We start from the raw sequence: 57,671 nt of genomic DNA, 5'->3' as shown, positions 1-57,671 counted from the left end.
ACGACTCCCGAAAAAGTTATAACCGAATTAAAGAAAAAAATCGCTGAAGCGCCGGCTTCCATTTGGATTTCGCATACTTCCGACGAATCCCTTTCCCGCTATCTGAAAAACCTGCATTTGAAATCTCCCCGCGATCTTCCGCTCTACGGAATTCCCTTCGCCATCAAGGACAACATCGACCTCGAAAACTGCGAAACGACAGCCGGCTGCCCAGCATTCGCCTACACCCCAAACCGTTCCGCAACCGTCGTGGGCAAGCTCATTCGCGCAGGAGCCATTCCCCTCGGCAAGACAAATATGGATCAATTCGCCACAGGTCTTGTCGGAGTGCGTACTCCCTACGGCGCAATCCCCAACCGATTCGCTCCCGAATACATTTCTGGAGGATCTAGCAGCGGGTCCGCAGCAGCACTCGCCTATGGACTTTGCTCTTTTTCCCTCGGAACGGACACGGCAGGTTCCGGGCGCGTCCCTGCGGCATTCAACAATCTTTATGGCGTGAAACCGACTTGTGGACTTTTAAGCACAAAAGGAGTCGTCCCCGCATGCCGAAGTCTTGACTGCGTTTCTCTCTTTGCGCTCAATTTAAGCGATGCAAAGCGGCTTCTCGAAATTGCAAAAGGCTATGACGAAGACGACGATTATTCGCGAAAAGCTCCTGAAAACTTGGCGCATCTTCCGGAAAATTGGGCGTTCGGCGTTCCCGAAGAATCGGAACTTAATTTTTTTGGAAACGAAAATTATCGGAAGCTCTTCGAAGACTCCATCACAGCTGCGGAAAAAGCCGGCGGAAAAATGCGACGAATCCATTTTAAACCTTTTCTCGAAGCGGCTCGACTCTTGTACGAAGGACCTTGGGTTTTTGAACGGCATTCCGCTGTCGGAAAATTCATCGAAGAGCATTCCGCACAAATTCATCCCGTGACACGCAAAATTATTATTCCTCCATCAACGCCGCATCCGTCGCAAATCTTCGACGCATTTCACAAACTGCGCCACGCAAAAGCTCTTGCCGACCGGGAGATGGATCAAGTCGATTTTCTTATAACGCCAACCGTCGGCACCTGCTACAAGACAGCCGAAGTCGAAGCCGATCCGATCCGCCTCAACTCGAATCTCGGATACTATACAAACTACATGAATCTCCTCGACTTTTCGGCGCTAGCCATTCCTGTGGGATTTGCGGGGAAGTTGCCATTCGGTGTCACTCTCGTCGGTAAAGCCTTCGCGGAAAATGTCCTTTTCTCCGCCGCAGAAAAGCTCCGTTCGTTCCTAGCGCCCAAAATGGCGATTGCCGTTTGCGGAGCGCATCTACAGGGAATGCCTCTTCATGGGGAACTCGAAGACGCCGAATTTCTAGGGACCCAAAAAACTGCTGCGGAATACACCATGTTCGCCCTTCCTGGGAACATTCCCAAACCAGCACTCGTCCGTGCGGAAAAAGGCGGAAGTTCCTTCCATGTAGAGCTCTACGCGCTCCCAGCGGAAGAATTCGGAAAATTTATTTCCCAGATCCCCGCGCCACTCAGCATCGGGAAAATCCGCTTGGAAAACGGAACGGAAGTTTCCGGATTTTTAGGAGAACCAATAGTGCAAAAAATCGGCAAGAATATTTCCGAATTTGGCGACTGGCGAAAGTATTTCCTCAGCCTTTGAATTGCCTGTCAAACGAAACCGAATTTTCCTTGCGACCGTTCAAATTAACCAAGCGCGAAGGATTAAAGCGTATTCCGTTGCTTTGCGCAAATTCTGCAAACCTGTCCGCATTTTCAAAAAGCTCTTCTAAGCTCTGGCTTGTCAATACCCGCTGCCGAAATTCCGACGAGTCCGGTTCAAAGCCCTTGCATAGTCTGGCCGCCAGCTGTTTCAATCGCCCAAGCATTCCAAAAGGCGAAGATTCGCATCCTTCCGCCATCAATTCGTAATAAATTTTGAAAATACCACAAGCTTCTTGTGCGGACACATCCCGCGCAGGTTTGCCTTCTAATGCGTCCGCAATTTCACCAAAAAGCCACGGATTGTGCAAAGCTCCTCGTCCAATGGAAACTCCGCTAATCGCATATTTTTCCAATTTTTCAAGAGCGGATTGAACGCTGGAAACATCGCCGTTGCCGACCACAGGAATCCTTGCCGCAGCAGCAACTTCGCCAATCAAGTTCCAGTCCGCAAAACCGTTATACCCCTGCACTCGTGTTCTGCCATGGACCGTCAGCATATCAGCCCCTTCCGCTTCTGCAATTTTCAAAGTTTCCATGACATTGATGGAATTTTCATCCCAGCCGACACGACATTTGAGCGTCATCGGAATCGCTATCGCCTTTTTGACTTCCGAAAGAATTTTGGCCAGTCGCGGCAAGTCCTTTAAAAGCCCCGCGCCTCCGCCTTTTCCAGCGACTTTTGGAACAGGACAGCCCGCATTGACTTCAATGTAATCGGGCCGCAAAGATTCAAGAACTTGAGCCGCATAAGCCATCCGCTCCGGATCCCGGCCAAAAATTTGAATTCCAAAGGGGCGTTCTTCCGGGTAAAAATGGAGCTGTTTGCGATTTTTCAAAACAAACGGCGAAGTTCCATCTGTCGATACAAATTCCGAAACCAGAAGTCCCATTCGATTTCCGGACAAAATCCGACATAATCGGCGAAAAGGAGCGTCGGTCACGCCGGCCATAGGAGAAAGCACCGTACAGGGAGAAACGCCGACTCCGGCAAACTGAAATTTATTTTTCAACATTTCTTCACATTTATCCACGAAATAGCCAACAATTACAAGACAAAAAAAGAATTTATCTCGCAGCAAATGTAATTTTTTCGGCCATAGGTTCTTATATTTTGAACGTGACGAATAGAACAAAACAAGATTTAATTCAATCGGTAAGCCGATCCACAGGCATTGTCAAAAACAAAGTGCGTGTTGTTGTGGAACAATTCCTGGATTTCGTGGGAGAATCCCTCGTCGAGGGAAATTCCATTGAAATCCGTGGATTTGGCACGTTTGCCAATAAAGTTCGGAAAGCACGTCCTGTGCGCAACCCTCGAACGGGCGAACCGGTATTTTTAAAATCCAGAACCATACCGACATTTAAATTTTCCGCGGAACTCAAAGCGGCTATCGCACGTTCAGTGGAACTTCAAACAGAAAAAGTTTCCACAGCAAAAACAGTCTGACACCAAGACAATCGGCGAGCTATCGTTTTAAATAAACAGGGCGACTTCTTCCGGAGTCAAGTTTCGCCATGCGCCTTTTTCAAGCGAAGAGTCCAAGAGCAAGGCCCCAATCGAAATCCGCTGAAGCTCTTCCACGTGATTTGACACGGCGGCAAACATCCGGCGCACTTCGTGATACACGCCCTCTGCAATCGAAATGCGCACGAGTGTATCAGAAATTTTTTCCAATTTCCGAGCAATGAAAGGCTTCTTTTCTCCTTTCAACAATACGCCTTCTTTCAAAATCCGAACTTGCGCCTCGGTAATCGGACGGGCCAGCCGCGCTTCATAAGTTTTGAGCATTCCTTTTTTCGGACTTTCCACCCGATGGATAAACTGCCCCTGATTTGAAAGCAAAAGAAGACCGTGAGTGTCCGCATCCAAACGCCCAACACAATTCAAACCCATTTCAATCCATCGGGGAGGAAGCAAGTCAAATACGGATTCATGGTCTCTTGGTTGATGGCTGCATTCATATCCGCAAGGTTTATTCATCATCAAATACAGTTCTTCCGCGGTCGAAACCTCTTCACCATTGACCTCGAGGATTTCCGGTTTCTTTTCCAACTCTTCAAATGGATCTTCGATAGTTCTTCCGGCGATGGCAACCAATCCAGAGCGCACCAGTGCCCTACAATTTTTCCGGGTTCCAAATCCCAAGCGGGACAGCAATCTTTCTACGGTTAATTTTTGCATACAAATTCTCTATTTAAGGGGAAGATAAAAAACGAACAATCCAACGCCGCCAGAACACGAGCCGAACGCTATCCGGATTTTTTCGATATCGCCGTCGATTCCAAAAATAATACACCGTCAATTCCGCAATCGTTTTAGCACTGATAAAAATAAATCCCAAAATTCTAGCAATTGAAAAAGAGGCTACAAATCCGCCTTCAATCCTCAAAGGCTTTTCGCCCGTCCAATCCGCAAGAAAAATCCAATTTTCAAAAAACGGGACAATTCCACTCATCGCATTCAATCCACCGACCACATAGCCCATTCGTTCATAGTCCTCATTCCAACGGATTCCCTCCACAACAGTCGGCTCAAAGCGGCAATGAAATAAACGAAAAAACGACCGGCCCAAACGAAAAACGCCTTTTAGAATTTTCTTTTCAAAAACCGGTTCGACAATCAAGGTCAAAAATTCTCGATCCGAATTTTCTTTTTTGGCTTTTCTTCTTTTCGTTTTTTTCTCTTTATCTACCTTTTTTTTTGTCGCTGAAGTATTTTTTTCAGCAGCCGAATCGCTCTTCTTTTCAAAAGAAGGCGGGCTGCAATTTTCACCGGCATCAAGCGGACGCGTTGTCTTTTCTTCCGACAGGGATTCCTTCCATGGATTTTCGGAATCGAAATCGTCCTTTTTGCTGGCCAGCTCTTCGAAATCCTCCGGCAATTTCAAATCCGAGTCGGCATCTTCCTCGGAAATCTTTTCCGAACCGAAAGCATAAATTTTTTTGCGAAAAAGGCGAACTTCAAATTTTCCTTCGTTCCTTTTGCCCGCAAACAAAAAGCGGACTTTTACCGGAAACAGCAACAGTCCGCCCAAAAGAATCGTCGTCAGTATGACAAACGCATCAAAAATCATTCTTCGTTTTCGTCGGCTTTCTTTTTGACTATTTCAAGAAGTTCGGCAAATGTCTTAGTTTTCAAAATCGTGGAAAACTGTTCCTTGTAATTTCTCGCCGTCGAAAGGTCGTCGATGACCAAATCCCAAGCCATCCACACGTCGCCCACCAGGTTCATTTTATAAACAAGAACCGATTCCTTGCCCCGATACCAAAGATGAGCCGTCACATTCGCTTCGGTGTTGTTCTTTTTCATTTTCGGAGCTTCGTAAACCGTGCTATCCGTGCGGTACATTTCCAAACGTTTTGCGCTGGAATTGCGAACCATCCTCTGAAATTCCGAGGCAAACTGTTTTTTCGCCGCCTCATCAAGACCGTTCCAAGTTTCTTTCGGCAACGATTTTTCGGCCAGAAGATTGAAATTGAACACATCGCTCAACAATCCCTTGACCTTTTCCTTGTCCTTTTTGGAAAGGCTCTGTTTTTTCAGCAAGACTTGCAATTCCTTGTCATTTTTAGAAATCGCCGTCACAGGATCTGCCGCAAAGGCAACAGCAAACGGAAGAAAAACGGCGACAAGAAGAGTTTGAATTTTCATACATCAATTCCCCGGATAGAGTTTATGGTATTCGGACAGGGATAGTCCCATCCGACGGATAAGTTCCGCAAAAGCAATGTTGTATTTGCAGACCGCATAGTAATAAGACTTTTTCAACTGGAGATTGTCTTTGTAGGCAGAAACCAGTTCTCCCGCATTTGAAGGATCCAAATCGTATTTCATGGCGGCACTTTTCAAAATCGATTCGCTCGCACGCAAACTAGAACGCAGACTTTCCAACTTTTTCTTGGCTCCTTGGGTTTGCACATACTGTTCTTCCATTTGCAGCAAAACACCATCCTTCGCATAATTTTGTTTTAGTTTCAGTCCGCGAAGTTCGGTTCGAGCAGAAACATAAGAACTCCAACTGTTCCACAAATTCAAATTGTAACGGACCCCAAAACCGACTGCCCCCGAAATACTGTTCACCGCATCCTGAGCAAAGGCATTTTTCTGTACCGCAGTCCGATTTCCCGCCCAAGATTTGACATACGAAAATTCGCCCATGATAAAAAACTGCGGGCCGAGCTTTGCCGAAGCGAGATCCAGCTGGTGAGTCCGAGCTTCCAAACCGGCGACCAGGCGCTTCAATTCGGGATTGTGCTGAATCGTCATGTCTTTCGCCTCTTCAAGAGTCGGAAAATATTCCGCCCTCTCTACAAGCGAAGAATCCATCGCCACAAAGACCTCCGTCGAATCCAGTCCAAGCGAGAACCGAATCGCCAGCTGCACGCGAGTCATTCCATTTTGCGCATCGATCACCGCTTCGTCCAACGTATGGCGTCCCGCCTTGATTTTCAGCAAATCCGTTTGAGAGACATTCGGTTCGTCGTTGTCCAAAGCTTCTTCCAATTTTTCTTCGGCGCGATCCATTTGTTTTTGAGCGTCTTCCACCAATCGATTCATCTCCAACGCCAACAAATAATTGTAATAGTACGTTTGCAACTCGACACTCTTTTCATGCTCCTTGGAAACGACGTTCATCTCCTGCTGCCGCAAATCCGCTTCCGCAGCCTTTTTTCCCGCTTTATACTGGCCGTAATTTAATGGCTGAATCGCTTTTATTTCCGTGCCGAAAAACGGTCCCATTTTGGTGAAGTCCCAAGTGTCCACGGTATCTCCCCAGTCGTCCACATCGTCTTTTAAACCGGGAGCCGGCCCCACCATCATGGAAACTTCAAATTTGCTGAGAATTGCCGAAGCTTTGATTTCCTGAATTTTATTTTTCTTCGCTTCCGTCGAAAAACGGGATTCCGCCAACAGCGGGTCTTTTAAAAGTCCCCTTTCCACAAAGCCTTCGCAGTCATACCGCACTTCTGTCGAGAAAGCGACCGCAATAAGCAACAATGGAAGAACTTTAAAAATCATTTTGCAAAATTTAGAAATCCTAGAGTCATTCTCCGATTTGTTCGTAGATAAGCCGCTTCAATTTCCGATATTTAGCCAAAACCTCTTCGTAATAATTCGTGGGAATCGGGGAACGGGAACGAATTTTCGTATCCACACCGCCCTGTCCAATATTATAAGCAATAATGGCTTTTTTCAAATCCCCATATCTACCGACCAGCCGCATCAGATAAGCACTCCCAATAACAACGCTTATTTCGGGGTGCATCAAATCTTCTGCATTTTCAATTTCGATTCCAAAACGTTTTCCAATTGCTTGAGCAGTCGGAAGCTTGAGCTGCATCAAGCCATAAGCTCCCGATTCCGCTCCGCTACGAAACCGGCCTTTCGCATTCGGATTTCCCCGGCTTTCCTGATACACAATCGCCGGAATCAACAGCGGGTCAAATCCATAATTTCTTGAAATCATCCAAATTTCATCGCTCAACTGGATTTTCTGTTCCGGAGGCATCTTGTTTTTTGAAAGAATCCCCAAAGCCAAATAAATCCTGACATAATCCAACGTCCAATTCTGGTATTTGGCAAGTTCTGAAATTTCCTTGCCGATTTGCGATTCTTGTACCGCAACCTTTTTCAGCTGCGTAGAATTATACGCCCAAAAACCGACAAAAGCCAAAAGGAAGGCGCAAAGCAAAGCCAAAGCGGAAAAGGCGAATAGGGAAGACAGGCGGAAACTACTTTTCACGCCGCCGATCCTCCAGGCGATCCAGATATTTGGTCCAGTTCCGCACCCGGATTTCTGTTTTTTTAGAAGTCGTGGAATCCACAATCAAGCCCAAATTTTTTAACGGGCCTATGACCGATTGCAGATAATCCAATTCGTTCTGCATACTTTGCGCTTCTTTGTCCATTTCTAACAAACGTTCTTCCCGAAGCCGAAGTTCCCTGTTTTGATTTCGAATAATCCCATACAGCGCAAAAAAATGCCCCACCAAAATTCCTATCAAAAGCAAGGCGATCAGCGGACTTAAACGGATTCCCGTCTGCCGACTATAAGACACTCCCATTTTTTTTAGCGTGGCAAAAATTCCCGACTGCCTAAAATTTTTCCAATTCTGCGTTATCGTAAATATATGGGCGTAACTGCTGAAAAAAGCTTTGTTCTCTTCGCCAGAAAAAACAAGAACCAATTCCGTCCCATTTTGCTTCGCCTTTTCCAAAAAAAACAGAAACAGGGACTGGTATTCTTCATCGCAAAAACGAGCTTTATCAATATCCAGGAAAAAAATTTTGCCCGGTTTATTTAACAAGCCGGTCACTTTTTCGCGCAACGATGCCAACTGGGTAAAGCCAAACGTCCCACAAATGCGAAGATACAGGCCGTCTTTTATTTCTTCGATGAATAAATCTATCTGTTCCGCATTCATCTAAAAAAGCCCCGTTTCGAAAAATTCATGGTAATCTTGAAACGTTCCTCCGTCACCGAAGATAATTTCAGATTCCAAAAAAAGAATATGCGAACCCCCTGCACAATCGTCGGAGCCGCAGTATCGTGCGAACCCATAATCCAGCTTAATAGGACCTTGGCCGGCTGTGAAAAAGAAATGCGGCACGCCTGAGACAAAAGGCCGTCTTTAATCAAAATTTCTGAAACTTCCGGGAAAATACACGGCAGCGGAATATCGGGGTCAATACTTCTCCCGTCTATTTTTAATTTATACGCTCGACCCTGTTCAAATTTCCGCACCCCAAGATTTAATTCCGTACCAAAATAGCCGTCCAAATCGGCAAAGGTCCCGTTCGCTATCGAATAAGAAAAATCCAACTGCGAATCCGACTTGCCCAAAGAAATATCCTTGTCAATATGCGTCACATGATTTTGCCCGTTCAAATCGACAATCTGTTCCGAGCGCAACCAAATGCCCAAAGCATTGTCCTTTCGCTCAATCCGATATTCATAAGGAGCGTTCAGAGCTCCCAGTCCATCGTTTAAAGCGGCCTCTATTTGCATAGCATCCGATAAAGACGGCGAAAGCAAATGATCGACAAAGGCGCGAGGCACATCTCCATTTTGCTGAAATGCACTGACCCAATTCACCCGTGCCGGTTTATAAATTAAGGAACGAAGGGATGCTCCGCTGCCCTGCTCCAAAAGAAATTGCAGGTTTGCATTGTTCACTAAAATTTGACGGCTGCCGGTTTTCAAAAAATCGGAGACTTCGACTCGACGCCCTTCCATCTTTGAAAATTTTTCAATCTCTTCCTCCACTTCTACAATCATCCGATGCCCCTTCCAACGGACCAATGGACTCCGTACACCCTTATTGTCATAAAGATCCGCATAATAGACCGGCGACATCAGCGGAAGCAATTTCGTCTGCACGCCATGTAAATCCTTGCCCTGCAAGAGCGATTCCGCATGAGAATTGGCAATCAGCAACGATTTGTGCATCAAATCCGCTTCTGGACGGCGCAGGAGCAATTCCCGGCAGCTTTGCGCACCGACAGGAAGGCCAAGATGGTTTCCCACTGCGCTCATTAAATTGACTTTTCCTTCGGAAGGTTCGTCCAGCCAATGGAATATCGGCCATAACTGGAAGGGAAAATTCAGCAAATTAGATTGCAATCTCTCAAAAAAAAGACGAATCGATTCGGTATCGCTGACCGGCACTGATTCTATTGCAATCCAAGGATCCTTATTTTTTATCAGAGATTCCAATTTTGCCTGCAAAAGAGCAGAGTCCAGCAACAACGCCTGGCTTAAATCTTCTGCAACAGGAAAAAGCTGCATGACGGAATCCCCGAATTCCGATGTAAACCAGCCCGTAACGCGGGTCGCAAGTCCTATACATTCCTGCAAACTTTTTTCCGAAACAAGAGTATAGCGTAAATTCTGCTTTGCTAAAACTTCTGTCAGACCAATTTCCCAAGCCATCGAAGAATTGAAATAACCGATAGGTTCAACCTGGAAAATTCTTTCCATCAGAGCCGAGTGCATTTGCAACTGCAAGTTCTGCAAGCCAGCAGGGAAAAGAGGCAGCATGGAATCAAAAAAGCTGCCGCCTAAAATTTCCAGCTTTCCATCCCGAATCGCTTGGCGCATATACACGACATCGGCAATGTTCCGCCTGTTCCAGACCTCCGCAACTCTCCCCGATAGATAAAGGGAGAATTTTATTTTATTCGTTTCTAAAAGGGCTCTAATCTCTCGTGCTATTTGTGAAAACTGTTCGTCGAAAGCCGATTCTTCCAGAGAGAAAGGCTCCGTCACAGAAAGCAGGATGGAAAGTTTCGCAGGAGTCATGTTTAAAAAATAGCACAAGGGAGCGGGGACAGGGAGGGCGTATCCCGCGCAGGAGGTCCCGGACGGCGTCCGTCCCGGGCGTTTAAAACAAGGAGGGCCCCCGCGCGGATGCGCAGGGGCCCGTGGATCCGGCGGCGACCTACTCTCCCGGGCCCGAAGGCCAGGTACCATCGGCGACAGGTGGCTTGACTTCCGTGTTCGGAATGGGAACGGGTATGACCCACCGTCGATGACCGCCGAAATTGAAAACTCTCAGTACGGGATCCCAGAAAAGGAAAGTGCGGGGCGCGAAGCTCCGAACGGGCGCCTGCAGGGACCAAGCCGCCCACGCGCGGCAAAGCCACATCGCCGAAAAAAAAGGAAAAGCCTCACGGGCTATTAGTATCGCTCGGCTCAACGCGTCGCCGCGCTTACACCTGCGACCTATCGACGTCATCGTCTATGACGGCCCTTCAGGGGGTTGCCCCCGCGAGACCCTATCTTGGGAACGGCTTCACGCTTAGATGCTTTCAGCGTTTCTCCGATCCGCACATGGCTACCCGGCGGTGCCGCTGGCGCGACAGCCGGTACACCAGAGGTGCGTCCGTCCCGGTCCTCTCGTACTAAGGACAGGCTCCCTCAAGTCTCGTACGCCCACACCGGATAGGGACCAAACTGTCTCACGACGTTTTGAACCCAGCTCGCGTGCCGCTTTAATTGGCGAACAGCCAAACCCTTGGGACCTTCTCCAGCCCCAGGATGCGACGAGCCGACATCGAGGTGCCAAACCTCCCCGTCGCTATGAACGCTTGGGGGAGATCAGCCTGTTATCCCCAGAGTACCTTTTATCCATTGAGCAACGGCCGTTCCACGCTGTACCGCGGGATCACTAAGCCCTACTTTCGTACCTGCCCGGCGTGTCCGCCTCGCAGTCAGGCTCCCTTTTGCCTTTATGCTCTGCGCGCGATTACCGACCGCGCTGAGGGAACCATTGGATGCCTCCGTTACCTTTTGGGAGGCGACCGCCCCAGTCAAACTGACCATCAGACACGGTCCCCCGCCCCGGTCAGGGGCGCGGGTTAGGCCTCAAGCCTTGCAAGGGTGGTATTTCAAGGGCGGCTCCGGAAGGGCTGGCGCCCCGCCATCAAAGCCTCCCACCTATCCTACACATCCAAGGCCTAAAACCAATGTCAAAATTCAGTGAAGGTTCATGGGGTCTTTCCGTCCAGGTGCGGGATGCCGGCATCTTCACCGGCACTGCAATTTCGCTGAGTCTCAGGAGGAGACAGTGCAGAAGTCGTTACACGATTCGTGCAGGTCGGAACTTACCCGACAAGGAATTTCGCTACCTTAGGACCGTTATAGTTACGGCCGCCGTTTACCGGGGCTTCGGTTCAGCGCTTCTCCTCGCGGATGACGCCTCCCGTTAACCTTCCGGCACCGGGCACGTGTCAGACCATATACTGCCCATTGCTGGTTCGCATGGCCCTGTGTTTTTGGTAAACAGTCGCTTCTGCCATTTCTCTGCGGCCTCCCTCCGCTCGCCCTGCGCGGGGTCACGGAAGGGGGCTCCCCTTATCCCGAAGTTACGGGGTTAATTTGCCGAGTTCCTTCTCCTGGGTTGTCTCAAGCACCTTGGGCTTCTCGCCCCATCCACCTGTGTCGGTTTACGGTACGGGCTCCCTCTCGGCTCCCTTAGGGGGTTTTCCCGGCACCGGCTGGGATCTCTCGGGCTCGGGCCGAAGCCCTCCCCCGGTCCGGAGTCTGGGGCATGTGGAGGGGGGATTTGCCGCCCCTCCGCCTTGCGCTCCTTCCGCGGCGTCCATCTGCCGCTCGATCCTGCCCGATGCGTCGCCCCGTCGGTCGTATCGCCTCGAGGGAGGCCGGGGACTCTTGACCCCGTCTCCATCGGCTACGCCTCTCGGCCTCGTCTTAGGTCCCGGCTGACCCCGGGAAGATTAACTTTACCCGGGAAACCTTGGATTTTCGGTGCGCGGGCTTTCCACCCGCGTTTTCGCATACTCATGCCAGCATTCTCGTTTCCGGTACCTCCAGCGGGCATCGCCACCCGCCTTCCCAGGCCTGCGGAACGCTCTCCTACCGCTCCTTGCGGAGCCCACGACTTCGGTGACGCGCTTAGTCCCGATAATTTTGGGCGCGGGACCGCTCGACCAGTGAGCTATTACGCTTTCTTTAAAGGATAGCTGCTTCTAAGCTAACCTCCTGGCTGTCTGAGCAGTCCCACATCCTTTCCCACTCAGCGCGTACTTGGGGACGCTTAGTCGGTGGTCAGGGTTGTTTCCCTTTCGTCCGCGGATCTTATCACCCGCGGGCTGTCTGCCGCGAATCGGTGCGCCGGTATTCGGAGTTTGGTTGGGTTTGGTAAGCGGGTGTGCCCCCTAGTCCATCCAGTGCTCTACCCCCGGCGGCCTGTCGCGACGCCATACCTAAATATGTTTCGGAGAGAACAAGCTATCGCCCAGTTTGATTGGCCTTTCACCCCCACCCACAGCTCATCCGAACACGTTTTAATGTATATCGGTACGGCCCTCCACGGGGTGTTACCCCCGCTTCAGCCTGGCCATGGGTAGATCACTAAGGCTTCGTGTCTGCCGCGTACGACTGGACGCCCTGTTAAGACTCGCTTTCGCTGCGGCTCCGGCCCTTAGGGCCTTAACCTCGCCGTACACGAGCAACTCGCTGGCTCATTAAACAAAAGGCACGCCGTCAGGAGGATGAATCCCCCCTCCGACTGAATGTGCGCACACGGTTTCAGGCTCTGTTTCACTCCCCTCTCGGGGTGCTTTTCACCTTTCCCTCACGGTACTCATCGCTATCGGTCATTCGCTCGTATTTAGCCTTGGAGGGTGGTCCCCCCGGTTTCAGGCAGGGTTTCACGTGCCCCGCCCTACTCAGGATGCTGCCAAGCGCCCTACCAGGTCCCTACAGGCCTGTCACCTGCTGGGGGGGGCTTTCCAGCCCGCTTCGGTCCCCGGATGGGCGTCACGCGGCAGTCCTACAACCCCGGGATCGCTCCCGGTTTGGGCTCCTCCCCGTTCGCTCGCCGCTACTTGGGGAATCTCGGTTGATGTCTTCTCCTCCAGCTACTTGGATGTTTCGGTTCGCTGGGTTGGCTCCCCGTGGCCTATGTGTTCGGCCGCGGGGTGCCCGGGTCGCCCCGGGCGGGTTGTCCCATTCGGATCCCCGGGAGTCAATGGCTTCGTGCGCCTCGTCCCGGATTTTCGCAGCTTGTCGCGTCCTTCGTCGCCGACGAATGCCTAGGCATCCCCCGTGTGCGCTCTCTCGCTTAATTCCTCGTTCCAGCGATATAGCTCTCGCCTCGCATGAGCGGCTCGGGCCCCGTCTTCTCGACGCCCTCGCTCGAAATTGCTTCGCTTCTCGCTTGTTTCTATTCTCTGGAATTGCTTCCCGTACTGTCAAGTGGCTATTTACTTCTTGAGTAAATAAAGTCCGTTGAAAAACTTAGAGATGTACTTGGTGACGCCGAGTTGAGGCGTGCCGGTGGCGGCCCTCTCGGGACCGCGGTTTACTCCTTAAAGGAGGTAATCCAGCCGCACCTTCCGGTACGGCTACCTTGTTACGACTTAGCCCCAGTCAAAGGTCTTGCTTTAGGCGCTGGCTCCCTTGCGGGTTGGCATCGCGACTTAGAGCACTCCCTTCTTCCATGGCTTGACGGGCGGTGTGTACAAGGCCCGGGAACGTATTCACCGTGGTGTGCTGACCCACGATTACTAGCGATTCCAGCTTCACGGAGTCGAGTTGCAGACTCCGATCCGAACTGAGGGCGGCTTTGGGGATTGGCTCGGCCTCGCGGCCCCGCTGCCCATTGTACCGCCCATTGTAGCACGTGTGTGGCCCAGGATGTAAGGGCCATGAGGACTTGACGTCATCCACACCTTCCTCCGGGTTGTCCCCGGCAGTCTCTCCAGAGAGCCCCCTTGCGGGCGGCAACTGGAAACGTGGGTTGCGCTCGTTGCGGGACTTAACCCAACATCTCACGACACGAGCTGACGACAGCCATGCAGCACCTGTGCGAACCGTTGCATTGCTGCAAAACGGCGATCTCTCGCCGCGGCGATTCCATGTCAAACCCTGGTAAGGTTCTGCGCGTTGCGTCGAATTAAACCACATGCTCCACCGCTTGTGCGGGCCCCCGTCAATTCCTTTGAGTTTCATACTTGCGTACGTACTCCCCAGGCGGCATACTTAACGCGTTGGCTGCGGCACCCCGGGTCGCCCCGGAACGCCTAGTATGCATCGTTTACCGCGCGGACTACCAGGGTATCTAATCCTGTTTGCTACCCGCGCTTTCGAGCCTCAGCGTCAGTAAGTCCCCAGCCGGCTGCCTTCGCCATCGGTGTTCTTCCTGATATCTACGCATTCCACCGCTACACCAGGAATTCCGCCGGCCTCTGGACTACTCAAGGCCGCCAGTTCGCTCTGCGGGTCCGGGGTTGGGCCCCGGGATTGCACAGAACGCTTGGCGGTCCGCCTACGCTCCCTTTACGCCCAGTGATTCCGAACAACGCTCGCACCCCTCGTATTACCGCGGCTGCTGGCACGAAGTTTGCCGGTGCTTCCTCTAATGGTACATTCAACGCCGCCGTGGCGGCGCCTTATTCCCATCCGACAGTGGTTTACACACCGAAATGCTTCATCCCACACGTGGAGTTGCTGCGTCAGGGTTGCCCCCATTGCGCAATATTCCCTACTGCTGCCTCCCGTAGGAGTCTGGGCCGTCTCTCAGTCCCAATGTGGCCGATCGCCCTCTCAGGCCGGCTACCGATCGTCGCCTTGGTGGGCCGTCACCCCGCCAACTAGCTAATCGGACGCAAGCCCATCCCGCATCGATGAATCTTTCGTCAACGCCCCATGCGGGGCGCCACGGCTCCCGGCATTAGCCGCGCGTTGGCACGGTTGTTCCGGAATGCGGGGCAGGTTGCTTACGCGTTACTCACCCATTCGCCGCTCGGCTCGGCAGCAAGCTGCCGTCCTCGCTCGACTTGCATGTATAAGACACTCCACCAGCGTTCGTTCTGAGCCAGGATCAAACTCTTCATTGTTTTATAAGGTCTGTCCGGGCACGCTCTCTCTTTCCGTCAATGTTATTGACCGGAGCATCACTCAAGCACATCTCCAAATCCTTCAACGAGCACCCGGCCTCTTCGGGGCGGGCGTCCCGGACTTCTCGACCGGAACGACGCCAATTATAGAAATTCCTCGCGAACCGTCAAGGGGTCCTGGGCATTTTTTCCCGGCTTTCACGCTTTTTTTTCGCTTGCAATCCTTCAAAACACCTTCTAAACCATTCAATCTCTAAATTATCCACATTGTATAAACAAAATAAAAACAAAAATCTTTTATCGATCCGCAATTTTTTGTGCGATTTTCTGAAAACTCGATTCAAGTTCAGCATCCAAGTCCACTTTTTCAGCGCGAGTTTGGTTCCGAAACCAGGTAATTTGCCGTTTTGCATAATGTCTAGAGCCTTTTTGGACGATTTCCACCAACTCTCGTTCAGAAAGCCGTCCTTGAATGCACTCCACCCATTCCTTATAACCAAGACTTTGCCACGCAGGAGCAGAAAGCGGTACGGTTTCCAATAAATAAACCACTTCCTCTTTCCATCCATTTTCTATCATATTCAAAACGCGCTGATCTATTCTTTCGTACAAAGTTGTACGTAATCTATCCAGCCAAAAAGTTTTCACCGCTCCGACACCGCCTCGCCGCTCCCGCCGAATTTCCGAAAATTTACGCCCCGTCTGCACGTAAACCTCTAACGCCCGAAGAAGTCTTTGCTGATCTTGAGGCGATACGCACGCCGCCGTTTCCGCATCCCATTTTTTCACCCGTTCATAAAGAGCGTTCACACCGTTATTCAAAAGATAATTTTCGCATTCTTTTCGGACGTCCTCGTCAACTTGCGGGATTTCGGCAAGCCCTTCGGTCAAAGCCTGAAGATACATCCCTGTTCCGCCAACCAAGATATAAGGCGTCTTGGGATTCTCATTCAACAGTTTTTTTACGCGGCAAACAAATTCCCCGGCAGAAAAATTTTGAGTCGGCGAAAAAAAATCCACCAGATGGTGCACTGCCAAACGAAGTTCTTCCGCAGACGGCTGAGCCGTGCCTATACGAAAGCCTCGATAAATTTGCCGAGAATCCATCGAAATGATTTCGGCATGAAATTCCCGAGACAACATCAAAGAAAGTTTTGTTTTTCCAACGCCAGTGGCGCCAACTAAAGCACAGAGGATCGGCATCCATTTCAATGTAGTTATATTTTGAAAGACATGAAGAAGAAAAGTTCCCTTATTATTCTAATCAGCCTCCTAATCGTTATTCTTGTTGGGATTTTCTCTGTTATTTCAAATCGACCAGCCTTTGAAAACACCCTTGTCGCCATCGGCATTAAAGAAGCTCCCATTTTACAGGCAAATGCAGACCCTTATATCCAAGAGCTGCTAGAAGCCATTCCCGTATCCAAAATCGTTCCTAAAAAGAAAAACGCTTCCCGCATCATTTGGCAAGTCGGCAGAGGCATATCTTACCCCAATTATCTATTGCGCGCCCAAAAGCACTTGGAAAGCCACGGCGGAAAAGTTCTTTCCATGGAAGAAATCCATGCGAACAGAGCTTCTAAAGTCCTGTTGGATTTTGTGGCCCCTTTCGGCGACACCTTCCATATTGAAATGCAAATGGCGGATACCTTTTACGACAACACTTCTCGTCTCGCCGTCGCATTTTATACCAACAGCAAGCTAAAGCTTTTCTCTTCGCATTTGAACCAGCTGAAATACCCCTATTCTTTGCTAATTACGCCTTCGGAAATGCCCGAACTGAAAAATGAATTGGAAAAATTGAACGGCTACGAATCTGTCATCTGGCTTCCGATGGAGAGCAAACAAAAAATCCAAAAATATAAGCCTATTTATATTCACCATTCCGAAAACGACATTCGGACGATGCTCCAAGATGCCATGGAACAAATTCCAAACGCAATCGGAGTGGCCACCCGATTCGGAGACCGAGCGGTGGAACAGCAAGCTTTGCTGCACGCGATATTCCGACCGCTCAAAGAACACCGCTTATGGTTTATGGATCTGACAAACAACAGATACTCCAAAACACAAGAAGTCTGCGACGAGATTTCCCTCAAATGCAGGTTAGAAAAACCTTTCAACCCAAATCAGACGAACTATTCCGATTACATCAAAAGTGTCCTGCGCATGGCTCAACGCTCTGGAAAAGCAATCCTGATGCTCCCTCTTTGTGCAGAAACATTCAAAGCCATCGAAAATCTGGAAGCCGACGCTATGGAGCAAGGCTCGGAATTTATTAGTTTATCCCATATTTTTCAAAAAGAATGAGAGGTTCCATGTCAGCAAAATTAAATGTTAATATCGATCACATCGCCACCATCCGAGAAGCGAGAAAAATCCGCGAACCCGACCCCGTAGCCGGAGCCACTCTCGCAGAGCTCGCCGGATGTCACGGCATCACCGCCCATTTAAGGGAGGATCGACGCCATATCCAAGAACGGGACGTTCGTTTACTTCGTGGCATCATTACAACGCACTTGAATATGGAAATCGCGCCAACGCCAGAAATGACGCAGCTGGCGATAGACATACAGCCCGATATGATAACTCTTGTAACGGACAACCGCGAAGAAGTTACAATGGAAAGCGGATTGAATGTCGCCGCCCACATCGATGAACTGGCAAAGTCCGTCGCTGCATTCAAAAACAACGATATCGCCGTAAGCGTGTTCATTTCTCCCGATACCGACCAGGTGAAAGCCGCCAAAAAAATCGGAGCTGATTTTGTAGAATTTCACACGGGGCATTTCGCCAATGCTTTTGAGCTAGGTTCTTCCTCTGATGTGGATAGGGAATTCGCCGCCATCCAAGACATGACGATTCTCGCCCGCAAATACGGACTGCGAGTGAAAGCCGGATGCGGATTGAACTATCGGAATGTAGGATACATTTCAAGTATTGATGGAATAGAAGAATTGACCATCGGACATAGCATCATCGGCAGGTCTGTTCTGGTGGGAATCGATCGCGCTGTCAAAGAAATGCTTGCGGCAATTCGTCTTGCAGAACATTAATTTTCGTTTCTCTTTTCAACAAAAAAAAACAGGCTCGCCATGAGCCTGTTTTTTGTTTGAAATGCTAAAGCTTATTTCTTGGCGGCAAGAGAATCTTCCTGAGCTTTGGCAGGCTCTGCGGCAGGCTTCGGTTCTTCTTTTTTTGCAGCCTCTGCCTCCGCTTTTGTCTTTTGCTTGGCTGCGGCAATACTATCCGCTTTCGCTTGTTTTACGGCTGCGATGCTGTCTTGCTTGGCTTTCTTCGCAGCGGCGATACTGTCCGCTTTGGCTTTTTTAGCGGCTGCGATGCTGTCTTGCTTGGCCTTCTTTACCGCAGCAAGGCTATCTTGTTTAGCTTTCTTTGCAGCTTTCACTGCAGCGATACTGTCCGCCTTGGCTTTTTTAGCGGCGGCAATGCTGTCCTGCTTTGCCTTCTTTACCGCAGCAAGGCTATCTTGTTTAGCTTTCTTCGCGGCCTTCACTGCGGCGATGCTATCGGCTTTGGCCTTTTTCACTGCAGCGATACTGTCCGCTTTGGCTTTTTTGGCGGCGGCAATGCTGTCCTGCTTTGCCTGTTTTGCAGCGGCAATACTGTCAGCCTGAGCTTTCTTTGCCGCCTGAACAGCAGCGAGACTGTCTGCCTTTTGTTCTTCGGGAGTTTTCGTAGGAGCCACTTTGACAGAATCCACAGCCGACTCCGCAGAAACGACATTCAAAAGCTCCACCTGGAAAATCAACAACGAATTGGGCGGAATCACCGGAGAAGCCCCTTCAGTTCCATAACCGAGATTGCTCGGAATCCAAGCCTGCACTATTTCGCCGGGTTTCATCAAAGTCAGCAATTCCTGCCATCCCTGAATCACAGCACCAACAGGAAATTCCAACGGTTCTCCGCGCTTTACAGAGCTGTCGAATTCGGTTCCATTCAAAAGGGTTCCTGTATAGTGGACTCGGACTTTATCCGTTAGTACCGGGGATTTTGCCGTCGAGTCGATGGATTTCACCATATATTTATACTGCAATCCGCTGGCCGTGGTAATCACCCCTTCCGCCGACTTATTCTTTTCCAAAAAGACGTTCTGCGAATCCAGCGCCGCCTTTGCAGCTTCGGCAGCCTTCTTTTCCCGCTCCACCTGCATTTGCAAAACGAGTTCCTGCAAAGCCTTTTCCGCCTGGGAATCGGTCATCAGAAGCGGATTTCCGTCCATCTGATCGCTCAAAGATTTCAGGAACAATTCCTTATCAATTTCAGCGTCCACATTTTTAATCGCGCGCCCCATATCCATGCCAAGCGCATAACTATACCGATCTTTAGCCGTAATCAGCGTGTCTTTTTTTACAGCGACCACCGCAGAGTCCTGCGCAGCCGTAGATACAGGAGTCGTTTCTGGTTTCGGAGTGCTAGAACAAGCAACAAATGTTCCCAAAACAGCAACCGACAAGATACTAGAAGTCCATAATTTCATATTTTAGTCCTTGATTTTTGTCTTTTTAATTTAGGAACTTTAAAATGAAAAAGCGGACACTTGTTTTACTTTTTGCCCTTTTCGCCACCAGTCTTTACGCAGCACGGCCCGTGCAACACGTCGAAGTTCCTTTTAACGTCGGAATTGGCCCGACCCTGTTCTGGCTGCCGGGCATTGCCGGTCGAGAATTTCATACCGGATTCAATTTGTCCCTCTACGGGGTCATTACCCCGCAAGCCCTGGAAAACAACAAAGAAAAAATCCCGTTAAAATACAGGCGCTATCTTAATACAATGCGAGAAATCCATCTGGCGCCCCTTTGGATGATTCTGGTTCCCCAATATGTGATCGTGAGTCCCGCCTCTCTCGGTGAAGACGATGCCGTTTACGGAGCCATCTGGTCTCTGTTGAGCGTCGGCCCGGAATTTATTTCCAAACGCCGTTATATCTTGGAAGGCAAATTCTCGCCGACAATCAGCTTCCTGCACGTGGATTCCGACGACAACGAAGACACGGAAAATCTGCTTGGCATAGGCTGCACGCTTTCCCTTGTCTATACCTACGAAATTTCGGATCACGTTCTGATTTCCGTTTCGTATGCCCACCTGCTGCAATTGCCGTTGAGCATCAACTCGTACAAGCCCAACGACGCCACATCGGAGCACTGGATTCAAGGCGGAGCACTGTCTTTGACCCTAAATATTCGCTTTGGCATGGAACAAAAACTGTAAAACCGTGATTTTCATCAACATCCCTAAAATAATCGTTGTGATTTACAGCAATCTTTTAGGAAAGCCCCTTTTCAAAGTCGGTTTCTCCCTTTACGAAAGGTTTCAAAAAATTTAACTTTCCTTCGGATGGATTGAGTAAAAACAAGACGCGCAAGCGTCCTGAATAAAAGGGGTACATTATGCAGAAAATGACTCTATTTGCATCCGCGCAAGAGGCAAAACGCTACACGCGAACACCTCTTGAATTTGAACACATCCAGGATCGGGCACGCCGAATTCTTTTAAACTCCCTTTCCCAAAACAAGACCGAAAATGCTTTGAAACCGAAGATGTTCCAATGCCCGCGTCCTTTAGCCGTTTTGACGCTTTTTCTGGCGGCTGAAATTACCGACTGGATGCACAACGATTCCCACTAGCAGAATCCAAAAATCTTCAACAAGCCATTCCTTTATCGGGGGAAAACGCTTTTGCCTTATCAAAAGCGAACCTGTTTGCTATTTTTCCAAAAAACGGAGAAAAATATGTCTGCACAAATCCTAGACGGAAAAGCCCTCGCCAAAGAATGCGAAGCTCAACTCAAGGCCCGCGTCGAAGCTCTCAAAGAACGCACGGGCAAAACTCCCATTTTGGCAACCATCCTCGTCGGCGATGACCCGGCCAGCGCCACTTATGTAAAAATGAAAGGAAACGCCTGTGCTCGGGTCGGCATGGAAAGCCTGCCGGTCCATATGCCAAAACAGACCACCACGAAAGAACTTCTCGACAAGATTCAGGAACTCAATGAAAATCCGAACATCCACGGCATCCTGCTTCAACACCCCGTGCCCCGTCACATCGATGAACGCGCCGCATTTGAAGCCATTGAACGCCGAAAGGATGTGGACGGAGTCACCTGTCTCGGATTCGGTCTGATGTCGATGGGCGAAAAAGCCTACGGCAGCGCAACACCGGCTGGAATTATGCGCATTCTCAAAGCTTACAACATTCCGCTGGAAGGCAAGCACGCCGTTGTCGTCGGTCGCAGCGCAATTCTCGGAAAGCCCATGGCGATGATGCTGCTGAACGCGAACTGCACGGTCACCATCTGCCACAGCAAGACCCAGAATCTGGAAAAACTCGTCGGCGAAGCGGACATTCTGGTCGGAGCCGTCGGAAAGCCCGAATTCATCAAAACCGCATGGATTAAAAAAGGAGCCGTCGTCATTGACGCAGGTTACCATCCCGGTGGAGTCGGGGATATCGAAAAGAGCGGACTCGACGATATCGCCAGTGCTTACACGCCAGTTCCTGGTGGAGTCGGACCGATGACCATCAATACGCTCATCTATAACAGCGTAGAAAGCGGCGAAGATTTTTTGAAGTAAAAAGCGCCGAAAGCATTCTCACCGATCCTTGCATTTTTCAAGGGTCGGATTTTTTATGCGCCCGTTTCGTCCAAAGACAGGCGGCGAATTTCTCCCGGTTTCAAATTTCCCAACGTCCATTTGCCGATTCTCACCCGAACAAGGCGCAAAACCGAGATGTTCAAAAATTCCAGGATCCGACGGATTTCCCGATTTTTTCCTTCGTTCAACACGACGGAAAGCCAGCACGTCTTTTTTCCGCAACGCAAAATTTTAACCCGTTCCATCCGCATTTTTTCAAAAGGCATTCCAAAAACACGAGGCGGGACCAAAACGCCACTTTGCATTTGCCGCATTTCTTGATCTGACGGCTTTCTATGAATTTGTACGTGATATTCCTTTTCCAAATGCGACTTTGGAGAAAGAATCCTGTCCGCAAATGCGGTATCGTTGGTCATCAGCAACAATCCCTCACTGGCCTTGTCTAAACGCCCGACAGGAAAAACATGCTGCTGAAATTTTCCCGCAACCAAATCCAAAACCGTTTTCCGCCCGCGTTCATCCGAAGCCGTAGCAACAATTCCCCGCGGCTTATTCAACGCAAAATAAAGCAGAGCGGCAGGCAAAACCGGCTCACCATCCACGGAAATTTCCGCATTCATCGGCACAGGCGTTTCGGGATCCACAACGACTTTTCCATTCCAAGCGACTCGACCTTCGCAAACCAGAGATTCCGCTTTAGCACGCGAACAAAAACCGCGCTTGTTCAAAATTCTGGCAATGCCAAAATGCTTTTCATTCATCCTTGGAATCATTTCGTTTAAATTTAGACATTGCGAGAATCGCCCAGATGATTCTCTCCTCATTTTTCGCCGTTCTAAACCAGAAATCAAATCAAAAACAACGCTATTTTGCCGCTTCGTCAAAATTCCATCCACTTTTTTGTTACGCGAATTTTCACCGTCAATGCGACTGATATAGGTTGAATCGGGAAGAAAAAAAGTTCCCTAGGGCTAGCCCCTGGGGAACCTGGCCGAAACTTTTCTACCTTGCCGATTCTACCAAAAAAGGACATGGCGGTGAGTCTCAACCAAGCACAAAGATACGAAATACGAGCGCTCAATGCGGCAAAGATCCCCCCGAAAAACATAGCCTTGCAGCTGAAGGTCCACAAATCCACAATCTACAGGGAACTAAACAGGGGCGGCGGCCGCCAGCATTACGACCCGGTCAAGTCGCAGGAACGGGCAGACCTCCTTGCCGCGACAAGTCACCTGCATTACGACTACGACGAGGACGACTGGAAAATCGTGGACGGGAAAATCAAGGAAGACTACTCTCCCGAACAGGTGAACGGACGCGCGAAACTCGATGGGATGGGTGTCCCTAGCGTCGCCACGATATACAGGCATGTGAACAAGGACGAGGACCTGAAGAAGCACTTGCGGCACGGCAAGAAACCATACCGTAAGCGCGGGGAGAAGAAGGACAAGAGAGGCCAGATTGTAGGCCGCGTGCCCATCGAGGAACGTCCGGCAATCGTGGACGAGAAATCACGCGTAGGCGACATCGAGATAGACCTGATAAACAGCGCGGACCATGACGCGAACCTGCTCACGATCAACGACAGGATGACGAATTACAGCCTGATAAGGTATCTTCCGACGAAGAACGCGAAAGACCTGAAGAGAACGCTTGTGAGGGCGCTGAAGGACTTTGAGAAAACGTTCGAAGTCAAGATTCTCACAATCACTTCGGACAACGGGAAGGAGTTCGCCTGTCACGCAGAAATAGCGAAAGCTATGAAGGCGGATTACTACTTTGCGAACCCGTACCACTCCTGGGAGCGCGGTGCCAACGAGAACATGAACGGTCTAATACGCCAATATCTTCCCAAGAAGGAGTCGTTCAAGGGAATCTCTCCCCGGAAAGTTCGCTGGATACAGGATAAACTGAACAACAGGCCTCGAAAAAGGCTTGACTTTATGACCCCTTTAGAGTATATTTATACGCAAGTTAAACTACAAACCTAAGTCGCGTTAGCGACGAAAATCCGCCTTACAATTTCTTTAGACCACCTCTAAAAATCGCTTTGGTTCGCTAACCGGTCCCTGAGCCTGTCGAAAGGCGCCAGGAACGATTTTTTGAAAATGGATTTTTAAAGGCGGCCTTTAAACCTTTTCTGGAGATAAAATGAAAAAACTTTTATTATGCCTCATCGTCCTATTCTTTTCAGGATTCAGCTTTGCCGAAGCCCCCGCATACAAAACCATCTCTTGGGAAAAAGCGATTGAAATGTATAAAAGTAAAAAAGGCGCACTCTTTGTCGATGTCCGAACACCAGACGAAGTCTCGCAAGGAACCGTCAGCGGTTCCATAAACATCCCGCTTCAGCAAATTCAAGCGCGCTTTGCCGAACTCCCCAAAGATAAAGATTTGCTCATTTTCTGCCGAAGTGGAAGACGCAGCCAAGCCGCCTCGGAATTTTTAACAAGCCAAGGTTACACGAGAATTTACAACGTCGATGGCGGATTTCTCGCCGCGCCTCCTGCCGCCGCATTCAAATAAGCATTCAAAGCGGCACTGAGTTCCACCCGTTCCTCGGCAATGTAGAGGAGCGGATTTTTTTTTGCATCGGCATCCAATCGAGCGGCATCTTTTTCCGTAATGACCACCGGAACTCCCCGTAAAATTTCATTCTCGAGAACCTTCGCATAATTTTTAAAATGATCCGGAAGAAAAATTTTTCGAACGACGTGCAATCCGTAACGTTCCACATCTCGGACAAAACGCTCCGGATTTCCAATCCCGACAACAACCGCACATTTCGCATGGAGCGCTATCGTATTCCCCTGAGAATTGCCTATTTTTGAAATTCCAAAACGCAAGTTCATTTCTGAATTTTCCATATTCGTTTCGGATTCCATACAAATTATCTGTTTGACGTTCGGATGATCTTTTTCCAAACTGACACATAAACCCGCCGGAAGCAAATCCGCAATTTTTTGCGCACGTTCCCCCCAGCGCAAAACATAAATTTCAGCGTTGGAAAAGCGGGTATCTTCCAAGCCGCCATCGCAAAGGACAATGTCAAAATCCTCCTCGATTTCTTTTGCTTTTCCGTAGCGGTTTCGCGTTTTAAAAATCTTCAGATTTGGCAATTTTTGGGAAACCATTCGATATTCATCCCAAGCATCGTTATGGCAAAGATACGCCACACGAAATCCCATCGTCAAAAATCGCCGAGAGAGTTCCAGCGCAAACGGCGTTTTTCCTGCACCGCCCGCTAAAAAAGACCCGACGACAATCACTTGATTTTTCAACGGTTTCTTCGGTCGATAAATCATTTTTTTGGACAGCAGAAAAATCGTACGATAGAAGGCCGCCAAAAGAAGGCGAACGCCAAAAGGAAATTTCAAAAAACGATGCATCGCCAACAGTATAGAAAATCCCGTTCAAAAACGTCTCCGTTTCTTGATAAAAAAGCAATCCGTCCCTTTTTCTTTTTCTACTTTTATACAAAACATTTATCAAAGGTTATACTATGCGCATTCTCGTTTTGAATTGTGGAAGTTCTTCTGTCAAATTCGCCGTCATCGACACAGAAAACAAAGAATCCCTGTCAAGCGGACTCGTGGAAAACATCGGCGTAAACGGGCACTTCAAAGCCAAAGGTCCCGAAGGAAAAGCGGAATTTCATTTTGATTGCCCAACCCACAAGGAAGCCGTCGTCGAAGTTCAAAAATTTCTGACCGCACAAAAACTCATCAACACTATCGAAGCTGTTGGCCATCGCGTCGTTCACGGTGGAAAATACATCAAGTCCGAACCCGTGACACAAGAACTGATTGACTACATTCGCAGTATCATTCTTTTTGCCCCGCAACACGAAGGGGCGCACGCCACCGGTATGGAAGTCGCTAAAGAAATTTTCCCAGGACTTCCTCAACTCGCTGTATTCGACACGGCTTTCCACCAGACAATGCCGCGCAAGGCTTTCCTCTACGGCATCCCGTACTCTTATTACGAAGATCTCAAAATTCGCCGCTACGGATTCCACGGAACTTCCCACCGTTATGTCAGTGCCGAAGCCGCCCGCATTTTGAACAAGAAACCCGAAGAATTGAATCTAATCACAGCCCACCTCGGAAACGGCAGTTCCTGTTCTGCCATCCACGCCGGCAAATGCGTCGATACGACAATGGGATTTACGCCGCTTGACGGCCTTGTGATGGGCACACGTTCAGGCTCCCTCGATCCGGCAATTCTTTTCTTTCTCAACAAAAAACTCGGCTACGACATTGACCGTTTAAACAAGCTGGTCAATAAGGAAAGCGGGCTTCTCGGCCTTTCGGGGCTCAGCAATGACATGCGAACCATCACGCAAAAAGCGGCGGAAGGCCACACCGGAGCGCAAATCGCATTGGAAGTTTTCTGTTACAAACTCGCCCGCGAAATCGGTGGCATTACCATGGCGCTCCCCCGCCTAGATGCTTTGGTTTTCACCGGCGGAATCGGAGAAAACAGCCGCGTCGTCCGCGAAACAACTCTCGAAAACCTGGCCATTCTCGGGTTCAAAATCGACCACCAGAGAAACGAAGAGAATGGAGCAAATTCCAATCATATCATTACAGCAGAAGGTTCAACACCGCTCGCTATGGTTGTACCTACAAACGAAGAACTGCTGATTGCGCTCGACACTGCGGAATATGCGAAGAGCGTCAAATAATTCTGCATTTTTAAAGCACAAAGGGCGCAGTATTCTGCGCCTTTTTTCATACAAAAAATTGTTTTGGTAACTGCTTCAGCAAGCGGCAGCTGCCCTTCGACAGGTTCAGAGACCGGTTGCCGAACTACTCAAAGGGAGTAGGAACGAAAACTGAACAATACTTTCGGTATTGGCCACTTTGAGAGACGAAGCAACGCAATACATCGCAATTTTTTGAAAATGAATTTTTAGAGATGTTCACAAAGGATATCGTTTACCATTCCGTAATGGGAAGGTCATCCGAATCGGTATAGCGACCGGCTAAAATAAACGCCAATTCTGCAAGCCACCAAATGCAGGGAATCAACAAGAGGAAAGAACCCAGCCCAAACGTAAGTACGCTTATAGCTGTACAGAAGCCCTCCATTATAATAAACCCAATAGCGCGCCCAATTTTCCCGACATAAAAATTGTGAATACTTAACCAGCCAAAGAAAAAACAAAGTATCGCAGCCAGCAATCTACTATTCGAAGAAACAAGCTCCGTTCCCATCGAAACAGGAGCACTTGCCTCAGTCTCTTTTCTAGAAAAAAGTCGTTCTTCGCCATTCGTAAACATATCAATAGAATCGCCAACATGGGGAACAAAGGAAAATTCCTTTCGTTCTGCGACAATGAGCGATCCGTCATCGTTGCCAATAGAAATTTTTTCACCTTCAATTTTCAAAATTTTAGCCATACAGACTCCTTTGAAAGATTTCACAACAGATAAATTCCCTGTGAAACCGATAATTATAACAAAACACCATCAAATGTTTTTTTGTTTGCACTCGTAAATAAGAGCTAAAGGTGGGATTACAAGGCACATTTTTTCTCTTTTACTTGAAAAATTTGCCTTTATTCTTGCATTCTTGAATACGACTAAAATTTCTTGGTCGTTGCCTAAGAACGAATAAACCCGATTTCACATTTTTTATTCACGGCGTACTCATTCCACAAATTTTAAAGCATATTGACGAAAAAAATGTTGTCAACTATTTTCATCAAAAGCCGTTTCCCATGTCCGCTTTTTTCATTGGAAAAATTCTTTGCCTTGCATTTCAAAATTCAGCGAAATAAAAAATGGTTGCGACAAAAGTCGCTATCCATAAATCACGTCTTCCAAAACCAGACCTTGCGGCGGCGCCATCGTGCGTTCGCCCTTGAAATTTTCCGCAAAAATTTCCTGAACGCTTCCTTTGGGATAACGCCCACGCCCCACATCGAAAAGCGTTCCCACCATGGCGCGCACCTGCCTGTGCAAAAAACGATTGCCTTGGATATGCCACTGCGAAATGTAATCGTTCACGCGGACAAGTTCAAAACGCGTCAAATTGCAAACGGTACTTTTGCCGTCATGCCGAGGAATGCAAAATCGGATAAAATCGTGTTCCCCCAAAAAAGATTCCGCTTCCTTTTCCATCAGGGCATAGTCCACAGGCAAATGCCCGATTTCCCAGCCAAAATCGCGGAGAAGCGCCACGGGCCGAGTGAAAAGCGTGTAAACATAATAGCGCGAAATTGCATCATACCGAGAATGGAATTGAGAATCGCACATTTCCAAATCTCGGATTTTAACGTTCCCTCGCCCCAGCCCATTGATGGATCTCGTCAATTTTTGGCAATCGATTTTTCCATCAAAATCAAAATGCACCATCTGCCCGCGAGCATGAACGCCCGTATCGGTGCGTCCCGCCGCCACCAAATCAATCGGAGAACGAAGAGCCGTACGAAAAGCCTCTTCCAATGCCGACTGCACCGTGACGAATTTTGTTTTGCCGTGTTCGTTCTGTTCCTGCCAGCCAAAATAGGCACTGCCCAAGTATTCGCAGCGGAATCGGTAGCGCATTTCTATTCTCCGGTTTCCCGCTTGATGCGAATCACCGTTTCAACCTGCTCTTCGGAAAGCTGCGTGCGGCGAGCGATTTCAGAAGGCGTCAGTCCTCGCCGATTGAGTTGCAAAACTTTTTCTTTGTCCGCGCGTTCCCGATCAAAGCGGGTCATTTCCAAAGGATTTGGTTTGGGAATCGCTTCCGTCTGCAAAGTATTATGGCTTTGCGCTTTGATTTTATTCACCTTGTCCGGATCTCGATGGACGCCCTTCGGATTGGAAAGTCTCGACAAAGTATCAGAAAGGGACTGCACCGCTTTCGTAATGCGTTCTTTAGCGGTCGGGCGCAATGCGGGAATTTTGACTTCGCCATCCGCATTTTCAAATTCCACATTTTCCCCGATAGGAAGCGAGGCATTTAAAGCAACATCCGGATTTTCTTTTACATCATCTATAATGGAACGGCGATGTACCCGAGTCCTATCAACGAATGTCGGATCGTCCAAGCCGCCCTTAGGCGTTTTAAATCGATTTTCCGCTCGAATTTTTTCCAACTGGCGAGTGATTTCTTCTTGTCGATTTCGCAAAAAAAGGAACACGCCGCAAGCGATGAGTAAAAGTAGAATAAGCCCGCCGAGAATATACAAGAAAATGTTTGAAGTAGAACTTTCCTTTTTCACAGGCGCAGAAACAGTTTGGGTGACCGGTGCTTCCACGGATTTCGAAGAAGATTCCAAATCGCGCATCGCGATAAGCACTCCCCAAAGAGAATCCCGCCGTGCAATAGCGGCCTCTTTAGAATCGGAATCCGCAGAAAAAACAGTCATATCGGCTAAATCAATTTCTTCTCGCAAGTGCAAATAGCGCGCTCCATCCATCTTGGGCTGAAACGGATCGGCCTTTAAAAAAGCAAATAGGACCACAGCGAGCACAAAAAGAACCGCAGGAACGATAAATTTTTTCATAACAAAAATTTACCAAAAAAACGCTAAAAGCAAAAAACGAATCTTCGATTTTTTCTTGATTTTGCGAATAAAAAATCAATCAAAATTCGCAAAAGAATTTTCAATGCAAAAAGTCCTCGGTCGCCCGAAGACTTTCAAACGCAAAATTTTGCAAAGCCCTATCTTTTATTTTCCAATACCAATTTCCTGCATTCGGCAAAGAATGGGTTGGAATCATGCGGGCCCGGCGCCGCCTCTGGATGAAATTGCACAGCAATCATCGGCACTTTCTTGGAACGAAAACCTTCTATGGATTGATCGTTCAAATTGACATGCGTCACTTCCAGAATTTCCGAGTCGATGGAATTTTCCAGAACCGCAAAATTGTGATTCTGCGAAGTCACCATCACACGCCCCGTATCCAAAAATTTCACCGGGTGGTTTCCGCCGTGATGTCCAAATTTGAGACGCCCCGTTTGCGCGCCATTCGCCAAACCCAAAATCTGATGACCAAGGCAAATGCCCATCACCGGAACCTTGCCAAGAATCGCTTTCGCATTCTGAACAGCATCCCGAACTCCAGCAGGATCGCCCGGGCCATTCGAAAAGAATACGGCGTCCGGCTTCATGGCAAGCACATCGTTCGCCGCCGTATAAGCAGGAACAACTGTTACCCGAAATCCTTGCATTCGCAAATTTCGTAGGATATTCTTTTTTATGCCGAAATCATACGCCACCAGTTTTAAATCCGCCGGAGGCAATTCTTTGGGCATTCCAAAATCCGAAGCGAAGTCGTCCGAAAATTCATACGGTTTTTTGCACGTCACCGATTCGACCATATCGATTCCATCAAGGCCATTCCAGGCTTTTGCTTTGGCAACGCCTTCTTCTGGAGTCACTTTTCCCGAAGTGCAAATAAATCCTTTAACCGTTCCTTTTTCTCGCAGCAAAAGTGTCAGAGCGCGAGTGTCAATTCCCGCCAACGCAGGAATACCAAAACGCTTCAACGCATTGACTAGACTTTCTTCGGAACGCCAGTTGGAGTCCGCATTGATTTGCTGAACCAAAAGTCCCGCAGCCTGAAATTTTTCGCTTTCCATGTCCGCAGAATTTACGCCGACATTGCCGATTTCCGTCTCGGTCAGCGTCACAAATTGCCCCGCATAAGATGGATCGGAAAGAATTTCTTCATATCCCGAAAGCGAAGTATTGAATACAACTTCACCAAAGGAATCTACAGGCGCTCCCATCGAATAGCCGTAAAAAATGCTGCCATCGGCAAGAGCAAGAAAAGCCTTGCGTTCGCGTTGAATTTTCCATTTTTCTTGTAATGTCATAGAAGCAGTTCCTTATTAAACATTGACTTTCGGAGCATGACGCTGATATTCCTGAATCGAACAGACTTCAACGCCAAATTTGCCATCTCCCGATTCACCTTTCATGTCTTCTAGACCTTCGACGGTGGCACGGAGCGCATCAATTGTCGTCGTAATGGGAATTCCGCGAAGAATGCAGGTGGAACGAATTTTTGCTTCGTCCTTTGCCGCTTTAGCTCCCGGCGTCGGCGTATTCACAATCCACGCTAAATCTTTTTCATCGATTAAGTCCAAAACATTCGGGCGTCCATCCGATATGCGGAACACGCCATGCGTTTTGATTCCGTGATTGCGAAGAACCGTGCTGGTTCCACGTGTTGAAAAAATTTCAAACCCGAGTTTCACCAATCGTTTTGCAAACGGCACGACCGTTTCTTGATCCGCATCTTTTACGCTCAAGAAGATATTTCCTTTCATCGGCACAAAATTTCCTGCACCGACTTGACTCTTGATATAAGCCATGGAATGTCTGGAATCCAGGCCCATCACTTCGCCCGTCGATTTCATTTCGGGAGAAAGAATCACATCGACTCCCGGGAAGCGCGCAAAGGGGAAAACCGCTTCTTTTACCGCAAAATATTTGGGTGTAAAAAGTTTTGTGTATCCCAAGTCCTTCAATTTTTTCCCGGCCATCACCAAAGATGCGAGTTTGGCAAAAGGAATTCCGGTCGCTTTGGAAACAAAGGGAACAGTGCGACTGGCGCGAGGATTCACTTCAATCACATAAATGTCGTCGCCATGCACTGCAAACTGAACGTTCATCAAGCCGACAACATGAAGTTCTTTTGCAAAAGCAATCGCCAACTTCCGAAGGCGTTCCTGAATTTCTTTGGAGAACGTCGGAGGCGGAATCGTGCACGCCGAATCCCCGGAATGGATTCCCGCCAATTCGATATGTTCCATGATGCCGCAAATTTCCGACGTTTCGCCGTCCGAAATGCAATCCACATCGCATTCCGTCGCCTGTTCCAAAAAATGATCCACCAAAATGGGGCGATCCGGAGAGACTTCGAGCGCTTCCTCTTCCATATATTTGCGGAGGGCTGCTTCGTCGTGAACGATGCACATCGCACGCCCGCCCAACACGAAACTCGGACGTGCAAGAACCGGATAGCCGATTTTCTGAGCAATAGCGACCGCTTCATCTGCCGTTTGCGCCATTCCCGAAGGCGGCTGCAACACCTGCAACTTGTTCACGATTTCGCCAAAAAGTTTCCGGTCTTCGGCAGCGTCAATCATCGCAGGCGAAGTTCCGATAATATGCACGCCGTTTTCTTCTAGCTGATTCGCCAAATTCAGCGGTGTCTGCCCACCGAATTGCACAATGGCTCCGTCGCATTTTTCATGGCGATAAACATTCAGCACATCTTCCAAAGTGAGCGGTTCAAAATACAGTTTGTCCGACGTGTCGTAATCGGTAGAAACCGTTTCCGGATTCGAGTTCACCATGACCGTTTCAAAACCCGCTTTACGAAGCGCAAAAGAAGCGTGAACGCAGCAGTAGTCGAATTCGATGCCCTGACCAATGCGATTCGGACCGCCGCCCAGAATCATGATTTTTTTCTTTTGCGAAGCCTTTTCTCCTGGACGGAGACCGGTTCCATCGCCCAGCTGACCTTCCGTCGGATTGGCAAAATGGTTGTCATTGTGACGGTAAGTCGAATAAAGGTACGGCGTGTAGGACTGGAACTCCGCGGCGCAAGTATCTACCTGAGCAAAGGAGGGAACAACTCCAATGGATTCCCGCGCTTCTCGCACCTGCATTTCTTTTGTCTGCAATATCCATGCGATCTGGCGATCCGAAAAACCGAGTTCCTTCGCCTGAAGAAAGAGAGCCGGTTCCTTGACAAGTCCTTCGAGAGTCTTGGCCGAACGGATTTCATCTTCAAAAAGGGAAATCTCTTCGAGTTCGCGCAAAAACCACTTGTCTATTTTGCAAATGCCGTGAATTTTATCCACGCTCCATTGACGGCGGAACGCCGCCCGCACAAAGAATATTCTGTCTGCGGAAGGACGAGCGATTTCCGCTGCCAGTTCCTCGTCAGAAACCGATTCAAAACGGGAATCCTTACCATCGGCACCATAGCCCGCCCGCCCCGTCTCCAAAGAGCGCATCGCTTTTTGGAAGGACTGTTTGAATGTGCGTCCAATCGCCATCACTTCGCCGACGGACTTCATCTGCGTCCCCAGTTTCGTATCGGCACCGTTGAACTTTTCAAAAGCGAATCGCGGCACCTTTGTGACGATGTAGTCAATCGAAGGTTCAAAGCAAGCAGGCGTCACTTTCGTGATGTCGTTCAAAATTTCATCTAAAGTATAACCCACCGCAAGCTTGGCCGCAAATTTCGCAATCGGGAATCCCGTCGCCTTGGAAGCTAGAGCCGAAGAGCGGGACACGCGCGGATTCATTTCAATGACAACAATGCGACCGTTCTGCGGGTTGAGCGCAAACTGCACATTCGATCCACCGGTGTCAATGCCGATTTCTCGCATTACCGCAATCGCCGCATCACGGAGTTTCTGGTATTCGCGGTCAGTGAGAGTCAAAGCCGGAGCAACCGTAATGGAGTCGCCCGTATGCACACCCATCGGATCCAAATTTTCAATGGAGCAGACGATGACGCAGTTGTCCTTATGGTCGCGCATCACTTCCAGTTCAAATTCTTTCCAGCCTTCAATGGACTCTTCAATCAAGACTTCCGAAGTCGGGCTGTAATAAAGCCCCCGCTGCACTATCGTATCGAACTCTTCTTCGCTATGCGCGATGCCGCCGCCAGTGCCACCCAAGGTAAATCCAGGGCGAATCACTACGGGCCAACAATCCAATTTTTTCTGGGCTTCATGCGCCTCTTCCAGCGAATGTACCGAAACGCTTCTCGGCATATCGAGGCCAATTCTTTCCATCGCTTCCTTGAAAAGTTCCCGGTCTTCCGCCTTGTTGATGACATCGGGGCGCGCTCCAATCATCTCTACATTATAACGGGAAAGGACGCCCTTTTTGTGCAACTTCATCGCCAAATTCAAAGCGGTCTGGCCACCAAGGGTGGGAAGCAGCGCATCGGGTCGTTCACGACGAATAATTTCCGTCAGCGCCTGAGCTGTCAAAGGTTCAATATAAGTGCGATCTGCGAAATCCGGATCCGTCATAATGGTCGCCGGATTTGAATTGACTAGAACGACTTCGTAACCTTCGGCTTTCAGCGATTTGCACGCCTGCACGCCGGAGTAGTCAAATTCGCAGGCCTGGCCGATTACAATCGGGCCCGAACCGATAAGCATGATTTTTTTGATGTCTTCACGTTTTGGCATAATACCTTCACTTAAGCTAAATCGGCGTAATTTTAGAAACATCCAGCGGCAAAGAAAAGGGGAATTTTTTATCTTTTTTCGCAATAAAAAAAGGACGTCCTGTCCTAGTAGGAATCTTTTTTCCAACCCAAGTCAAAACTTCCCCAAAAGCGACATTTTCGTAAAATTCGCCAACCTTCTTCTACATTTTTGTCGAATGTTTTTTTTCTCTATTTTTCATCTCCTAGAAAATCAGCAGGCATTTCTCGGCGAATTACACACAAACGAAATTTTGAATTATTCCGGTTAATGCGGCTTATTCGCCCGCAATTTTCCCTTCAAAAACGCCATCTACGTCCATTTTGCCCGATTTCTAACTAAATTTTATACCATGAACTGGAAATTCTATATCATTTGGCTTATCGCATACCTCTCCGGCGTCATTTTCGTTTACCTTCTCCCCGAAAATTCGCTATCCACCGCCCTCCGCTTCGCCTTCCTTGGCGTTTGGGGCTCTGTTCTCGGCGCTTTATTCAACATGGTGAATAGCAAAAGTCAAAATGCCAAAGCGACTGACACTTTTGAAACGGCTTTGAACAAAAAACAGCCAGAAACCACTCTTATTCCTGTTGTCAGCGGAAAAGAAATAAACAACGATACTCCTGCGTTCCCCAAAAGTTACGCCGAAGAAAATTCGACTCCAAATCTTCCCCAGCCGACAATCGATTTTCCCAGCACTGAATGGATAGATTTCAACAGCAACCTACTGCGCAACCGCCCATTCCCCGAAGTCATCCACAAACTTAACGACGTTCTTCCTAAAATTTTCAAAAACGCTTCTGGCGTTCTTTACATGTACAGCAATACGCAAACGGAATTGCACCAGATTTTTGCCTTCGGTCCAAACACCATTAGCGATCCCTTGATCGTTCCTGCGGAATGCGCGAGCTTTGACAGCGCAAAAATCGTCGTCGCCGATTATTCGGATCCGCAACACGTAAACGGCTGTATGCATCTACACCATCGTCCACAGGGCTATTCTTTCTGCGCCCCCATCGAAGGACTCGAAGAACACTTCGGCATTTTGACCATCCAGGTCGATGAACTCCCTCCAGGAGAAAGCGTTGAATCCTGGAAAACAAAAATCTCCATGGTTGTCACCGCTTTTGGCCTGTTCGTCGCCAACCAGAATCTGCAAGTCCGCTTCAAAACGCAAAGCTTACGAGATCAACTGACAGGACTTGTAAACAAGCGCTATATGGAAGAGGCTCTAACACGCGCCGTCAGCGAAGCGCGCAGGCACGGAACTCCTATCGGCATGATTATGCTCCACCCGGATAATTTTGAAAGCATGAAAAATGAAAGAGGCTTGCATGTTGTAGAACAAATGCTGTGGGAACTCGCCCAAAGACTTCCGCGCTACATTAGAACCGAAGACATCCCCTGCCGCTTTTCCGAAGACGTCCTTTGCATTCTGTTACCCGGTGCCGACAAAATCCGCACGCAAAAACGCGCTGAAAAAATCCGCCACGAAATAGAAAACCTGCAAATCTCTTATGGGAATTTGCTTTTGCAAACAACGCTCAGTCTCGGCGTTTCTACTTTCCCGGAAAACGCAAGCGATGCGAACGGTTTAATCGCCTCTGCGGAACATGCGATGCACGAAGCGGACGCTCTTGGCCAAAATCGCGTGTGCGTTTCCCAATCGGCACCAGAAAAAAATTAGCCTTGAAAAAAAAATCCTAAAAACTCTGCGCAAAGCAGAGTTTTTTTATTTGGAATTTATATACAATCCTCCATCAAATACCAGCAATTATTTTTTCAAAGATCGAACGTTTTTTTCGCAAGGGGAACTCGGTTATCGGTTTTCAGTTTCAACTTCCAATCAATCACTGAGCACGCTTCGACTAGTTCGACAAGCTCACCAACCACTAACCGATCAAATCAAGTGGAATTTTGCATATAAGCCCTTTTTATTTTCTACGAATTATAATTTTTAACTATAACTAGACATCAAAAGATAGTATTGGACAATTACAAAAATCTCTGCTAAATTCTTGTCAAAAGAACAGGATTTTCTTTCAAAGAAGATTCTTTCACAAGAACCAACTATTTCAAAGAGGTTTATCATGACAAATCAAAATTCCAACAAGAAGTATCGTTTTGAAACTCTCCAGCTCCATGTCGGGCAAGAGCAAGCCGACCCGGCGACAGACAGCCGCGCAGTCCCTATTTACGCAACAACGTCTTACGTTTTTCACAATGCGCAACACGCCGCAGACCGTTTCGGTCTTCGCGATGCCGGCAATATCTACGGACGACTAACCAATTCCACACAAGAGGTTTTTGAAAAAAGAATCGCTGCATTGGAAGGCGGAAGTGCCGCTCTAGCTGTTGCAAGCGGAGCCGCAGCCATCACATACGCTATCGAAGCACTCGCCCAATCCGGCGACCATGTCGTCGCCCAAAAGACAATCTACGGCGGGACTTACAATCTGCTCAAGCACACCTTAAAGCCCTTCGGCATTGAAACGACTTTTGTAGATACGCACAACTTAACCGAAGTGAAATCCGCCATTCGCCCGAACTCCAAAATTCTTTATATCGAAACCCTCGGGAACCCCAACGCAGACGTTTCCGATATCGACGCTTTGATAGAGCTCGCGCACAAATACGGATTGGCCGTCGTCGTTGACAATACATTCGGAACACCCTATCTCTTCCGCCCGATTGAACACGGCGCAGATGTCGTCGTCCATTCGGCGACCAAATTTATCGGCGGGCATGGCACGACTTTGGGAGGAGTCATCGTCGAATCGGGGAAAACCAACTGGAAATCCGGAAAATTCCCCGCACTGGGAGAGCCGAACGCCAGCTACCACGGCATCCGTTTTGCAGAAGCCGTCCCCAACGCCGCTCTTGTCACTTACATTCGGGCGATTCTTTTGCGGGATCAGGGAGCAACGATATCCCCGTTCGCCGCCTGGGCACTCATCCAAGGGACAGAAACTCTTTCCCTGCGCATCGAACGCCATGTGGAAAACACAAACAAAGTGGTCGCCTTTTTGTCGAAGCATCCGAAAGTCGTCTCGGTAAACCACCCCAGTCTGCCCACACATCCCGACCACAAAAATTTCGTCAAATACTTCCCCAAGGGCGGAGCATCCATTTTCACCTTTGAAATCAAAGGAGGGAAAGAAGCCGCTTGGAAATTCATCGACAGTCTGCAAATTTTCAGTTTGCTCGCCAACGTAGCCGACGTCAAAAGCCTGGTTATCCATCCTGCGACCACAACCCATTCCGAGCTTTCCGAAGAGGAACTGGCCGAGCAGCATATTACCCCAAGTACTGTCCGGCTTTCCATTGGCACCGAAAACATCGAAGACATTCTGGAAGACCTTGCACAAGCATTCAACGCAGTGAAATAAAATCACTTCACAATTACTTCAACAGGAGGCGGATTTTCGTCGCTAACGCGACTTAGGTTTGTAGTTTAACTTGCGTATAAATATACTCTAAAGGGGTCATAAAGTCAAGCCTTTTTCGAGGCCTGTTGTTCAGTTTATCCTGTATCCAGCGAACTTTCCGGGGAGAGATTCCCTTGAACGACTCCTTCTTGGGAAGATATTGGCGTATTAGACCGTTCATGTTCTCGTTGGCACCGCGCTCCCAGGAGTGGTACGGGTTCGCAAAGTAGTAATCCGCCTTCATAGCTTTCGCTATTTCTGCGTGACAGGCGAACTCCTTCCCGTTGTCCGAAGTGATTGTGAGAATCTTGACTTCGAACGTTTTCTCAAAGTCCTTCAGCGCCCTCACAAGCGTTCTCTTCAGGTCTTTCGCGTTCTTCGTCGGAAGATACCTTATCAGGCTGTAATTCGTCATCCTGTCGTTGATCGTGAGCAGGTTCGCGTCATGGTCCGCGCTGTTTATCAGGTCTATCTCGATGTCGCCTACGCGTGATTTCTCGTCCACGATTGCCGGACGTTCCTCGATGGGCACGCGGCCTACAATCTGGCCTCTCTTGTCCTTCTTCTCCCCGCGCTTACGGTATGGTTTCTTGCCGTGCCGCAAGTGCTTCTTCAGGTCCTCGTCCTTGTTCACATGCCTGTATATCGTGGCGACGCTAGGGACACCCATCCCATCGAGTTTCGCGCGTCCGTTCACCTGTTCGGGAGAGTAGTCTTCCTTGATTTTCCCGTCCACGATTTTCCAGTCGTCCTCGTCGTAGTCGTAATGCAGGTGACTTGTCGCGGCAAGGAGGTCTGCCCGTTCCTGCGACTTGACCGGGTCGTAATGCTGGCGGCCGCCGCCCCTGTTTAGTTCCCTGTAGATTGTGGATTTGTGGACCTTCAGCTGCAAGGCTATGTTTTTCGGGGGGATCTTTGCCGCATTGAGCGCTCGTATTTCGTATCTTTGTGCTTGGTTGAGACTCACCGCCATGTCCTTTTTTGGTAGAATCGGCAAGGTAGAAAAGTTTCGGCCAGGTTCCCCAGGGGCTAGCCCTAGGGAACTTTTTTTCTTCCCGATTCAACCTATATCAGTCGCATTGACGGTGAAAATTCGCGGGAGAAAAAAATGAAAGTCGAAAAGATCACCGATTTAATTGGCAACACGCCGCTGGTCCGCATCAACAAGCTGAACGACAGCGAAGCCGTCGTCTATGCCAAAGTGGAGTCCTTCAACCCGCTTTCCAGCGTCAAGGACCGCGTCGCCTTGAACATGGTCGAATCCGCCGAGAAGGATGGGAAGCTCCGGAAAGGCTCCGTGATCATCGAGCCGACCAGCGGAAACACAGGCGTGGGCCTCGCCTACGTCGCCGCCGTCAAGGGCTACCGCGTCATCCTGACCATGCCCGAGACCATGAGCGTCGAACGCCGAAAGCTCCTTGCCGCGCTGGGCGCGGAACTTGTACTCACCGACGGCAAGGCGGGCATGAAGGGGGCCATCGAGAAGGCGAACGAAATCGCCGCCCAGACCCCGGGTTCGTTCATCCCGCAGCAATTTGAAAACCCCGCCAACCCGGAGGCGCACATCCAGACAACGGGCCCGGAAATTTGGAAGGACACCGAGGGCAAAGTCGATATCTTCGTCTCTGCCGCGGGCACGGGCGGAACCGTCACCGGCGTGGGCACCTTCCTCAAGAGCAAAAATCCAAAGGTGCAGATCGTCGCCGTCGAGCCGGACACTTCTGCGGTGCTTTCCGGGAAGCCAGCCGGTCCGCACAAGATCCAGGGAATCGGAGCGGGATTCGTTCCCAAGATCTACAATCCCGAAGTCGTCGATGAAATCTACCTGACGAACGACGTGAAAGCCGGGAATATCGCCCGCCGTGCGGCCAAAGAAGAAGGGCTCTTGGTGGGCATCTCGTCCGGAGCCGCTTTGGAAGCCGCCCTCACGATCGCCAAGCGTCCCGAGAACAAGGGCAAGACGATTGTAGCACTTTTCCCGGACACCGGCGAACGCTACCTTTCCACTTGGCTTTTTGAATCTCAAGAATAAAGACTTAAAGCGTCTCATCATTGGCGATTTCTAAAAAGCCATTTTCAAAATTTTGCTTGCGAATCGGTCGTTGAACTTGTCAAAATTTCCTCGCTATGGCAGTTCTCACCGATCGCAAAGCAATGCGCAAAATTATCAACTGTCGGAACTCGATTCGTGACAGCCCGGCCCCATTTTTCAATTCAAATCCATTTTTACAGGCGGTCATTTTTTATATTTCGCTTTGATCCATAACGATGGAGATTCAAAATGGTTTACGATTATAAACGCGTCCTGACGATTCAGGATATTTCATGCGTCGGACAATGCTCGCTGACCGTAGCTTTGCCCATTATTTCTGCTTGCGGCATCGAAACAGCGGTTTTACCTTCGGCCGTACTTTCCACACATACAGGCGGATTCAGCGGTTATACTTTTCGAGATTTGACGGACGATCTTCCCAAAATTCTGGAACATTGGAAAAAAGAAAATCTTCGTTTTAACGCCTTTTATACGGGATATTTAGGAAGCGCAAAACAAATCGAATATGTACGAGATATTTTGCATTCCGTGCGCAAAGAAGGAAGCGTAAACATCGTGGACCCGGCCATGGCCGACAACGGAAAACTGTATCCGGGATTTGACGCGGCATTCGTCGAAGCGATGAAGCCTTTAATTGCCGACGCGGACTTTGTGCTACCCAACATTACCGAAGCGGCACTTCTCACAGGAATCGATTATCGCGAGTCCTATAACGAAGAATATGTGAAAGCACTTTCCGAAGGCCTTGTGCAGCTCGGAGCCAAAACCGTCGTCCTTACCGGAGTCGGTTACAATCCGCAAACCACGGGCGTTTCCGTTTATGAAAACGGACAAATTTCCTATTACCCGCACCGCAAAATCGCAGGCGGCTGCCACGGCACGGGAGATGTCTATGCCTCTGCTTTTGTCGGCGCATTTCTCCGTGGAAATTCCGCATTCCTGTCGGCAAAAATCGCCGCAGACTACACGGTCGCTTGCATTGAAAATACTATTGGCGATAAATCGCACTGGTATGGCGTCAAATTTGAAACCGCTTTGCCGGAACTTGTCCGCAAACTCAATCCCTAGTCGGCATTTCATTCAAATTTTCAGAAACGCATTTTTTAATGTGCTTTTTTATAAATCATTTTTCAAAAACGTTCGATAAAATTTCCGATTTTCCCATTCGGATCTTGCCAGATTCTTTTGTATTCAAAGTCCGATAAATAATACTCGCCTCCATCATTTCATTCATACAAATCGCATTTTACTATATTTTGCGCCGAAAAACATTTATCGCAGGAAAAGGATTCCATTATGTCCAATCTAAACGAAGAAGCTCTTGCCTACCATGCCAACGGCAAACCCGGAAAGATCGAAGTCGTTCCGACCAAGCCGCACAGCACCCAGACCGATTTGGGACTCGCTTACACTCCCGGCGTCGCCGTACCGTGCCTTGAAATTGAAAAAGACAACAACAAAGCATACGATTACACCACCAAAGGCAATCTTGTCGCCGTCATTTCCAACGGCACAGCCGTTCTAGGACTCGGAGACATCGGAGCGGTCGCCGGAAAGCCCGTTATGGAAGGAAAGGGACTGCTCTTTAAAATCTACGCCGGCGTGGACGTGTTCGACATCGAAGTCAATGAAAAAGACCCGAAGAAATTTATCGAAATCGTCAAAGGCATCGCCCCGACTTTTGGCGGCATCAATCTGGAAGACATCAAAGCTCCGGAATGTTTTGAAATTGAAGACGGATTAAAAGCCGCCTTGGACATTCCCGTGATGCACGACGACCAGCACGGAACGGCAATCATCAGCAGCGCGGCCCTTGTCAACGCTCTCGACATTGCCGGAAAGGACATCGATAAAATCAAGCTCGTCGTAAACGGCGCAGGAGCCGCAGCCATCGCCTGCACCAAGCTTTATCTGTCTCTGGGCGTGAAAAAAGAAAACGTCGTCATGGTGGACAGCAAAGGCGTCATCAGCAAATCCCGCAAGAACCTGACACCGCAAAAGGAATTTTTCGCAACGGATCGCGAAGATGTTGCAACCCTTGCCGAAGCGATGAAAGGCGCCGACGTTTTCCTCGGCCTCTCTAAACCGAACATTCTGACCACTGAAATGATTCAATCCATGGCAAAGAACCCCATCGTGTTCGCCTTGGCGAATCCTGTTCCTGAAGTTTCTTACGAAGTCGCCATGAATTCCCGCGAAGACATCATCTTTGCCACGGGACGCAGCGACTACCCGAACCAGGTGAACAACGTCATCGGATTCCCGTATATTTTCCGCGGGGCTTTGGACGTTCGCGCCAGCGCCATCAACGAGCACATGAAACATGCCGCAGTCCGCGCGATTGCCGACCTCGCCCGCAAACCCGTCCCCGAAGTCGTGAACATCGCCTACAATTCCGAACGTTTCAGCTTTGGCCGCAACTACATCATCCCCAAGCCGATGGATCCGCGGCTGCTCACGGACGTTTCGATTGCCGTCGCCAAAGCCGCCATCGAAAGCGGAGTCGCCCGCAAAACCATTACCGACTGGGATGCCTACGCCGACAGTCTGCGCGACATGATGGGCTACGACAACAAGCTCATTCGCGGATTTGAAAACATGGCTCGCAGCAATCCGAAACGCGTCGTGTTCGCTGAAGGCGCAAGCGTCAATATGATCCGCGCGGCCATCCAAGCCAAAGCCGAAGGCATTGCTTTCCCGATTCTGCTGGGGAACCCGGAACGCATCCGCGAAAACGCCGAAAAGGAAAAACTGGACATTTCCGGAATTGACATCGTGAACCCGCGTTCCGCTGACGAAGCCGAACGTCGCCTGCAATTTGCCAGAATCTACGCCAATGAAAACGGACGAAACGGAGTCACCATCGAAAAAGCTCGCGACGACATGTTTGAACGCAATCATTTTGGCATGATGATGGTCAAGGTCGGCGATGCGGACGCCCTGATTTCCGGATCCAACTCCCGCTATTCCACGACCATTGAACTGGCCAAGGAATTGATAGGAATCCGCGACGACTACAAACATTTTGGCGCGCTCCACATTTTGAGCACCAAAAAGGGAACGTTCTTCCTTGCCGATACGCTGGTGAACCGCGACCCCGACACAGAAACCCTCGTGGATATTACGAAGCTCACCCACGACGCCGTTCGCTTCTTTGCGCACGAACCCGTGATGGCTTTGCTCAGCTACGAAAACTTCGGTGCGGACAAAGGCACCAACGGTTCCGCCAGTTCCGTTCGGGATGCCGTGAAAATCCTCCACGAAAAATATCCGAATTACGCCGTCGATGGAGAAATGCAGGCAAGTGTCGCGTTGAACAAGGAGCTTCGCGACAACAAGTATCCGTTCAACACGCTGAAAGGCAAGGACGTGAACACTCTCATTTTCCCGTGCCTTTCTTCGGCAAACATCACTTGCAAAATGCTCTTGGAAATGGGAGTTGGCGAATCCATTGGGCCCGTTCAGATGGGACTCAAAAAGCCCGTGCACTTTACCGATGCCGACGCTTCCGTCCACGACATTTTCAATTTGACCGTCGCAGCCGTTATCGATGCGATTGTGCAAGAAAAGAAGGACGCCGCAAAATAATTTTGCAATTTCTCCTTGGAAAAGAACCGTCCGCTAGGGCGGTTCTTTTTTTGTTGGCGAAGCCTGAAATTTTCTCTGACACTCACAGCGAACCTCTGCCAACGATTTTCTAAAATGCGTTAGGGATTGCCGTCGCTTGCGATTCGGAGAATGCCGCGCATTCTCTGAACGGAAAATCCGGCGGTGAATGCAATGAACGGAAAGCCGGATTTATACCGCAAAAGCCCGTTAAAACGCCCAGATATTTTTCCGCAAAAAGATAATGGAATACGCGAATTTTCACCGTCAATGCGACTGATATAGGTTGAATCGGGAAGAAAAAAAGTTCCCTAGGGCTAGCCCCTGGGGAACCTGGCCGAAACTTTTCTACCTTGCCGATTCTACCAAAAAAGGACATGGCGGTGAGTCTCAACCAAGCACAAAGATACGAAATACGAGCGCTCAATGCGGCAAAGATCCCCCCGAAAAACATAGCCTTGCAGCTGAAGGTCCACAAATCCACAATCTACAGGGAACTAAACAGGGGCGGCGGCCGCCAGCATTACGACCCGGTCAAGTCGCAGGAACGGGCAGACCTCCTTGCCGCGACAAGTCACCTGCATTACGACTACGACGAGGACGACTGGAAAATCGTGGACGGGAAAATCAAGGAAGACTACTCTCCCGAACAGGTGAACGGACGCGCGAAACTCGATGGGATGGGTGTCCCTAGCGTCGCCACGATATACAGGCATGTGAACAAGGACGAGGACCTGAAGAAGCACTTGCGGCACGGCAAGAAACCATACCGTAAGCGCGGGGAGAAGAAGGACAAGAGAGGCCAGATTGTAGGCCGCGTGCCCATCGAGGAACGTCCGGCAATCGTGGACGAGAAATCACGCGTAGGCGACATCGAGATAGACCTGATAAACAGCGCGGACCATGACGCGAACCTGCTCACGATCAACGACAGGATGACGAATTACAGCCTGATAAGGTATCTTCCGACGAAGAACGCGAAAGACCTGAAGAGAACGCTTGTGAGGGCGCTGAAGGACTTTGAGAAAACGTTCGAAGTCAAGATTCTCACAATCACTTCGGACAACGGGAAGGAGTTCGCCTGTCACGCAGAAATAGCGAAAGCTATGAAGGCGGATTACTACTTTGCGAACCCGTACCACTCCTGGGAGCGCGGTGCCAACGAGAACATGAACGGTCTAATACGCCAATATCTTCCCAAGAAGGAGTCGTTCAAGGGAATCTCTCCCCGGAAAGTTCGCTGGATACAGGATAAACTGAACAACAGGCCTCGAAAAAGGCTTGACTTTATGACCCCTTTAGAGTATATTTATACGCAAGTTATAACTACAAACCTAAGTCGCGTTAGCGACGAAAATCCGCCATATATTTTTTGAACATGTCCATTCTAGATACATTTTTCCACAAGCATTTCGGTCCCATCATATTAAAAGAAAATTCCGACGCCGAAGAATTTATTTTCAGGATGAAAGATTTATCGGCGAAGGCGTCAGGCAGCCTGAAAGGAAAAATCGACGCCCAAATTGCCGCAGCCGAAGCAGGGCTGGCGGGAGAAAAACAAATTCTCTTCCACTTAAAAAACAGCGGGATCGATATGGTCGTCATGCACGATTTATGTCTTGAACGCGAAGGGCTTTTTGCGCAAATCGATTTTTTGGTGATGACTCGCAAGCACACTTTTGTCATCGAATGCAAAAACCTTTACGGCAATATCGAAATCGACGAAAAGGGAAATTTCATTCGGCATAAGGGTTACGGCAAATTCACCCGCAAGGAAGGCATGGAATCGCCGGTAACACAAAACGAAAGGCATTTGAATTTGTTGAAAAACATTCGGCTGGATTTCAAAAACGGGAGCATCCAAAAAGCGCGATTCGACAGAAAATTTTCCAACTTCTATCGTTCCCTCATCGTGCTCGCCAACCCAAAAACAATTGTAAACGACAAGCACGCTCCCCAAGAAATTCGGGATATTGTCATCCGCGCAGATCAACTGGCGGCTCATATCAAAAAAACGGACGCAGACGATCACGACACTTACCCAAGCAACGAAGCGGAGCTGCGGCAAATTGCAGAAGAAATTCTTTCGTACAACAAAAAAGAAAAATCCGATTATGCGCGCAAATACGAAGAACTTTTAACAAAGGAATTTTCAAATGCCAAAGCAGAAAAAACGGCTCCAACAAATTTTTCCCATGGCGGACAAATAAGCAACTCGGAGACCGCAAAAATCCGAACAGAAGATACTCCAAAAAACGAACGAAATTGTCCATGCTGCGGCGGAAAACTGGTCTTGCGCACCGCAAAGAAAGGCGCGAATGCGGGCAACTCCTTTTGGGGATGTTCAAACTTTCCGAAGTGCCGATATGTGGAAGCGGAAAACAGCAACACTTAGCAAAAGTATTTATATTGCACTTGATGCAGCAGATTATCGACATCAGCGAAGATTTTATCGGCAGCCTTTCACCCCAATGCTTAAAAGCTCTCCTTGAAGACCATACCAAGAGCACGGCAAAAAAATACGTCCCCATTTTTTGGGCCACGGACAATTACAAGCACCTCGGGCTTGATTATGGTTACAGCCAACCGATTTTTCCGGAACTGATTACCGGCAAGCACAACAAAGTCGTGCAACCTCGCGTAGTCAAGAACAAGGACGTGCAGGCTGCCCGCAGCAAAGACATGGCGGAAGTTTTCACGCCTGCTTGGATTTGCAATTTGCAAAATAATTTGCTGGATGCGCAGTGGTTCGGGCGCAAGGGCGTTTTCAACGAAGAAATCGAAATAGACGGCAAGTGTTCCTGGAAAAATTCAGAAGGGAAAATCGAATTTCCCGAGGGCAAGACTTGGCAAGACTATGTTCTAGATACGCGGATGGAAATCTCTTGCGGGGAAGCGCCTTACACGGTCAGCCGCTACGACGCCACCACGGGAGAATTCATTCCGCTGGAAAATCGCATCGGATTTCTGGACAGGAAACTCCGCGTTGTGGGCGAAAATACGGAGCGAAAAGAGGAATGGTTCGAGTGGGCGGAAAACGCTTACAAATCGACTTACGGTTATGAATGGCAGGGCGACAATTTGCTTCTCGTCCGGGAAGCCTTGCTTATTTCGCTCCTGGAATATTTTGAAAACAAATTCCCCGGCGAAAAAATCCCCGCCGACATCCTTGAAAATTTTGCAAACATCATCAGCTGGAATTTTTGGCAGATGGACGGGCTCAAAGCCATCGTGCCGGGAAGCTGCGAGGAACGCTGGGAATCCTCTCTGGATTTATTCGGCTACGAAAAAGAAATCCGAATTTCTTGCGAAGGCTGCGCCCAAAACAATATCCATAAGCACAACGGCATTTACTGCAAAATCATGGACTGGTTCAAAACGGACCCGCGCACAAAAAAACAAGGCAAGATCGTTAAATTCGTGGATACACTGAAGTAGGTCGCCATGGAAAAGAAAAAGTTTGAACTGGACTTTGACGAGTATATCCGCCATGCGGAGCCAAGCAAACAGGAAACGTCTTCCGCCTGGTCCACAGCGATCGGCCTGCAGCAAGTCGATGGACTGGTTCCATCCAAGTATCTTTTCGACACCGCCCGCAGGAACATCGAAGGCGACATCACCATTGACGAAGTTCAGAAGCTAATCGACAGTTATTACGAATCCAAAGCCGAACACAACGACGAGGACGAAACCGAGGAAGCGGACAAGGTATCCGCCCGCATTGCAAAGATTCTCTGCGAAAAATCCTTCAATTTTTCACCATCGTACCTGATAGCCATTCACAGAGAGCTATTTCTAGGAATCTACAAGTTTGCCGGTCGCATTCGCGATTACGACATCTCCAAAAAAGAATGGGTACTGAACGGAGCTTCGGTCATGTACGGGGCTGCCTTTGAATTGAAGACGGCCCTGGATTATGACTTCGAACAGGAACGCCATTTTATCTATGCAGGTTTGTCTATGGATAGGATTGTGGAGCATCTGGCCTATTTTATTTCGCGACTGTGGCAGATCCACGCTTTTGGCGAGGGAAATACCCGAACGACAGCCGTGTTCACCATCCAATACCTGCGTTCTCTGGGCTTCAAGGTTTCGAACGACATCTTTGCAAAAAATTCCTGGTATTTCAGAAATGCATTGGTTCGCGCCAACTACAAAAACCTGCAGAAGGGAATCGACAAGAACCCCGAATTTTTGGAAAAGTTCTTCCGCAATATGCTCATGGGCGAGCACAATGAACTTAAGAACAGGTTCTTGCATTTGGACTTTAAAGCCGAAAACCCGAACATTGATTGCAAAAATGCGAACATTAATCATCAAAACACGAACATTGACCACAAAAATGCGAACATTGAATTTCAAAGGCAAATCGCCAATGCTCAGAAAAAAGCTTTGCTCGAGTTGGTTCGAACAACAAAGCTAAACGCCACCCGTGAAAAAAGCATTCTCCGTATTATTGAAAAAATCGATATGGGTCAAGTATTTGGAGCATCCGACGTCATGAAAGCAGCCGGTTGCAAAAGAACTGCCGCTTCGTTAATTTTGGCGCAGATGCTTGAATTGAAATTGACCGAAAAAGTCATAGGCCATGGAAAAGGGAAATACCGCTTTAAGGAATATGGGGAGGAAAAATGATTTACCAGTCTTCATTTGCACCGAAACTCATCTATATCTTCCGTATTGACGATGATAACCATAAAGGCTGCCTCAAGGTGGGGGATGCCACACTTGCATGTCAAAATCTGTAGTATCGAAAAGAGTGTTTTCACATCTGCACCTCAGTCATATTATAGCATCTAAATCTAATGCTATAACTATGATAATTCATCATTTAGTATAACAAATTTCTCATTATCATTGACTTTTCTAGAAGTTGTTGAAAAGTAAAGGACGTTTCCTATTGAAACTTGGGGAAGCGGAATTCCAAAAATATATTCCGCAATGATGGAAAGGCATCTGCAAGCCCCGATTTACCTACCCAATCCAAACGAAAAAGCCATTGTACTTCTCCAAGCGTTGAAATCCAACCCGAAACGGCTTCTGGGAAATTTTAACCGAATTGCCGGGACTTGAAAAGGAAACGTAGCAGCAAGCTGAGCCTCGTCATTTCAAGAAGAGTCAGTGACTGAAAAGAAACGAGCAAACACGTTTACCCATTTCCGAATGTCCAAGCGATAAGCCCAATCGCAATCTTTCGCATAAAGGTTTACTGCGCACTTTTCGAGGGAACGACAAAAGAAGATTTTACCATAGCTTCCGAAACATTCTGGGAAATTGGAATTGCAGTGCGGTTTTCGCCAACAAACGCCCACCATCCATTCCCCATAAATTTTATATTAGTCCCACAATGCTGCAAGAAGAAGTCCATATAATATGCCGAATCCTTTCCGGCGATTCCGTAACGTCGTTAGCCATCGACAACGCGCCCGACGAAATTCTTGTAGAAAAATGCCGTGAACTTTCCCGAATGCACCAATGTAAATCCATGATTTGTCGGGACCAAGAATTTTTCGGAGTATCCCATGTTTACAACGGCGGTTCCGATTTTGGCGTCGTCGAAGAAGACTGTTTTTTGGTGATTTGCGAAAACGGAAAATTACTTCTCTCGGAACATTCCGACAGCTGGAATTGCAAAGCGAACATCTTTTTAAAATAGACGACGATGAAAAAAATCTTTCTAATTGCATTCAGTTTCTTTTTGCTGTTATCCATAGCATACAACTTCAAAAAAATCCACAATGAAAACCAAAAAACGGAGCTTCACAATCAGCGTGTCAAAGAAGCGCAAGAGTGCATGGATGCCAAGCAATGGAAATGCGCAGAGAACAACATCCGAAGTCTGCTGCTCGATTCTCCAGAAAATCAAAATCTCCAGCTGCATTTGGCGGGAATTTTATTTGAAGAGGAACGCTACGAGGAGTGCATTCGCTACATCGAAGGCTTGCAATTTGAACATGCGGATTTGCAATATCTTTTGCAAAAATCGAAACAGCTGATTCGCGAAAAACAGGAACTGGGCATCGAAAATTCAGGGCATTTCCGTTTGGAGTTTGAAGGGAACCCGACGCGAATGGACGTGATGGAAGCGCTTTCCGTTTTGGAAGTCGCCTACGATTCTCTCGGCGGGCTTTTCCATTTTTATCCCGAAGACAAAATCCACATCGTCTTGTACAAAAGTTCGGAGTATCAGGGAATCGGTCCGCGTCCCGATTGGGTCGGTGCTGTTTTTGACGGCAAATTGCGGATTCCCGTCGGGCTCATGCAAAGCCGCGAAGTGTATCGTCCCATTCTTTTTCACGAACTCACCCACGCTTTTATCCGCGCGATGACCACTTCTAACATTCCCATTTGGATGAACGAGGGAATCGCCCAAGTGATAGACGGTTCTAAAACCGGAAAGCCGCGTCCCGCCGGAAAAACGCCAACTCTCAAAGAATTGCAAACGCCGTTCATTCAAGAATCCCGCACGGAAAAAGCGGAACTTCTTTACTGGTATTCAGAAAAAATGGTGCAGCGTTTGCTTTCGTATTCCGCAGAACCATTTCGGGCTTTTCACGATTGCCTTCGGGATATTCGCGAGCTTGGCATCGACAGTTCATTAAAGCGGCATTTTGGAATTTCCGAGCAAGAATTATTTCAAGCGATTTGATTTTTCAAAAATTTTCCCGGACAAAAGGAATTTGTAAATTGTGGCCATGATTTTTCTCTTGTTCTTCTTTTTCATGGCGGCATTTCTATTCTGGAACATCCGAAAAATTTCCCCGAATGTTTATGGAAGCCTTATCGCCGGCATTTTGCTGATTGCCACATTGGGAAGTTTCCTTTTGCGAGAACAAGCGTGGGCGTGCGCCGGGCAAGCGTTCTTTATAGTCTGGGCGAGCCAGGCGATTCTGCTTTATCTTTTGTGGAACATCTTTCTCCTTTTGAAGAAAGGCTTTGCCGTGCTTCGGCATTCACAACCTCAATCGAATGGGAAAGCAGTTCTTTTGGGGAGCCGAATCATTCTGGGCGCAAGCCTGTGCATAGCGGCGGCGATGCTTGTCTTCGGTTCGCAAAACAATTTGCACTATAAAATTCAAGAGCTGCATTTGCACAATCAAAAGAAAACTTTTACCGCCCTGTTTTTCAGCGACATCCATCTGGATCCCCTTTTTAAAAAAGAGAAGCTGGAAAAATTTATTGCGCAAGCGGATTCGATTCAGCCTGACTTTATTTTTTTCGGCGGCGATCTGGCGGACATTTCCGATTCGGCGATGGATGCAGCCGGTTACGATTCTCTGTTCCGCAGACTCACTTCCGCTGCAAAAACGGGCGCATTCGCCGTTGTAGGAAATCACGAAGCCTTTATGGAAAGGTCCGGTTCCAGGCCCGTGCAATGGATGCAAAAAGTCGGCATGACGGTTCTGAACGATGAAACAGTCTGCACTCCCCTCGCGTGCATCACCGGACGAACGGATTTTCAAATGGCAAGAGCGAAAGACGTTCCTCGGAAAAATCTGGCCGAGATGCACCCCACCGATACAAGCCTTCCCTGGATTTTACTCGACCACCAACCGCGAGGAATCGAAGAGAATTACTCCGGCGCACTTCCGGATTTGGCTCTTTCAGGACATACTCATCATGGGCAATTTTTCCCGGCGACAACAATCATCCATTGGATTTGGGAACACGCTTACGGGATCAAAAAACTCGACGGCGTTTTATGGCTCGTTTCTTCCGGTTTAGACTCTTGGGGACCGCCCGTGCGCATTGGCAGCGACACCGAATTCTGGGTGATAAACGCCCATTCTTCTACATCGGCGGACTCTATTTGAAAAAAGAATAAACCGGCTGGCTGCCGTTACTCCTTGCAACTCGCTAAAATTCAGCCCATCAAATCCTGATGAATTTTCGCAGCGGTTTCACGCCCCGTGCGAATGGCAAGCACGACCGTTTTGGGTCCATACAAAGCATCGCCGCCGACATAGACCTTCTTTTTGGCATCGTCGCTGGCGGATTCCAACACATCTGGAGCCGTCTTGCTGCCGATCGCCATCACGACCGTGTCGCAATCGATTACCTCCGAAGCGCCTTTCACTTTGACCGGAGTCGGCCTACCTTTTTCATCCGGTTCGCCCAGAGTAAACACATCCAGCTTGGCAGCTTTCACCCGTCCGTTTTCATCGGCAAGCAATTCACAGGGATTGCGAAGTTCCACAATTTGCACGCCTTCACTTGTCGCGTCGAGAATTTCTGCACGACAGGCGGGCATTTCGTTTCGGGTGCGACGGTAAACCAAACGGACCGTTTCTGCGCCCAAGCGATAAGCCATACGGGAAGCGTCCATCGCTACATTGCCTCCGCCAACAACAATCACATTCTTGCCGGAATCCAGAGCGACTCCACGATTCGCTTTTTCCAAATAATCCTTGGCATTGAACACTCCCTTCAAATCCATTCCCGGAATTTTAGGAACCGATGGAACGCTCGCCCCGTTTGCGACGAAAACCGCATCGAAGCCTTGCAGCAAAAGTTCATCGATGGAAACATCCTTGCCTACATGAACTTTCGTGTGGCAGACCACGCCCATCTGCCGCAATGTCGCGATTTCATAATCCAGAATTTTTTTCGGAAGACGAAATTCCGGAATGCCATAACGAAGAACGCCGCCCAACAAATCGTATTCTTCAAAAATTTCCACATGATGCCCGTAAGCGCGCAAATCGATTGCCGCACCAATTCCCGCAGGGCCCGAACCGACTATCGCAATTTTTTTCCCAGTGCTCTCTCCGACAGGGATCGGCTTTTTACCGCCCAAATGTTCGCGTTCATAATCCGCACAAAAACGTTCCATATTCCCAAGATGCACGCCCTTTGCGGGATCTTTCAAGAGCTTTCCTAAAGTGCAACTGGATTGGCACTGGCGTTCGTGCGGGCAAACGCGGCTGCAAATCGACGGGATAAGCGATGTCTGGCGGATAATATCGATGGCTCCCTGAAAATCGCCAGCAGCAACTCGCTCCAGATATTCTGGGATAGGCATTCCAATCGGGCAAGCCGGTGTGCAAGCCGGTTTTTTGCATTTTAAACAGCGACTGGCTTCCAAGCGAGCCTGCGCTTCGGTAAAGCCCAACGAAGATTCGTCCATGGAAGTTCGACGGGAAATCGGATCCAATTCCGCAGCTTCTTGCGGAGTGATGGTTCTCTTTTCTTTTACGGTCACTTCAGGAAGCTGGGCGAGTTGTGCAAGTTCCGCTTTGGCTGCCTGATCCAATTCGACGATGTTTTCCATAAATGGCCTTTCCAATGCTAAAACAACGAAAATGTATCGGTTTTAAAAAATATAAAAATAGAAGGAAATCCGGGAAACAAGTGATTAGAGGCCAGTGGCTAGCGGGGAAAATTCCCCTTTTTAAAAACAACGTGAGGCACGCTAAAGGTTTCGCAGATTCTGCGAAAGTGCGTAGCACCGACCGAAGGCTACCGAAAGGTGTGCAAAAGCAAGGCGATCCTTTGTGCCTTGCGAAGCTGTAGCCTGTAGCACGCCGACAGCCGCTGGCTGGCACGCCCAAAGCAATCGCCTCTATTTTAACTAGGCAATTTTTAAAAGCGCAAAAATTTTTCCGCAAAATTCCAGCATCGCTGTTATATTTTCATTCAACAAATTCTTGATAAAACGTTCAATAGCTAATCTTTTAAATTGCAATTCATTTATAGATGAATCGCGTTTCATTTATATGTAAAAAATTACTTGCGACTGGAGAACATCCTTTAAAAATGAAAAAGCTTTAACTAGTTTATCGGCGGTTTCAACTTTGGTTAATTTATGCATATCACAAAAATATTTCCCTTCTTTTCGGTAGCCGCTTTTGCTGGCGGCATCATGCACAACACAAACCAGTCCGCAGACTTTGTCCGCAATTTTGCACAAGACGCTTCTTTAACTAATTCGGCGGTTTACTACAACCCGGCGGGAACCGCTTTTGCCGACGACGGGCTTTACGTTTCGGCGCACAGCCAAACCGTCTGGCAGACCCGCGAAATCGAAACCGATGCGCTGGGAGATTACGAAGGCGAATCCTTTGTGCCCTTTATGCCTAGCTTCCTTGTGAACTGGCACCACAAACAATTTGCAATCTCCGGCGGATTTTATATTATCGGCGGTGGCGGCGAAGCCAAATTTGACGACGGCCTTCCTATGATCGACCAATTTATTTCGGGAACGATCCAGGCGCAGGCCGCTCAAAACGAACAGCTTTCCCAGTTGATGAAAGCAAGCGGTATGACTGCCTCCGATCTTTACGACGCCAAATTCACGGGCAAGCAGTACGTTTTCGCCTGGCAGCTCGGCGCAAGCTACCGTTTCCACGATATGTTCTCGGCATTCCTGGGTATGCGCATCAACTACGCGTACAACTCTTACGAAGGTTCCATGAAATCCCGTGTGGATAACGAGATCCTCAACAAGATGCTCACTAAAAATCTCTTGTCTTGCGAACAGACCGGCTGGGGAATCACGCCGATTGCAAGCCTCGCATTCCATCACAAGAAATTTTCCGCCGGTATCAAATACGAGCACAATACTTCTATCGAAACCGAAAACGAAACCGATGAAATCGATGCGGGAGTGGCAAAATTCTTGCCGATGTTCGCAGACGGAAAAAAGACGGACAACGATCTTCCGGCGATTCTTTCTGTCGGCGTGAGCTACGCCTGGCTGGACTGGTTGCGCACGGGCTTTGGCTACCACCACTATTTCGACACCTTTGCCGATTATCCGCAGGGCAAGCAAGACGATTTGGACGGCGACGAAAACGAATTTGTATTGGGCGTCGAAGTGGACGTCATCCATCCGCTGACCCTTTCCGTAAGCGTCCAAAGAACCCTTTACGGCATTTCAGACGATTACATCAGCGACTTGAGCTTTGTGACCGATTCCTGGTCTATTGGCGGGGGCCTCGCATTCCGTTTCAATTCCCACTTCCAAGTTCAGGTCGGCTATATGGAAACACTCTACGAAGAATACACCAAAAAAGAAGCGGGAGTCAAGAAAACGTATGACCGCACAAGCCACAACGTAGCGGTCGGTCTGGATTTCAAAATCTAATCGAAATATCAGCTGGAATAATTGGCAAGCTCCCGTTCGAGCTTGTCAATTTCATATTCGGAATAAACCGGATTAGCTAAACGAAACATTCGGACGAGGCTCTCGCGCAGTTGCGAACGAAGAATGATTTTTTGCGAAACGGTATTGTCCGGAATCTGTTTTAAAACCGCACCATCATTAAAGACAGCATACGAAAAAACGTGAAGGGACAGGCCATCGAAGCTTTCAAAAAGACGCCGCAAGGCGGCCTCGTTACGAGCGATGCTCAAAAGAGGATTGTCAAAAAGTTTTCCGTGCATTTTGTCGTCGTTCATTTTTGTCGCCGACCAGTTTTTCTCTTTTGCATCCCCAAAAATCCAACCCTTTTGCGGCACATTTTCAAACAGATAAATCCCCGTCGAATGCAAAAGCAGCGTTTCCACCACTGTCGTATCGTCCAAGCTGTTGCGCAAAAGACAGACCTTGTTCAGAATTTTAAAATACTGTCCGCGGCAAGCTTCAAAAATTTCCCGACTTGTACGGTATTCTTCACGAGAAGCCGCAGAAAGTTCCCGCATTTTCTCGAAATAGAGCCATTCGTTTTCGGTAATTTTATCGTGTTCCACGATGATTCGTTTCACCAGCCGAGGCTTCCATTGCAAAATCCCCCGATGCCAGATTTCAAAGGTATATACTCCATAAGCAAGCCCGATTAAGCTTCCCTCGTCGGCGGATTTCAGCTGGATTTTACGATTCAAAAGACGCCCCTGCGCATCCCGAAGGTCCACTCTGTCCCACCCCCAGACCAAAAAGCCCAGGAGAACCAGCAAGACGACAATCAGAATGAAAACCATATTTTACAAAACTAATGTGAAAGTTTTTCCGGGGATATTACATATTGCTTTTTTATCCTGAATTTGGATTCTTATTTTCTACCTTTTACGGCCATGTTAGACGCCGCACAAAAAGTTATCGAAAAATACGAAGAATTGGAATCCGAGCTCGCTCTGCCCGAAGTGATCGCCGACCAGAAGCAATACACCAAATTGCAAAAGCAATACAAGGGTCTGGAAAAAAGCTGCCAGAAATCCCGCGAATACATTCAACTGACGAACGACCTTGCCGAATGGAAAAAAGTTCTCGGCGGAAATGATACCGAATTGATAGAAGCCGCCAAAGAAGAAATCCCTCCATTGGAAAAAAGGCGGGAAGAATTGGAAAATGAGCTCCAGATTTTGATGGTTCCCAAAGAACCTTGGGATTTTCGCAATGCGACTCTCGAAATCCGGGCAGGAACCGGTGGCGACGAATCCGCCCTTTTTGCCGGCGACCTTTTCCGCATGTATCGGGGCTATTGCGACCGCATGGGCTGGAAGATGACCGTGCAAGAAGCTTCGGAAGGAACCGTAGGCGGCTATAAGGAAATCCGAGTTTTCATCGAAGGCGACAGCGTTTATGGCACGTTGAAATTTGAAAGCGGCGTGCACCGCGTGCAGCGCGTTCCCGATACCGAAACGCAAGGGCGCGTTCACACGTCGGCGGCAACCGTCGCCATTCTTCCCGAAGCCGAAGAAGTGGACGTGGAAATTCGGGAAGCGGACATTCACATGGACACTTACCGTTCATCGGGCGCCGGCGGCCAGTATATCAACAAGACCGATTCGGCGGTTCGCCTAACGCACATTCCGACAGGCGTTGTCGTAAGCTGCCAAACGGAACGTTCACAACTGCAAAACCGTTTACACGCTATGGAAATGCTGCGTTCCAAAATCCTGGACGCCGTGATTGCCAAAAAAGAACAGGCAGAAGCCGCTAGCCGCAAAGCCATGGTCGGCACCGGAGACCGCTCCGCTAAAATTCGCACATACAACTTTCCGCAAAATCGCGTTACCGACCATCGCGTAAACCTGACGCTCTATAGGCTTGACAGCGTAATGACAGGCGACATCCAAGAAATCGTCGATGCACTGCAAATGGCGCACGCCCAAGAAGTCCTGGGAAAATTCGCATGAATACGGTCCTTGAAATTTTAAATAAGACGACGGCTTTTTTTCAGCACAAAGGCATTCCGGATCCGCGCTTGGATGCCCAATATATTTTAGCGCACGGGCTCAAAATGAAACGGATGGACCTCTATTTGAATTTTGACCGTCCGCTGTCCACTCGCGAGCTCGACGCTTTAAGACCGCTGGTCGCACGGCGCGCCAAACGGGAACCGCTGCAACACATTGTCGGCAGCACCAGTTTTCGCGGGCACGAAATCCGCTGCGACCGAAGAGCGCTTATTCCGCGTCCTGAAACAGAATCCCTGATCGATATTCTTCTAGAGCGTTTGCATGGAAAAGAAGCCTGCGAAATTGCGGACATCGGGACGGGAACAGGAGCCATCGCCATTGCCATCGCAAAAGAACTGGCCGGTTCCCAAATAACGGCGACGGACATTTCCCAAGAGGCCCTCGATTTGGCGCAAGAAAATGCAAAAAGCAACGAGGCCCAGGTTCAATTTTTGCAAGGCAATCTGCTGGAGGCTCTGCCAAAAGGAAAAAAATTCGACGCTATCGTCAGCAATCCGCCCTACATTCCCGATTCTGAAAAAGCAAAATTACAGCCTGAAGTACGCGATTTCGATCCGGCCCTCGCCCTTTTCGGAGGAACCGACGGTTTGACGCTAGTGCGCAAAATTTTGGAACAAAGCGAAAATTATTTAAAACCGGACGGAATCCTTCTCATGGAAATCGGATCCGAAGCTGAAGAAGAAAAAATCTTGGAGCAGGAATCGCCGAATTATCCGTGGCTTGAATGGAAAGGCGTCGAAAAAGATTTTTTTGGACGCCCGCGTTTTGTCGAATGGAAAAAGCTGTAATCCAGTGCTAATCGCAGTCGAGACAGGTCCATTCAACAGATCCAGACCCGTAATTGTTGAATCTTGCCCGGGTATATTTTTCAATATCAATTAAAAAGCCGACCGTGCCCGCATTTTTGGTGCAACAACCATCGCAGTCATCGTCCGAGCACATATCATAAACGACGGCATCGATTGTATAACCGTTTCGGCGAAGACGGAAAGTTTTCAACTTGTAAGTATCCCAGTCTTTTTCGTGCACGGCAATAATATTGTGCTCGCTGACCCATTCTTCCGTCTGCTGGTCTTCAAGTCCGGCAAACCAGCCCGCCCAAGTGCAGCCATTGTATTCAATGCATTCTTCGCTGTCAGGATCGGGATAGGATTCATACCAAGTCAGCTTTGCCTGATTCCACAGCGTGTCTTCAGCAGAAGAGGTGCTGGACGAGGATTCAGGGACTTCAATTTCTGCATCACTGGAGCTGGATTCAGGAATCACAATGCCCGTAGAATCGCTAGAACTGGATTCCACATAATTGTTGTCGCTGGCATTGCTAGAATTGTCGTCGCTGCAACAGACCCAAAATGCACTTGCCGACAATAATGCAAAAATTTGAATGGATTTTTGAAATAATCTAGACTTCATGTATTTCAATATAATACCTAGAGAAGCAAAGAGCAACCAGCTATTCCTTGGGAAAAGAGGAAAAGTCATTCATGACAAATGCGTTTCCTGGAAACATTTAGATACATCCCGAAGGCATTTTTTTGGGGGGAGGGCAGTTCCCCAGAA

General features: G+C 48.7%; 47 protein-coding genes and 3 rRNA genes (1 of these 50 cut by a window edge). 25 read left to right on the top strand and 25 right to left on the bottom strand.

Features of this window, described 5'->3' with window-relative positions; all coding sequences use genetic code 11:
- Positions 1–1,656 carry the 3' portion of an allophanate hydrolase gene (gene atzF / locus BGX14_RS09900; protein ID WP_095879740.1) on the top strand. It extends 48 nt beyond the left edge of the window, so the window shows 1,656 of its 1,704 coding nt (coding positions 49–1,704); its start codon lies off the left edge, out of view; the stop codon is at positions 1,654–1,656.
- Here atzF and BGX14_RS09895 read toward each other — a convergent pair.
- The gene (locus BGX14_RS09895; RefSeq protein ID WP_095879739.1) at positions 1,646–2,731 is read right to left on the bottom strand and encodes a tRNA-dihydrouridine synthase; all 1,086 of its coding nucleotides are present in this window, start codon (positions 2,729–2,731) and stop codon (positions 1,646–1,648) included. The two genes, atzF and BGX14_RS09895, sit on opposite strands and share 11 nt — an antisense overlap.
- Positions 2,732–2,835: 104 nt before the next feature.
- On the opposite strand from BGX14_RS09895, the gene BGX14_RS09890 reads away from it, so the two are divergent.
- Complete coding sequence (locus tag BGX14_RS09890; protein ID WP_095879817.1) at positions 2,836–3,165, top strand: HU family DNA-binding protein; 330 nt, start codon at positions 2,836–2,838, stop codon at positions 3,163–3,165.
- Between the two features lie 27 nt (positions 3,166–3,192).
- Here BGX14_RS09890 and BGX14_RS09885 read toward each other — a convergent pair whose 3' ends face one another.
- From BGX14_RS09885 to miaA, 11 genes are all read right to left on the bottom strand, one after another.
- The gene (locus tag BGX14_RS09885; RefSeq protein WP_073304864.1) at positions 3,193–3,900 is read right to left on the bottom strand and encodes a 16S rRNA pseudouridine(516) synthase; all 708 of its coding nucleotides are present in this window, start codon (positions 3,898–3,900) and stop codon (positions 3,193–3,195) included.
- A gap of 13 nt (positions 3,901–3,913) precedes the next feature.
- Entirely contained in the window at positions 3,914–4,792 is an 879-nt protein-coding gene (locus tag BGX14_RS09880) for a hypothetical protein (protein ID WP_095879738.1), read from the bottom strand.
- Positions 4,789–5,370 carry a phospholipid-binding protein MlaC gene (locus tag BGX14_RS09875; protein ID WP_073304867.1) on the bottom strand — a complete coding sequence of 194 codons (582 nt, stop codon included), beginning with the start codon at positions 5,368–5,370 and terminating at the stop codon, positions 4,789–4,791. Before BGX14_RS09875 ends, BGX14_RS09880 begins: the two co-directional genes overlap by 4 nt.
- 3 nt (positions 5,371–5,373) lie before the next feature.
- Positions 5,374–6,738 (bottom strand): TolC family protein, encoded by a 1,365-nt coding sequence (locus BGX14_RS09870; protein WP_073304869.1) that lies wholly within the window; start codon positions 6,736–6,738, stop codon positions 5,374–5,376.
- A gap of 25 nt (positions 6,739–6,763) precedes the next feature.
- Positions 6,764–7,462 carry a lytic transglycosylase domain-containing protein gene (locus BGX14_RS09865; RefSeq protein ID WP_073304871.1) on the bottom strand — a complete coding sequence of 233 codons (699 nt, stop codon included), beginning with the start codon at positions 7,460–7,462 and terminating at the stop codon, positions 6,764–6,766.
- Complete coding sequence (locus BGX14_RS09860; RefSeq protein WP_073304873.1) at positions 7,452–8,144, bottom strand: hypothetical protein; 693 nt, start codon at positions 8,142–8,144, stop codon at positions 7,452–7,454. The genes BGX14_RS09865 and BGX14_RS09860 overlap by 11 nt, the downstream gene beginning before the upstream one ends.
- Positions 8,141–10,021 carry an alpha-amylase/4-alpha-glucanotransferase domain-containing protein gene (locus BGX14_RS09855; RefSeq protein WP_095879737.1) on the bottom strand — a complete coding sequence of 627 codons (1,881 nt, stop codon included), beginning with the start codon at positions 10,019–10,021 and terminating at the stop codon, positions 8,141–8,143. The genes BGX14_RS09860 and BGX14_RS09855 overlap by 4 nt, the downstream gene beginning before the upstream one ends.
- 126 nt (positions 10,022–10,147) lie before the next feature.
- Positions 10,148–10,262: ribosomal RNA gene (gene rrf, locus BGX14_RS09850) — 5S ribosomal RNA — on the bottom strand.
- A gap of 116 nt (positions 10,263–10,378) precedes the next feature.
- A 23S ribosomal RNA gene (locus BGX14_RS09845) occupies positions 10,379–13,313 on the bottom strand.
- A gap of 243 nt (positions 13,314–13,556) precedes the next feature.
- Positions 13,557–15,084 (bottom strand): 16S ribosomal RNA (locus BGX14_RS09840).
- Together the 16S, 23S and 5S rRNA genes form the textbook arrangement of a ribosomal RNA operon.
- A 297-nt stretch (positions 15,085–15,381) precedes the next feature.
- Entirely contained in the window at positions 15,382–16,227 is an 846-nt protein-coding gene (gene miaA, locus BGX14_RS09835; RefSeq protein WP_233126479.1) for a tRNA (adenosine(37)-N6)-dimethylallyltransferase MiaA, read from the bottom strand.
- Positions 16,228–16,317: 90 nt separating this feature from the next.
- Between miaA and BGX14_RS09830 the strand changes: the two genes are divergently transcribed.
- Both BGX14_RS09830 and BGX14_RS09825 read left to right on the top strand, forming a co-directional pair.
- Positions 16,318–17,394 carry a divergent polysaccharide deacetylase family protein gene (locus BGX14_RS09830; protein ID WP_095879735.1) on the top strand — a complete coding sequence of 359 codons (1,077 nt, stop codon included), beginning with the start codon at positions 16,318–16,320 and terminating at the stop codon, positions 17,392–17,394.
- An 8-nt stretch (positions 17,395–17,402) separates the two neighbouring features.
- Positions 17,403–18,140 carry a pyridoxine 5'-phosphate synthase gene (locus tag BGX14_RS09825; RefSeq protein ID WP_073306112.1) on the top strand — a complete coding sequence of 246 codons (738 nt, stop codon included), beginning with the start codon at positions 17,403–17,405 and terminating at the stop codon, positions 18,138–18,140.
- A 71-nt stretch (positions 18,141–18,211) separates the two neighbouring features.
- On the opposite strand, the gene BGX14_RS09820 is transcribed toward BGX14_RS09825, so the two are convergent.
- Positions 18,212–19,585, bottom strand: a complete 1,374-nt coding sequence (locus tag BGX14_RS09820; protein ID WP_083545910.1) for an FKBP-type peptidyl-prolyl cis-trans isomerase — start codon at positions 19,583–19,585, stop codon at positions 18,212–18,214.
- Between the two features lie 44 nt (positions 19,586–19,629).
- Between BGX14_RS09820 and BGX14_RS09815 the strand changes: the two genes are divergently transcribed.
- From BGX14_RS09815 to folD, 3 genes are all read left to right on the top strand, one after another.
- A complete protein-coding gene (locus BGX14_RS09815; RefSeq protein ID WP_095879734.1) occupies positions 19,630–20,316 on the top strand; it encodes a hypothetical protein in 687 nt (228 codons plus the stop codon).
- Positions 20,317–20,495: 179 nt separating this feature from the next.
- Positions 20,496–20,732 (top strand): hypothetical protein, encoded by a 237-nt coding sequence (locus tag BGX14_RS09810; protein WP_095849594.1) that lies wholly within the window; start codon positions 20,496–20,498, stop codon positions 20,730–20,732.
- Positions 20,733–20,837: 105 nt separating this feature from the next.
- Positions 20,838–21,680 carry a bifunctional methylenetetrahydrofolate dehydrogenase/methenyltetrahydrofolate cyclohydrolase FolD gene (gene folD, locus BGX14_RS09805; protein WP_073306115.1) on the top strand — a complete coding sequence of 281 codons (843 nt, stop codon included), beginning with the start codon at positions 20,838–20,840 and terminating at the stop codon, positions 21,678–21,680.
- 53 nt (positions 21,681–21,733) lie between these two features.
- On the opposite strand, the gene BGX14_RS09800 is transcribed toward folD, so the two are convergent.
- Positions 21,734–22,462 (bottom strand): pseudouridine synthase, encoded by a 729-nt coding sequence (locus BGX14_RS09800; RefSeq protein WP_158223289.1) that lies wholly within the window; start codon positions 22,460–22,462, stop codon positions 21,734–21,736.
- A 270-nt stretch (positions 22,463–22,732) separates the two neighbouring features.
- Here BGX14_RS09800 and BGX14_RS09795 point away from each other — a divergent pair, with 270 nt between their 5' ends.
- Positions 22,733–23,692 carry an IS30 family transposase gene (locus BGX14_RS09795; RefSeq protein WP_095878741.1) on the top strand — a complete coding sequence of 320 codons (960 nt, stop codon included), beginning with the start codon at positions 22,733–22,735 and terminating at the stop codon, positions 23,690–23,692.
- Positions 23,693–23,852: 160 nt separating this feature from the next.
- Positions 23,853–24,227, top strand: coding sequence for a rhodanese-like domain-containing protein (locus tag BGX14_RS09790; RefSeq protein WP_073306116.1), 375 nt, complete (start codon positions 23,853–23,855; stop codon positions 24,225–24,227).
- On the opposite strand, the gene BGX14_RS09785 is transcribed toward BGX14_RS09790, so the two are convergent.
- Positions 24,173–25,006 (bottom strand): tetraacyldisaccharide 4'-kinase, encoded by an 834-nt coding sequence (locus BGX14_RS09785; protein WP_233126478.1) that lies wholly within the window; start codon positions 25,004–25,006, stop codon positions 24,173–24,175. The two genes, BGX14_RS09790 and BGX14_RS09785, sit on opposite strands and share 55 nt — an antisense overlap.
- Positions 25,007–25,203: 197 nt before the next feature.
- Between BGX14_RS09785 and BGX14_RS09780 the strand changes: the two genes are divergently transcribed.
- Complete coding sequence (locus BGX14_RS09780) at positions 25,204–26,388, top strand: acetate/propionate family kinase (RefSeq protein ID WP_095879733.1); 1,185 nt, start codon at positions 25,204–25,206, stop codon at positions 26,386–26,388.
- A 253-nt stretch (positions 26,389–26,641) separates the two neighbouring features.
- On the opposite strand, the gene BGX14_RS09775 is transcribed toward BGX14_RS09780, so the two are convergent.
- The 5 genes from BGX14_RS09775 to carB all read right to left on the bottom strand — a co-directional run bounded on the left by BGX14_RS09775 (position 26,642) and on the right by carB (position 33,866).
- The gene (locus BGX14_RS09775; RefSeq protein ID WP_078776652.1) at positions 26,642–27,106 is read right to left on the bottom strand and encodes a TM2 domain-containing protein; all 465 of its coding nucleotides are present in this window, start codon (positions 27,104–27,106) and stop codon (positions 26,642–26,644) included.
- A gap of 402 nt (positions 27,107–27,508) precedes the next feature.
- The gene (truA, locus tag BGX14_RS09770) at positions 27,509–28,255 is read right to left on the bottom strand and encodes a tRNA pseudouridine(38-40) synthase TruA (protein ID WP_073306120.1); all 747 of its coding nucleotides are present in this window, start codon (positions 28,253–28,255) and stop codon (positions 27,509–27,511) included.
- Positions 28,256–28,257: 2 nt separating this feature from the next.
- Positions 28,258–29,202, bottom strand: a complete 945-nt coding sequence (locus BGX14_RS09765; RefSeq protein ID WP_095879732.1) for a hypothetical protein — start codon at positions 29,200–29,202, stop codon at positions 28,258–28,260.
- Positions 29,203–29,360: 158 nt separating this feature from the next.
- The gene (carA, locus tag BGX14_RS09760; protein ID WP_095879731.1) at positions 29,361–30,518 is read right to left on the bottom strand and encodes a glutamine-hydrolyzing carbamoyl-phosphate synthase small subunit; all 1,158 of its coding nucleotides are present in this window, start codon (positions 30,516–30,518) and stop codon (positions 29,361–29,363) included.
- Between the two features lie 15 nt (positions 30,519–30,533).
- Complete coding sequence (carB, locus tag BGX14_RS09755; protein WP_095879730.1) at positions 30,534–33,866, bottom strand: carbamoyl-phosphate synthase large subunit; 3,333 nt, start codon at positions 33,864–33,866, stop codon at positions 30,534–30,536.
- A 370-nt stretch (positions 33,867–34,236) separates the two neighbouring features.
- Here carB and BGX14_RS09750 point away from each other — a divergent pair, with 370 nt between their 5' ends.
- Both BGX14_RS09750 and BGX14_RS09745 read left to right on the top strand, forming a co-directional pair.
- On the top strand, positions 34,237–35,571 hold the full coding sequence (locus BGX14_RS09750) for a GGDEF domain-containing protein (RefSeq protein ID WP_073306124.1): 1,335 nt from the start codon (positions 34,237–34,239) through the stop codon (positions 35,569–35,571).
- Positions 35,572–35,974: 403 nt separating this feature from the next.
- Positions 35,975–37,273: an O-acetylhomoserine aminocarboxypropyltransferase/cysteine synthase family protein gene (locus BGX14_RS09745; protein WP_073306125.1), complete on the top strand. Its 1,299-nt coding sequence runs from the start codon at positions 35,975–35,977 to the stop codon at positions 37,271–37,273.
- Between the two features lie 52 nt (positions 37,274–37,325).
- Here BGX14_RS09745 and BGX14_RS09740 read toward each other — a convergent pair whose 3' ends face one another.
- Positions 37,326–38,285 (bottom strand): IS30 family transposase, encoded by a 960-nt coding sequence (locus tag BGX14_RS09740; protein ID WP_095878741.1) that lies wholly within the window; start codon positions 38,283–38,285, stop codon positions 37,326–37,328.
- Between the two features lie 135 nt (positions 38,286–38,420).
- On the opposite strand from BGX14_RS09740, the gene cysK reads away from it, so the two are divergent.
- The 10 genes from cysK to BGX14_RS09685 all read left to right on the top strand — a co-directional run bounded on the left by cysK (position 38,421) and on the right by BGX14_RS09685 (position 50,785).
- The gene (gene cysK, locus BGX14_RS09735) at positions 38,421–39,344 is read left to right on the top strand and encodes a cysteine synthase A (protein ID WP_095879729.1); all 924 of its coding nucleotides are present in this window, start codon (positions 38,421–38,423) and stop codon (positions 39,342–39,344) included.
- 249 nt (positions 39,345–39,593) lie between these two features.
- On the top strand, positions 39,594–40,433 hold the full coding sequence (locus BGX14_RS09730) for a pyridoxamine kinase (RefSeq protein ID WP_095879728.1): 840 nt from the start codon (positions 39,594–39,596) through the stop codon (positions 40,431–40,433).
- Between the two features lie 228 nt (positions 40,434–40,661).
- Complete coding sequence (locus BGX14_RS09725) at positions 40,662–42,953, top strand: NADP-dependent malic enzyme (RefSeq protein ID WP_073304068.1); 2,292 nt, start codon at positions 40,662–40,664, stop codon at positions 42,951–42,953.
- A 395-nt stretch (positions 42,954–43,348) separates the two neighbouring features.
- Entirely contained in the window at positions 43,349–44,347 is a 999-nt protein-coding gene (locus tag BGX14_RS09715) for an IS30 family transposase (RefSeq protein ID WP_095879726.1), read from the top strand.
- A 2-nt stretch (positions 44,348–44,349) separates the two neighbouring features.
- Positions 44,350–45,366, top strand: a complete 1,017-nt coding sequence (locus BGX14_RS09710; protein ID WP_095879725.1) for an NERD domain-containing protein — start codon at positions 44,350–44,352, stop codon at positions 45,364–45,366.
- Positions 45,367–45,389: 23 nt separating this feature from the next.
- Entirely contained in the window at positions 45,390–46,409 is a 1,020-nt protein-coding gene (locus BGX14_RS09705; protein WP_095879724.1) for a restriction endonuclease subunit M, read from the top strand.
- A gap of 6 nt (positions 46,410–46,415) precedes the next feature.
- The gene (locus BGX14_RS09700; protein ID WP_095879723.1) at positions 46,416–47,606 is read left to right on the top strand and encodes a Fic family protein; all 1,191 of its coding nucleotides are present in this window, start codon (positions 46,416–46,418) and stop codon (positions 47,604–47,606) included.
- A 712-nt stretch (positions 47,607–48,318) separates the two neighbouring features.
- Positions 48,319–48,627: a hypothetical protein gene (locus tag BGX14_RS09695; protein WP_078777242.1), complete on the top strand. Its 309-nt coding sequence runs from the start codon at positions 48,319–48,321 to the stop codon at positions 48,625–48,627.
- 6 nt (positions 48,628–48,633) lie between these two features.
- Complete coding sequence (locus BGX14_RS09690) at positions 48,634–49,620, top strand: hypothetical protein (protein WP_095879722.1); 987 nt, start codon at positions 48,634–48,636, stop codon at positions 49,618–49,620.
- A gap of 46 nt (positions 49,621–49,666) precedes the next feature.
- Entirely contained in the window at positions 49,667–50,785 is a 1,119-nt protein-coding gene (locus BGX14_RS09685; RefSeq protein WP_095879721.1) for a metallophosphoesterase, read from the top strand.
- Positions 50,786–50,835: 50 nt separating this feature from the next.
- Here the strand turns inward: BGX14_RS09685 and BGX14_RS09680 are convergent, their stop codons facing one another.
- Positions 50,836–52,242 (bottom strand): NAD(P)-dependent oxidoreductase, encoded by a 1,407-nt coding sequence (locus tag BGX14_RS09680; protein ID WP_095879720.1) that lies wholly within the window; start codon positions 52,240–52,242, stop codon positions 50,836–50,838.
- A 300-nt stretch (positions 52,243–52,542) separates the two neighbouring features.
- Positions 52,543–52,683 carry a hypothetical protein gene (locus BGX14_RS15560; RefSeq protein WP_158223288.1) on the bottom strand — a complete coding sequence of 47 codons (141 nt, stop codon included), beginning with the start codon at positions 52,681–52,683 and terminating at the stop codon, positions 52,543–52,545.
- Between the two features lie 93 nt (positions 52,684–52,776).
- Between BGX14_RS15560 and BGX14_RS09670 the strand changes: the two genes are divergently transcribed.
- Positions 52,777–54,057 carry an OmpP1/FadL family transporter gene (locus tag BGX14_RS09670; RefSeq protein ID WP_073304095.1) on the top strand — a complete coding sequence of 427 codons (1,281 nt, stop codon included), beginning with the start codon at positions 52,777–52,779 and terminating at the stop codon, positions 54,055–54,057.
- A gap of 8 nt (positions 54,058–54,065) precedes the next feature.
- Here the strand turns inward: BGX14_RS09670 and BGX14_RS09665 are convergent, their stop codons facing one another.
- The gene (locus BGX14_RS09665; RefSeq protein ID WP_073304097.1) at positions 54,066–54,890 is read right to left on the bottom strand and encodes a nuclease-related domain-containing protein; all 825 of its coding nucleotides are present in this window, start codon (positions 54,888–54,890) and stop codon (positions 54,066–54,068) included.
- Positions 54,891–54,983: 93 nt separating this feature from the next.
- On the opposite strand from BGX14_RS09665, the gene prfA reads away from it, so the two are divergent.
- Complete coding sequence (gene prfA / locus BGX14_RS09660) at positions 54,984–56,048, top strand: peptide chain release factor 1 (protein ID WP_073304099.1); 1,065 nt, start codon at positions 54,984–54,986, stop codon at positions 56,046–56,048.
- Positions 56,045–56,899 carry a peptide chain release factor N(5)-glutamine methyltransferase gene (prmC, locus tag BGX14_RS09655; RefSeq protein ID WP_073304100.1) on the top strand — a complete coding sequence of 285 codons (855 nt, stop codon included), beginning with the start codon at positions 56,045–56,047 and terminating at the stop codon, positions 56,897–56,899. The genes prfA and prmC overlap by 4 nt, the downstream gene beginning before the upstream one ends.
- A gap of 7 nt (positions 56,900–56,906) precedes the next feature.
- Here the strand turns inward: prmC and BGX14_RS09650 are convergent, their stop codons facing one another.
- Positions 56,907–57,524, bottom strand: coding sequence for a hypothetical protein (locus BGX14_RS09650; protein ID WP_095879719.1), 618 nt, complete (start codon positions 57,522–57,524; stop codon positions 56,907–56,909).
- Positions 57,525–57,671 lie beyond the last annotated feature (147 nt).

The organism is Fibrobacter sp. UWS1 (assembly GCF_002300445.1).
Classification (GTDB): domain Bacteria; phylum Fibrobacterota; class Fibrobacteria; order Fibrobacterales; family Fibrobacteraceae; genus Hallerella; species Hallerella intestinalis.
This window is presented reverse-complemented; position numbering and strand designations above follow the sequence as displayed.

Coding starts and splice junctions, on each gene's coding strand:
- BGX14_RS09895 (WP_095879739.1), bottom strand. CDS start 2,731: ATGTTGAAAAATAAATTTCAGTTTGCCGGAGTCGGCGTTTCTCCCTGT.
- BGX14_RS09885 (WP_073304864.1), bottom strand. CDS start 3,900: ATGCAAAAATTAACCGTAGAAAGATTGCTGTCCCGCTTGGGATTTGGA.
- BGX14_RS09880 (WP_095879738.1), bottom strand. CDS start 4,792: ATGATTTTTGATGCGTTTGTCATACTGACGACGATTCTTTTGGGCGGA.
- BGX14_RS09875 (WP_073304867.1), bottom strand. CDS start 5,370: ATGAAAATTCAAACTCTTCTTGTCGCCGTTTTTCTTCCGTTTGCTGTT.
- BGX14_RS09870 (WP_073304869.1), bottom strand. CDS start 6,738: ATGATTTTTAAAGTTCTTCCATTGTTGCTTATTGCGGTCGCTTTCTCG.
- BGX14_RS09860 (WP_073304873.1), bottom strand. CDS start 8,144: ATGAATGCGGAACAGATAGATTTATTCATCGAAGAAATAAAAGACGGC.
- BGX14_RS09855 (WP_095879737.1), bottom strand. CDS start 10,021: ATGACTCCTGCGAAACTTTCCATCCTGCTTTCTGTGACGGAGCCTTTC.
- miaA (WP_233126479.1), bottom strand. CDS start 16,227: ATGTTGTCTCGGGAATTTCATGCCGAAATCATTTCGATGGATTCTCGG.
- BGX14_RS09830 (WP_095879735.1), top strand. CDS start 16,318: ATGAAGAAGAAAAGTTCCCTTATTATTCTAATCAGCCTCCTAATCGTT.
- BGX14_RS09825 (WP_073306112.1), top strand. CDS start 17,403: ATGTCAGCAAAATTAAATGTTAATATCGATCACATCGCCACCATCCGA.
- BGX14_RS09820 (WP_083545910.1), bottom strand. CDS start 19,585: ATGAAATTATGGACTTCTAGTATCTTGTCGGTTGCTGTTTTGGGAACA.
- BGX14_RS09815 (WP_095879734.1), top strand. CDS start 19,630: ATGAAAAAGCGGACACTTGTTTTACTTTTTGCCCTTTTCGCCACCAGT.
- BGX14_RS09810 (WP_095849594.1), top strand. CDS start 20,496: ATGCAGAAAATGACTCTATTTGCATCCGCGCAAGAGGCAAAACGCTAC.
- folD (WP_073306115.1), top strand. CDS start 20,838: ATGTCTGCACAAATCCTAGACGGAAAAGCCCTCGCCAAAGAATGCGAA.
- BGX14_RS09800 (WP_158223289.1), bottom strand. CDS start 22,462: ATGAATGAAAAGCATTTTGGCATTGCCAGAATTTTGAACAAGCGCGGT.
- BGX14_RS09795 (WP_095878741.1), top strand. CDS start 22,733: ATGGCGGTGAGTCTCAACCAAGCACAAAGATACGAAATACGAGCGCTC.
- BGX14_RS09790 (WP_073306116.1), top strand. CDS start 23,853: ATGAAAAAACTTTTATTATGCCTCATCGTCCTATTCTTTTCAGGATTC.
- BGX14_RS09785 (WP_233126478.1), bottom strand. CDS start 25,006: ATGATTTATCGACCGAAGAAACCGTTGAAAAATCAAGTGATTGTCGTC.
- BGX14_RS09780 (WP_095879733.1), top strand. CDS start 25,204: ATGCGCATTCTCGTTTTGAATTGTGGAAGTTCTTCTGTCAAATTCGCC.
- BGX14_RS09775 (WP_078776652.1), bottom strand. CDS start 27,106: ATGGCTAAAATTTTGAAAATTGAAGGTGAAAAAATTTCTATTGGCAAC.
- truA (WP_073306120.1), bottom strand. CDS start 28,255: ATGCGCTACCGATTCCGCTGCGAATACTTGGGCAGTGCCTATTTTGGC.
- BGX14_RS09765 (WP_095879732.1), bottom strand. CDS start 29,202: ATGAAAAAATTTATCGTTCCTGCGGTTCTTTTTGTGCTCGCTGTGGTC.
- carA (WP_095879731.1), bottom strand. CDS start 30,518: ATGACATTACAAGAAAAATGGAAAATTCAACGCGAACGCAAGGCTTTT.
- carB (WP_095879730.1), bottom strand. CDS start 33,866: ATGCCAAAACGTGAAGACATCAAAAAAATCATGCTTATCGGTTCGGGC.
- BGX14_RS09750 (WP_073306124.1), top strand. CDS start 34,237: ATGAACTGGAAATTCTATATCATTTGGCTTATCGCATACCTCTCCGGC.
- BGX14_RS09745 (WP_073306125.1), top strand. CDS start 35,975: ATGACAAATCAAAATTCCAACAAGAAGTATCGTTTTGAAACTCTCCAG.
- BGX14_RS09740 (WP_095878741.1), bottom strand. CDS start 38,285: ATGGCGGTGAGTCTCAACCAAGCACAAAGATACGAAATACGAGCGCTC.
- cysK (WP_095879729.1), top strand. CDS start 38,421: ATGAAAGTCGAAAAGATCACCGATTTAATTGGCAACACGCCGCTGGTC.
- BGX14_RS09730 (WP_095879728.1), top strand. CDS start 39,594: ATGGTTTACGATTATAAACGCGTCCTGACGATTCAGGATATTTCATGC.
- BGX14_RS09725 (WP_073304068.1), top strand. CDS start 40,662: ATGTCCAATCTAAACGAAGAAGCTCTTGCCTACCATGCCAACGGCAAA.
- BGX14_RS09715 (WP_095879726.1), top strand. CDS start 43,349: ATGGCGGTGAGTCTCAACCAAGCACAAAGATACGAAATACGAGCGCTC.
- BGX14_RS09710 (WP_095879725.1), top strand. CDS start 44,350: ATGTCCATTCTAGATACATTTTTCCACAAGCATTTCGGTCCCATCATA.
- BGX14_RS09705 (WP_095879724.1), top strand. CDS start 45,390: ATGCAGCAGATTATCGACATCAGCGAAGATTTTATCGGCAGCCTTTCA.
- BGX14_RS09700 (WP_095879723.1), top strand. CDS start 46,416: ATGGAAAAGAAAAAGTTTGAACTGGACTTTGACGAGTATATCCGCCAT.
- BGX14_RS09695 (WP_078777242.1), top strand. CDS start 48,319: ATGCTGCAAGAAGAAGTCCATATAATATGCCGAATCCTTTCCGGCGAT.
- BGX14_RS09690 (WP_095879722.1), top strand. CDS start 48,634: ATGAAAAAAATCTTTCTAATTGCATTCAGTTTCTTTTTGCTGTTATCC.
- BGX14_RS09685 (WP_095879721.1), top strand. CDS start 49,667: ATGATTTTTCTCTTGTTCTTCTTTTTCATGGCGGCATTTCTATTCTGG.
- BGX14_RS09680 (WP_095879720.1), bottom strand. CDS start 52,242: ATGGAAAACATCGTCGAATTGGATCAGGCAGCCAAAGCGGAACTTGCA.
- BGX14_RS15560 (WP_158223288.1), bottom strand. CDS start 52,683: ATGAAACGCGATTCATCTATAAATGAATTGCAATTTAAAAGATTAGCT.
- BGX14_RS09670 (WP_073304095.1), top strand. CDS start 52,777: ATGCATATCACAAAAATATTTCCCTTCTTTTCGGTAGCCGCTTTTGCT.
- BGX14_RS09665 (WP_073304097.1), bottom strand. CDS start 54,890: ATGGTTTTCATTCTGATTGTCGTCTTGCTGGTTCTCCTGGGCTTTTTG.
- prfA (WP_073304099.1), top strand. CDS start 54,984: ATGTTAGACGCCGCACAAAAAGTTATCGAAAAATACGAAGAATTGGAA.
- prmC (WP_073304100.1), top strand. CDS start 56,045: ATGAATACGGTCCTTGAAATTTTAAATAAGACGACGGCTTTTTTTCAG.
- BGX14_RS09650 (WP_095879719.1), bottom strand. CDS start 57,524: ATGAAGTCTAGATTATTTCAAAAATCCATTCAAATTTTTGCATTATTG.